Origin of the sequence: Shewanella sp. T24-MNA-CIBAN-0130 (assembly GCF_040310185.1) — a bacterium.
Classification (GTDB): domain Bacteria; phylum Pseudomonadota; class Gammaproteobacteria; order Enterobacterales; family Shewanellaceae; genus Shewanella; species Shewanella psychromarinicola.
The window spans coordinates 1-55,403 of record NZ_JBEOPP010000029.1; the positions used below are offsets into that span (position 1 = coordinate 1).

64 protein-coding genes, 1 tRNA gene and 1 pseudogene are annotated in these 55,403 nt (G+C 42.9%); 19 read left to right on the plus strand and 47 right to left on the minus strand.

All coding sequences use genetic code 11. The annotated features are described in order from the left end of the window. Nucleotides 1-612 precede the first annotated feature (612 nt). Nucleotides 613-1,413, plus strand: a complete 801-nt coding sequence (locus tag AAEZ02_RS12595; RefSeq protein ID WP_124012382.1) for a 3-hydroxybutyrate dehydrogenase — start codon at nucleotides 613-615, stop codon at nucleotides 1,411-1,413. Between the two features lie 150 nt (nucleotides 1,414-1,563). On the opposite strand, the gene AAEZ02_RS12600 is transcribed toward AAEZ02_RS12595, so the two are convergent. Together AAEZ02_RS12600 and AAEZ02_RS12605 are read right to left on the minus strand one after the other, a co-directional pair. Continuing rightward, complete coding sequence (locus AAEZ02_RS12600; protein ID WP_124012383.1) at nucleotides 1,564-2,508, minus strand: alpha/beta hydrolase; 945 nt, start codon at nucleotides 2,506-2,508, stop codon at nucleotides 1,564-1,566. After that, nucleotides 2,496-3,680, minus strand: coding sequence for an MFS transporter (locus AAEZ02_RS12605; RefSeq protein ID WP_124012384.1), 1,185 nt, complete (start codon nucleotides 3,678-3,680; stop codon nucleotides 2,496-2,498). The genes AAEZ02_RS12600 and AAEZ02_RS12605 overlap by 13 nt, the downstream gene beginning before the upstream one ends. 168 nt (nucleotides 3,681-3,848) lie before the next feature. On the opposite strand from AAEZ02_RS12605, the gene AAEZ02_RS12610 reads away from it, so the two are divergent. Further along, a complete protein-coding gene (locus AAEZ02_RS12610) occupies nucleotides 3,849-7,355 on the plus strand; it encodes a hybrid sensor histidine kinase/response regulator (RefSeq protein WP_351079006.1) in 3,507 nt (1,168 codons plus the stop codon). A gap of 103 nt (nucleotides 7,356-7,458) precedes the next feature. Here the strand turns inward: AAEZ02_RS12610 and AAEZ02_RS12615 are convergent, their stop codons facing one another. The 11 genes from AAEZ02_RS12615 to AAEZ02_RS12665 form a co-directional block, all read right to left on the minus strand. Beyond that, the gene (locus AAEZ02_RS12615) at nucleotides 7,459-8,130 is read right to left on the minus strand and encodes a response regulator transcription factor (protein WP_101034322.1); all 672 of its coding nucleotides are present in this window, start codon (nucleotides 8,128-8,130) and stop codon (nucleotides 7,459-7,461) included. A 169-nt stretch (nucleotides 8,131-8,299) separates the two neighbouring features. Then, entirely contained in the window at nucleotides 8,300-10,579 is a 2,280-nt protein-coding gene (locus AAEZ02_RS12620) for a TonB-dependent receptor (RefSeq protein WP_124693469.1), read from the minus strand. A 200-nt stretch (nucleotides 10,580-10,779) separates the two neighbouring features. After that, the gene (locus AAEZ02_RS12625) at nucleotides 10,780-11,766 is read right to left on the minus strand and encodes an extracellular catalytic domain type 1 short-chain-length polyhydroxyalkanoate depolymerase (RefSeq protein WP_351079010.1); all 987 of its coding nucleotides are present in this window, start codon (nucleotides 11,764-11,766) and stop codon (nucleotides 10,780-10,782) included. A gap of 484 nt (nucleotides 11,767-12,250) precedes the next feature. Then, nucleotides 12,251-12,463: a hypothetical protein gene (locus AAEZ02_RS12630; protein WP_351123315.1), complete on the minus strand. Its 213-nt coding sequence runs from the start codon at nucleotides 12,461-12,463 to the stop codon at nucleotides 12,251-12,253. Between the two features lie 26 nt (nucleotides 12,464-12,489). Further along, nucleotides 12,490-14,391, minus strand: a complete 1,902-nt coding sequence (locus tag AAEZ02_RS12635; RefSeq protein ID WP_351123318.1) for a hypothetical protein — start codon at nucleotides 14,389-14,391, stop codon at nucleotides 12,490-12,492. A gap of 1 nt (nucleotide 14,392) precedes the next feature. Next, nucleotides 14,393-14,695, minus strand: a complete 303-nt coding sequence (locus AAEZ02_RS12640) for a hypothetical protein (protein WP_351123321.1) — start codon at nucleotides 14,693-14,695, stop codon at nucleotides 14,393-14,395. Then, complete coding sequence (locus tag AAEZ02_RS12645) at nucleotides 14,695-15,642, minus strand: hypothetical protein (RefSeq protein ID WP_351123324.1); 948 nt, start codon at nucleotides 15,640-15,642, stop codon at nucleotides 14,695-14,697. The genes AAEZ02_RS12640 and AAEZ02_RS12645 overlap by 1 nt, the downstream gene beginning before the upstream one ends. 25 nt (nucleotides 15,643-15,667) lie before the next feature. Next, nucleotides 15,668-18,106: a hypothetical protein gene (locus tag AAEZ02_RS12650; RefSeq protein ID WP_351123327.1), complete on the minus strand. Its 2,439-nt coding sequence runs from the start codon at nucleotides 18,104-18,106 to the stop codon at nucleotides 15,668-15,670. 21 nt (nucleotides 18,107-18,127) lie between these two features. Next, nucleotides 18,128-18,505 carry a hypothetical protein gene (locus AAEZ02_RS12655; RefSeq protein WP_351123330.1) on the minus strand — a complete coding sequence of 126 codons (378 nt, stop codon included), beginning with the start codon at nucleotides 18,503-18,505 and terminating at the stop codon, nucleotides 18,128-18,130. 29 nt (nucleotides 18,506-18,534) lie between these two features. Beyond that, on the minus strand, nucleotides 18,535-22,401 hold the full coding sequence (locus AAEZ02_RS12660; RefSeq protein ID WP_351123333.1) for a tape measure protein: 3,867 nt from the start codon (nucleotides 22,399-22,401) through the stop codon (nucleotides 18,535-18,537). A gap of 79 nt (nucleotides 22,402-22,480) precedes the next feature. Next, nucleotides 22,481-23,260 carry a phage antirepressor KilAC domain-containing protein gene (locus AAEZ02_RS12665; RefSeq protein ID WP_351123336.1) on the minus strand — a complete coding sequence of 260 codons (780 nt, stop codon included), beginning with the start codon at nucleotides 23,258-23,260 and terminating at the stop codon, nucleotides 22,481-22,483. A 554-nt stretch (nucleotides 23,261-23,814) separates the two neighbouring features. On the opposite strand from AAEZ02_RS12665, the gene AAEZ02_RS12670 reads away from it, so the two are divergent. Further along, nucleotides 23,815-24,399 carry a Rha family transcriptional regulator gene (locus tag AAEZ02_RS12670; protein WP_351123339.1) on the plus strand — a complete coding sequence of 195 codons (585 nt, stop codon included), beginning with the start codon at nucleotides 23,815-23,817 and terminating at the stop codon, nucleotides 24,397-24,399. A 57-nt stretch (nucleotides 24,400-24,456) separates the two neighbouring features. Here the strand turns inward: AAEZ02_RS12670 and AAEZ02_RS12675 are convergent, their stop codons facing one another. The 16 genes from AAEZ02_RS12675 to AAEZ02_RS12750 all read right to left on the minus strand — a co-directional run bounded on the left by AAEZ02_RS12675 (nucleotide 24,457) and on the right by AAEZ02_RS12750 (nucleotide 35,758). After that, on the minus strand, nucleotides 24,457-25,176 hold the full coding sequence (locus tag AAEZ02_RS12675; RefSeq protein ID WP_351123342.1) for a phage tail tube protein: 720 nt from the start codon (nucleotides 25,174-25,176) through the stop codon (nucleotides 24,457-24,459). After that, the gene (locus AAEZ02_RS12680; RefSeq protein WP_351123345.1) at nucleotides 25,173-25,598 is read right to left on the minus strand and encodes a hypothetical protein; all 426 of its coding nucleotides are present in this window, start codon (nucleotides 25,596-25,598) and stop codon (nucleotides 25,173-25,175) included. Before AAEZ02_RS12680 ends, AAEZ02_RS12675 begins: the two co-directional genes overlap by 4 nt. A gap of 24 nt (nucleotides 25,599-25,622) precedes the next feature. Beyond that, the gene (locus AAEZ02_RS12685; protein ID WP_351123348.1) at nucleotides 25,623-26,174 is read right to left on the minus strand and encodes a hypothetical protein; all 552 of its coding nucleotides are present in this window, start codon (nucleotides 26,172-26,174) and stop codon (nucleotides 25,623-25,625) included. A gap of 8 nt (nucleotides 26,175-26,182) precedes the next feature. Then, complete coding sequence (locus AAEZ02_RS12690; RefSeq protein ID WP_351123351.1) at nucleotides 26,183-26,488, minus strand: hypothetical protein; 306 nt, start codon at nucleotides 26,486-26,488, stop codon at nucleotides 26,183-26,185. Further along, a complete protein-coding gene (locus AAEZ02_RS12695; protein WP_351123354.1) occupies nucleotides 26,481-26,801 on the minus strand; it encodes a DUF2190 family protein in 321 nt (106 codons plus the stop codon). The genes AAEZ02_RS12690 and AAEZ02_RS12695 overlap by 8 nt, the downstream gene beginning before the upstream one ends. Before the next feature lie 97 nt (nucleotides 26,802-26,898). Next, on the minus strand, nucleotides 26,899-28,974 hold the full coding sequence (locus AAEZ02_RS12700) for a ClpP-like prohead protease/major capsid protein fusion protein (protein WP_351123357.1): 2,076 nt from the start codon (nucleotides 28,972-28,974) through the stop codon (nucleotides 26,899-26,901). Continuing rightward, on the minus strand, nucleotides 28,886-30,460 hold the full coding sequence (locus AAEZ02_RS12705) for a phage portal protein (protein WP_351123360.1): 1,575 nt from the start codon (nucleotides 30,458-30,460) through the stop codon (nucleotides 28,886-28,888). The genes AAEZ02_RS12700 and AAEZ02_RS12705 overlap by 89 nt, the downstream gene beginning before the upstream one ends. 8 nt (nucleotides 30,461-30,468) lie before the next feature. After that, on the minus strand, nucleotides 30,469-30,672 hold the full coding sequence (locus AAEZ02_RS12710) for a DUF6148 family protein (RefSeq protein ID WP_351123363.1): 204 nt from the start codon (nucleotides 30,670-30,672) through the stop codon (nucleotides 30,469-30,471). Beyond that, a complete protein-coding gene (locus AAEZ02_RS12715) occupies nucleotides 30,672-32,654 on the minus strand; it encodes a phage terminase large subunit family protein (RefSeq protein WP_351123366.1) in 1,983 nt (660 codons plus the stop codon). Before AAEZ02_RS12715 ends, AAEZ02_RS12710 begins: the two co-directional genes overlap by 1 nt. After that, the gene (locus AAEZ02_RS12720; protein WP_351123369.1) at nucleotides 32,629-33,174 is read right to left on the minus strand and encodes a terminase small subunit; all 546 of its coding nucleotides are present in this window, start codon (nucleotides 33,172-33,174) and stop codon (nucleotides 32,629-32,631) included. Before AAEZ02_RS12720 ends, AAEZ02_RS12715 begins: the two co-directional genes overlap by 26 nt. A gap of 3 nt (nucleotides 33,175-33,177) precedes the next feature. Next, nucleotides 33,178-33,462: a phage holin family protein gene (locus AAEZ02_RS12725; protein ID WP_351123372.1), complete on the minus strand. Its 285-nt coding sequence runs from the start codon at nucleotides 33,460-33,462 to the stop codon at nucleotides 33,178-33,180. Continuing rightward, nucleotides 33,446-33,682 (minus strand): Rz1-like lysis system protein LysC, encoded by a 237-nt coding sequence (lysC, locus tag AAEZ02_RS12730; RefSeq protein WP_351123375.1) that lies wholly within the window; start codon nucleotides 33,680-33,682, stop codon nucleotides 33,446-33,448. Before lysC ends, AAEZ02_RS12725 begins: the two co-directional genes overlap by 17 nt. Continuing rightward, nucleotides 33,600-34,037 carry a hypothetical protein gene (locus tag AAEZ02_RS12735; protein ID WP_351123377.1) on the minus strand — a complete coding sequence of 146 codons (438 nt, stop codon included), beginning with the start codon at nucleotides 34,035-34,037 and terminating at the stop codon, nucleotides 33,600-33,602. The genes lysC and AAEZ02_RS12735 overlap by 83 nt, the downstream gene beginning before the upstream one ends. After that, complete coding sequence (locus AAEZ02_RS12740; protein ID WP_351123379.1) at nucleotides 34,037-34,504, minus strand: lysozyme; 468 nt, start codon at nucleotides 34,502-34,504, stop codon at nucleotides 34,037-34,039. Before AAEZ02_RS12740 ends, AAEZ02_RS12735 begins: the two co-directional genes overlap by 1 nt. Beyond that, nucleotides 34,501-34,836: a DUF4406 domain-containing protein gene (locus AAEZ02_RS12745; RefSeq protein ID WP_351123381.1), complete on the minus strand. Its 336-nt coding sequence runs from the start codon at nucleotides 34,834-34,836 to the stop codon at nucleotides 34,501-34,503. The genes AAEZ02_RS12740 and AAEZ02_RS12745 overlap by 4 nt, the downstream gene beginning before the upstream one ends. 463 nt (nucleotides 34,837-35,299) lie before the next feature. Next, complete coding sequence (locus AAEZ02_RS12750) at nucleotides 35,300-35,758, minus strand: hypothetical protein (RefSeq protein ID WP_351123384.1); 459 nt, start codon at nucleotides 35,756-35,758, stop codon at nucleotides 35,300-35,302. Nucleotides 35,759-36,433: 675 nt separating this feature from the next. On the opposite strand from AAEZ02_RS12750, the gene AAEZ02_RS12755 reads away from it, so the two are divergent. Further along, nucleotides 36,434-37,018: a Rha family transcriptional regulator gene (locus tag AAEZ02_RS12755; RefSeq protein WP_351123387.1), complete on the plus strand. Its 585-nt coding sequence runs from the start codon at nucleotides 36,434-36,436 to the stop codon at nucleotides 37,016-37,018. Nucleotides 37,019-37,185: 167 nt separating this feature from the next. Here AAEZ02_RS12755 and AAEZ02_RS12760 read toward each other — a convergent pair whose 3' ends face one another. From AAEZ02_RS12760 to AAEZ02_RS12800, 9 genes are all read right to left on the minus strand, one after another. After that, nucleotides 37,186-37,581: a hypothetical protein gene (locus tag AAEZ02_RS12760; protein ID WP_351123390.1), complete on the minus strand. Its 396-nt coding sequence runs from the start codon at nucleotides 37,579-37,581 to the stop codon at nucleotides 37,186-37,188. A 301-nt stretch (nucleotides 37,582-37,882) separates the two neighbouring features. Next, nucleotides 37,883-38,503, minus strand: a complete 621-nt coding sequence (locus AAEZ02_RS12765) for a hypothetical protein (RefSeq protein WP_351123393.1) — start codon at nucleotides 38,501-38,503, stop codon at nucleotides 37,883-37,885. A 123-nt stretch (nucleotides 38,504-38,626) separates the two neighbouring features. Next, on the minus strand, nucleotides 38,627-39,244 hold the full coding sequence (locus AAEZ02_RS12770) for a DUF5677 domain-containing protein (RefSeq protein ID WP_351123396.1): 618 nt from the start codon (nucleotides 39,242-39,244) through the stop codon (nucleotides 38,627-38,629). A 690-nt stretch (nucleotides 39,245-39,934) separates the two neighbouring features. Continuing rightward, on the minus strand, nucleotides 39,935-40,303 hold the full coding sequence (locus AAEZ02_RS12775; RefSeq protein WP_351123399.1) for a hypothetical protein: 369 nt from the start codon (nucleotides 40,301-40,303) through the stop codon (nucleotides 39,935-39,937). Further along, a complete protein-coding gene (locus AAEZ02_RS12780) occupies nucleotides 40,303-40,548 on the minus strand; it encodes a helix-turn-helix transcriptional regulator (protein ID WP_502959591.1) in 246 nt (81 codons plus the stop codon). The genes AAEZ02_RS12775 and AAEZ02_RS12780 overlap by 1 nt, the downstream gene beginning before the upstream one ends. Before the next feature lie 27 nt (nucleotides 40,549-40,575). Continuing rightward, nucleotides 40,576-41,850, minus strand: a complete 1,275-nt coding sequence (locus tag AAEZ02_RS12785; protein WP_351123482.1) for a site-specific integrase — start codon at nucleotides 41,848-41,850, stop codon at nucleotides 40,576-40,578. 2 nt (nucleotides 41,851-41,852) lie between these two features. Continuing rightward, a complete protein-coding gene (locus tag AAEZ02_RS12790) occupies nucleotides 41,853-42,086 on the minus strand; it encodes a hypothetical protein (protein ID WP_351123402.1) in 234 nt (77 codons plus the stop codon). Continuing rightward, a complete protein-coding gene (locus AAEZ02_RS12795) occupies nucleotides 42,079-42,741 on the minus strand; it encodes a replication protein P (RefSeq protein WP_351123405.1) in 663 nt (220 codons plus the stop codon). Before AAEZ02_RS12795 ends, AAEZ02_RS12790 begins: the two co-directional genes overlap by 8 nt. Beyond that, nucleotides 42,738-43,496: a helix-turn-helix domain-containing protein gene (locus AAEZ02_RS12800; RefSeq protein WP_351123408.1), complete on the minus strand. Its 759-nt coding sequence runs from the start codon at nucleotides 43,494-43,496 to the stop codon at nucleotides 42,738-42,740. Before AAEZ02_RS12800 ends, AAEZ02_RS12795 begins: the two co-directional genes overlap by 4 nt. A gap of 161 nt (nucleotides 43,497-43,657) precedes the next feature. Here AAEZ02_RS12800 and AAEZ02_RS12805 point away from each other — a divergent pair, with 161 nt between their 5' ends. Next, nucleotides 43,658-43,921 (plus strand): hypothetical protein, encoded by a 264-nt coding sequence (locus AAEZ02_RS12805; RefSeq protein WP_351123411.1) that lies wholly within the window; start codon nucleotides 43,658-43,660, stop codon nucleotides 43,919-43,921. On the opposite strand, the gene AAEZ02_RS12810 is transcribed toward AAEZ02_RS12805, so the two are convergent. The 5 genes from AAEZ02_RS12810 to AAEZ02_RS12830 all read right to left on the minus strand — a co-directional run bounded on the left by AAEZ02_RS12810 (nucleotide 43,897) and on the right by AAEZ02_RS12830 (nucleotide 46,200). Beyond that, nucleotides 43,897-44,505 (minus strand): hypothetical protein, encoded by a 609-nt coding sequence (locus AAEZ02_RS12810; protein WP_351123414.1) that lies wholly within the window; start codon nucleotides 44,503-44,505, stop codon nucleotides 43,897-43,899. The two genes, AAEZ02_RS12805 and AAEZ02_RS12810, sit on opposite strands and share 25 nt — an antisense overlap. A gap of 316 nt (nucleotides 44,506-44,821) precedes the next feature. Then, nucleotides 44,822-45,040: a hypothetical protein gene (locus AAEZ02_RS12815; RefSeq protein WP_351123417.1), complete on the minus strand. Its 219-nt coding sequence runs from the start codon at nucleotides 45,038-45,040 to the stop codon at nucleotides 44,822-44,824. Between the two features lie 83 nt (nucleotides 45,041-45,123). Further along, a complete protein-coding gene (locus AAEZ02_RS12820; RefSeq protein WP_351123420.1) occupies nucleotides 45,124-45,327 on the minus strand; it encodes a hypothetical protein in 204 nt (67 codons plus the stop codon). 2 nt (nucleotides 45,328-45,329) lie between these two features. Further along, the gene (locus AAEZ02_RS12825) at nucleotides 45,330-45,923 is read right to left on the minus strand and encodes a toxin YdaT family protein (protein WP_351123423.1); all 594 of its coding nucleotides are present in this window, start codon (nucleotides 45,921-45,923) and stop codon (nucleotides 45,330-45,332) included. A 37-nt stretch (nucleotides 45,924-45,960) separates the two neighbouring features. Further along, nucleotides 45,961-46,200 (minus strand): helix-turn-helix transcriptional regulator, encoded by a 240-nt coding sequence (locus AAEZ02_RS12830; protein ID WP_351123426.1) that lies wholly within the window; start codon nucleotides 46,198-46,200, stop codon nucleotides 45,961-45,963. Between the two features lie 106 nt (nucleotides 46,201-46,306). Here AAEZ02_RS12830 and AAEZ02_RS12835 point away from each other — a divergent pair, with 106 nt between their 5' ends. Then, nucleotides 46,307-47,035, plus strand: coding sequence for an XRE family transcriptional regulator (locus AAEZ02_RS12835; protein ID WP_351123429.1), 729 nt, complete (start codon nucleotides 46,307-46,309; stop codon nucleotides 47,033-47,035). A gap of 32 nt (nucleotides 47,036-47,067) precedes the next feature. Here the strand turns inward: AAEZ02_RS12835 and AAEZ02_RS12840 are convergent, their stop codons facing one another. After that, the gene (locus AAEZ02_RS12840; protein ID WP_351123432.1) at nucleotides 47,068-47,487 is read right to left on the minus strand and encodes a hypothetical protein; all 420 of its coding nucleotides are present in this window, start codon (nucleotides 47,485-47,487) and stop codon (nucleotides 47,068-47,070) included. Between the two features lie 163 nt (nucleotides 47,488-47,650). On the opposite strand from AAEZ02_RS12840, the gene AAEZ02_RS12845 reads away from it, so the two are divergent. The 13 genes from AAEZ02_RS12845 (at nucleotide 47,651) to AAEZ02_RS12905 (ending at nucleotide 52,566) form a co-directional block, all read left to right on the plus strand. After that, nucleotides 47,651-47,974, plus strand: coding sequence for a hypothetical protein (locus AAEZ02_RS12845; protein ID WP_351123435.1), 324 nt, complete (start codon nucleotides 47,651-47,653; stop codon nucleotides 47,972-47,974). A gap of 135 nt (nucleotides 47,975-48,109) precedes the next feature. Beyond that, on the plus strand, nucleotides 48,110-48,370 hold the full coding sequence (locus AAEZ02_RS12850; RefSeq protein WP_351123439.1) for a hypothetical protein: 261 nt from the start codon (nucleotides 48,110-48,112) through the stop codon (nucleotides 48,368-48,370). 327 nt (nucleotides 48,371-48,697) lie between these two features. Further along, nucleotides 48,698-48,859: a hypothetical protein gene (locus AAEZ02_RS12855; protein WP_351123442.1), complete on the plus strand. Its 162-nt coding sequence runs from the start codon at nucleotides 48,698-48,700 to the stop codon at nucleotides 48,857-48,859. A gap of 8 nt (nucleotides 48,860-48,867) precedes the next feature. Further along, the gene (locus AAEZ02_RS12860; RefSeq protein ID WP_351123445.1) at nucleotides 48,868-49,203 is read left to right on the plus strand and encodes a hypothetical protein; all 336 of its coding nucleotides are present in this window, start codon (nucleotides 48,868-48,870) and stop codon (nucleotides 49,201-49,203) included. Nucleotides 49,204-49,341: 138 nt separating this feature from the next. Next, a complete protein-coding gene (locus tag AAEZ02_RS12865; RefSeq protein WP_351123448.1) occupies nucleotides 49,342-49,851 on the plus strand; it encodes an ead/Ea22-like family protein in 510 nt (169 codons plus the stop codon). Next, nucleotides 49,848-50,114: a hypothetical protein gene (locus tag AAEZ02_RS12870; RefSeq protein ID WP_351123451.1), complete on the plus strand. Its 267-nt coding sequence runs from the start codon at nucleotides 49,848-49,850 to the stop codon at nucleotides 50,112-50,114. Before AAEZ02_RS12865 ends, AAEZ02_RS12870 begins: the two co-directional genes overlap by 4 nt. Next, nucleotides 50,111-50,386, plus strand: coding sequence for a PapB/FocB family fimbrial expression transcriptional regulator (locus tag AAEZ02_RS12875; RefSeq protein WP_351123454.1), 276 nt, complete (start codon nucleotides 50,111-50,113; stop codon nucleotides 50,384-50,386). Before AAEZ02_RS12870 ends, AAEZ02_RS12875 begins: the two co-directional genes overlap by 4 nt. Further along, on the plus strand, nucleotides 50,387-50,698 hold the full coding sequence (locus AAEZ02_RS12880) for a hypothetical protein (protein ID WP_351123457.1): 312 nt from the start codon (nucleotides 50,387-50,389) through the stop codon (nucleotides 50,696-50,698). It begins immediately after the preceding gene. Then, nucleotides 50,686-50,928 carry a hypothetical protein gene (locus tag AAEZ02_RS12885; RefSeq protein ID WP_351123460.1) on the plus strand — a complete coding sequence of 81 codons (243 nt, stop codon included), beginning with the start codon at nucleotides 50,686-50,688 and terminating at the stop codon, nucleotides 50,926-50,928. The genes AAEZ02_RS12880 and AAEZ02_RS12885 overlap by 13 nt, the downstream gene beginning before the upstream one ends. After that, nucleotides 50,925-51,050: a hypothetical protein gene (locus AAEZ02_RS12890; RefSeq protein WP_351123463.1), complete on the plus strand. Its 126-nt coding sequence runs from the start codon at nucleotides 50,925-50,927 to the stop codon at nucleotides 51,048-51,050. The genes AAEZ02_RS12885 and AAEZ02_RS12890 overlap by 4 nt, the downstream gene beginning before the upstream one ends. After that, nucleotides 51,050-51,358 carry a hypothetical protein gene (locus AAEZ02_RS12895; RefSeq protein WP_351123466.1) on the plus strand — a complete coding sequence of 103 codons (309 nt, stop codon included), beginning with the start codon at nucleotides 51,050-51,052 and terminating at the stop codon, nucleotides 51,356-51,358. The genes AAEZ02_RS12890 and AAEZ02_RS12895 overlap by 1 nt, the downstream gene beginning before the upstream one ends. Further along, nucleotides 51,342-51,563 (plus strand): DUF4224 domain-containing protein, encoded by a 222-nt coding sequence (locus AAEZ02_RS12900; protein WP_351123469.1) that lies wholly within the window; start codon nucleotides 51,342-51,344, stop codon nucleotides 51,561-51,563. Before AAEZ02_RS12895 ends, AAEZ02_RS12900 begins: the two co-directional genes overlap by 17 nt. Continuing rightward, a complete protein-coding gene (locus AAEZ02_RS12905; protein ID WP_351123472.1) occupies nucleotides 51,550-52,566 on the plus strand; it encodes a tyrosine-type recombinase/integrase in 1,017 nt (338 codons plus the stop codon). Before AAEZ02_RS12900 ends, AAEZ02_RS12905 begins: the two co-directional genes overlap by 14 nt. Before the next feature lie 93 nt (nucleotides 52,567-52,659). Here AAEZ02_RS12905 and AAEZ02_RS12910 read toward each other — a convergent pair. The 3 genes and pseudogenes from AAEZ02_RS12910 to AAEZ02_RS23735 form a co-directional block, all read right to left on the minus strand. Further along, nucleotides 52,660-52,736: transfer RNA gene (locus AAEZ02_RS12910), tRNA-Trp, on the minus strand. 104 nt (nucleotides 52,737-52,840) lie between these two features. Beyond that, nucleotides 52,841-53,881 (minus strand): CDF family Co(II)/Ni(II) efflux transporter DmeF, encoded by a 1,041-nt coding sequence (gene dmeF / locus AAEZ02_RS12915; protein ID WP_351123475.1) that lies wholly within the window; start codon nucleotides 53,879-53,881, stop codon nucleotides 52,841-52,843. Nucleotides 53,882-54,196: 315 nt separating this feature from the next. Next, nucleotides 54,197-55,320: pseudogene (locus AAEZ02_RS23735) on the minus strand (IS3 family transposase). Between the last annotated feature and the right edge of the window lie 83 nt (nucleotides 55,321-55,403).

Here is a 55,403-nt window from a genome sequence, read left to right on the forward strand (position 1 = left end):
TAAGTGATTTATTACCTTGGCATGCCGATCTAAAAGCTTGATGATATCGGGCTCCACCGCTTAATTGACCGCTTACGGTTATACCAACTTAACGTACTGCTAATGCTGCGGCGTAGCTGTCAACGACCTTATTAAATCCACACATAAAGCGCTCTATTTTGAAGATTAACCAGCAAATCGTACTAATTAACCACAAGGTTGGTTAAGCGGTCTGATAAGTAAGCCAAAATCAAAATAGTTGACCTATTCCATATCAAACTTGTTATTTGTTTTACTAGCAAGGCGCATTGGCGTGTCAATAACAAGCCTATTGCAAGTTAATGCAACACAGTTAGCGGGATAAAAGACTGTTTGATGACCCTTTTATTATCCCGATCTGAGATTAATAACAATTACCGAAAAATGTAACCGTTCCTATGGTACTAAGGTGCCAAATAAATAGTCCTGTAATTGCTTTACTCTGAGGTACTAAATCTGAAAGTACTAAACCTGAAAGTACTAAACCTGAGAGTACTAAACCGGATTGTAGTGAATACAATTTCGCTATGAAACATTAACTGTGGGTGATCACATATGCTGTCATTGCCGCTATAGAATTGAGGAACGGATACTATGTCGACGTTACAAACAGGACTAAAAGGGAAAGTGGCGCTTATTACTGGCTCAACTAGCGGTATTGGTCTGGCGACTGCCCACGTGCTTGCAGAGCAGGGTTGTCATATCGTGTTACATGGGCTGATGGACCAAGATGATGGACTCTCTTTAGCCTCTGAATTTGCAGCTCAGTACCAAATAAACACTTTTTTTAGCAATGCGGACTTAAGAGATGCTAACTGCATACATGAGTTTATCAATAATGCGGTTAATGCCTTAGGGAGTATCGATATTTTGGTCAACAATGCTGGAATTCAACATACACAAGATGTCACTAATTTTCCGATAGAAAAATGGAATGACATCATCGCGATTAACTTATCCTCCGCTTTTCATACCATTCAAAAAGTCGTGCCTTTAATGGCTAAAAAAAAGTGGGGACGGATCATCAATATTGCCTCAGTCCATGGTTTAGTCGCCTCAGCGAATAAAGTGGCCTATTGCGCAGCAAAGCATGGGATTATTGGATTAACAAAAGTGGTCGCGATTGAATGTGCAGAGCAAGGTATTACCGTTAACGCAATTTGTCCTGGATGGGTTGATACGCCGCTTATCAGTAAGCAAATTGACACCATCGCAACGGATAAAAGCTTGAGTTATGAAGATGCAAAATACCAGCTGGTGACCTCCAAGCAGCCATTACCAGAAATGTTAATCCCCAGAGAAATAGGTGAGTTCGTGTTATTCCTTTGTGGCAATGCAGCAAGAGGCATTACAGGTTCAGCACTTCCGATGGACGGCGCTTGGACGGCACAATAAGCTTAGCTAACCTTATGTTTAAACGTTAGTATTTAGCAAAAAATTCAACCCGTATTCGCTGTGTGCGAATACGGGTTGTTTTATTTGCCGAGACACAGACCTTGCCAATCGATGTACTAGCCAAGATGATAGTGTTGCTTAAAATATGAGTTAGGCCTTGGCCATAAACTCAGCGATGCGCTGATAGGTTGTCATGCACTCTTGTTTAACCAAATCGTGCAGTAACATATAGGCATGGATCATGCCGTCAAACGAATAATGCTCAACATCCACACCTGCCGCGCTCAGAGCCTTCGCATAGGCTATGCCCTCATCTCTGAGCGGATCACAACCTGCAGTAAAAATGAGTGTCTTAGGTAAGTTAGCGTTAATGGTGCCAAGTAAAGGTGAAGCCTGTTTGATTTGATCAGAGCGTTGATCGGACTGCTTGAAATACTGCTCAAAATACCATTTGATGCGGCTAGTCTCGAGTAAAAATCCACAGCCATTACTATCAAGTGATGGGCTAGTTAATGTGTAATCGACACTGGGGTAAATCAGAATTTGTTGGTCTATATGAATCCGTTTATCGGTTAAGCTTTTCATGCTTAAACTGGTGCAAATAGCACCACCCGCACTGTCACCAATAATGGTGACTGAGTCTTGATGGTTAACATCATTGAGTAACTGCGCGTAATGTATTAATGCATATTCACAATCTTCAACCCCAGCAGGATAAGGATATTCAGGTGCAAGTCGATACTCGACAGATATCACCACGCACTGCGCAATACTGGCAAGGTGACGGCAAATAGGATCGTACAGCGCCACACTGCCACACATATGGCCACCACCATGAAAATGCACTAACACAGGCAAAGGCAGCTCTGGTGCAGGACTATAAACTCTAACCGGAATGGTACGATCGGTTAACGTAAGCGCTTCGTCGGCAATATAGCTCACCGATGGCGAGTCACTCATTAACGCGCCAAGTTTGTTTAAGTTTTCACGTAATATTGTCGGCGTAAATTGCACATTATTTTGCTTAGCCAAGGCGATATTACTGTTCGCTAAGGCTAGAAAATCAGTGAGTTTGGGGGATACTATTCCTCGCATAATATTAACTCCTTTGGTTTTCCGGTTTCTGGTAGAAAATAACTGCCTACAAACACAGTGCCACTGAGTAAGGTGATCATCACAAATGAGCTAAAATAGCTACCATCGCTTAAATCAACAAGCTTACCAAATACCCACAACACGATAGTAGAAACAAGATAACTGATTGACCAAAATAGGCTAAAAACCACAGTAATTTTTTGGCCTGTCATCTTAGGGAGCTCGTGAGGAATGGACACTAATGCAGTCACCGGGAAAAAGATAAAAAAGCCCAACACTATTGCACATAACGTTTGCAACCAAGACTCGGGACTAAAAGATAAACCGAAAACGGTGATAACAATAATCAACCCACTCCAGCGAAGAATAGGCAAGCGTAACGGGTTTTTGCGACTATAAAACATTCCTGCAATAGTGCCGACAATACCAAAACCAATCACCCATTTGCTTTGACTTATTCCCGCTTGAGGATAGAAAGTAAATAAACAAATGTAAAAAGAAAGCAGTCCTGAATAGGTAAAAGCATAAGCCCAATTAAATTTATCTTTTAACCCTTCTAGATAACCATATATTGCCGGCTCTGAACCAGATACATGGTTAGCGGGCGATGGCGTTTCAAACTTAACCAGTAGCCACAGCATTGCAAGTACCAAGCTAGCGGCAGAAAACAACACCAAGCTGTTTTGCCAACTGCCAGTGAGAGAGTTAATACTGGTCATTCCCCATAAAATAATTGCAGTACCTACGTTAAATGCCACCGCATTGAGACCATTAATAACCGGGCGATCTTCAGGCGAAAACCACAGCATCACTATTGGGTTGAAGTACACAATCATGAAGGCCCCACCTAAGCCCATTAGAAAACGGCTGGCCAGAAGTAATTCATAATTAGTCGCAAAAGGTGTCACTATTCCGATAACAATTAATAGCGCCGCGAGTAAAAATGCATACTTTATCCCGCACTTCACCGCCACATAAGCGGCGCCAAATGTGCCCACTATCTTAGCCAGAGTGACAGCACCACTGATAAAGCTTGCTGAAGCTAAGCTATCAATTTGCATCGATGCCATGATGCTGTTCATGCTGGCAGTGCCTCCTACCCATGCCATGGCAAAGAGAACATAACTCGTAAAAACCAGGCCTTCTACCAAATATCTATGGGTTATTTTCATAGGCGTAATGTGTACCTTAAATGACACTAATGTAGTTTAATCATGTTATCTGATGGGTATGGATAAATAAGTACTACCTTAGTGCACCGCGATATTAAAAATCTTTATCAAACAGGATGTCTAGTGTAGTTTCGCAAGGATATAAAATAAAAATCATTGGGGAATATCTTGCAGGCTTGGTTATCTATTGATACTTGGTTGATCAGTTCAATTTCGATTGCTTATCTTGCGATGCTATTTGTGGTCGCACAGTGGGGGCAAAGTCGCGCTATAAAAAAGTTAAGCCAAAAGCCATGGGTCTATAGCTTATCCTTAGGTGTATGCTGCACTTCGTGGGCATTTTATGGCACTGTCGGGCAAGCTGCCACAACAGGGGCATGGCTTGCTCCCATTTACATAGGTTCGATCATTTGTTTAGTACTTGCTTGGCCAATGCTAATGCGGACGTTACAAATAATCAAAAGCCAGAACCTCACCTCTATTGCCGACTTTATTGCCTGTCGCTTTGACCGCTCGCCTAAAATTGCCGCCAGCGTCGCCATTGTGTCACTGCTTGGGACCATTCCTTATATTGCATTGCAGTTAAGAGCTATCAGTACCAGTTTCGATCTACTTACTGGCACGTTTCAGTCTGGGATTAGCACGGCATTTGTGGTCACTATTGTATTAATTATCTTTAGTATCTTATTCGGCACACGCCAACTCTCCGCCAGTAAGCACAATCAAGGCTTAGTACTTGCCATCGCGTTTAGTTCTATCGTGAAATTATTTGCCCTTACCGCCGTGGGCATATTTGCCACGTTTTATGTTTTCGATGGTTTTGGCGACTTGCTAACTCAAAGTCAAAACATCAAAGAAACCACCCAATCAGACTCCACTTATCTTGTGGTATCACAGGTTATTTTGGGCGCGATTACTATCTATGCGTTGCCGCAAGAGTTTCACATGATGATGATTGAAAATAATCATGACAACGAACTTAAATCGGCTCGCTGGATGGTGCCGTTATATCTATTACTGATCAATATTTTTGTATTACCTATCGCATTAGCCGGACAACTTAGCTTCCCCGGTGGCAGCGTGGGTGCAGATACTTATGTACTGACGTTACCGCTATTTTATCAGCAAGCTTGGTTGGGAATATTGGTTTACATCGGTGGACTGGCTGCAGCCACTGCAATGGTTATTGTGGCAGCTATTGTGCTTAGCACCATGATTTCGACAGAAATTTTAACCCCATTACTGTTACGTCTACCAAAATTTAACTCTCAACAAACCCCGCAATTATCAGGAATCTTATTAAATTTACGCCGTATATCTATCGCCGTAATCTTACTATCGGCCTTTGCATTTGAACGTTTTATCAATCAGCAAAATCATTTAGCCAGTATTGGCTTACTATCATTTGTGCTGTTATCTCAATTTGCGCCAGCCGCTGTAGGCGCCTTATATTGGCGAAATGCAACAACCCAAGGGGCATTCATTGGTTTAATGATGGGAAGTATTGTCTGGCTTTATACCCTACTTTTGCCCGTTACATTTCCTGATGCACTATGGGTTAACTTTGGTTTATTTGATATAACTTGGTTAACGCCAACTGCATTGTTTGGATTAACCCATTTGGACAATATCAGCCACGGTGTATTTTACAGTTTAGCGGCTAACATCGGCTGCTTTGTGGTCATTTCACTGTTTAAAGAGCAAAGCGTTGGCGAGGTTTTACAAGCCGATTTATTTGTTAACAGAAAACAAGTTCAGTCAGAACGTCACTTATCTATAGATGATTTAGCCAGTTTATTAAATCGTTTTATTAATAAAGATGAAGCCGATACCCTGCTAGCAGAATCCAAAAAGCTCAGCGGTAAAGATCAGCAGCAACAACTTGTTGATTACACTCGCCTAAAACTATCAGGCGTACTCGGTTCTGCATCGACTAGAATGGTGATGAGCGCTGCTTCTCGCAGCCAATACGTGCCACTAGAAGATGTGGTTAGCATTGTCGATGAAGCGAGCCAAATCTTTGAATTTAACCGCGAACTGCTGCAATCGGGCGTTGAAAATATTGAGCAAGGCATTAGCGTTGTAGACGCCGATATGCGTTTAGTCGCTTGGAATCAGCGCTATATTGAACTGCTCGATTACCCAAAAGATTTTGTAAAAGCGGGACTACACATTGAGCAACTGATTAGATTTAACATCGACAGGGGGATCATTGTCGGCGACGCTGCCCACGAGCTAGTTGAAAAGCGCTTAGATCATATGCGCAGTGGCAGTCCACATCATTTTCAACGCATCATGCTTGACGGAAAAGTGCTAGAAATTCGCGGCCAAGCAATGCCCGGCGGTGGGTTTGTCAGTACGTTTTCTGATATTACTGCCCATATTGAAGCAGAAAAAGCCTTACAACTTGCTAATGATACACTCGAAAAACGGGTAGAAAGCCGCACCAAAGAACTTGAAAAAGCAAAAGCAGAAGCAGAAGCGGCCAATAGCAGTAAAACACGATTTTTGGCCGCTGCAAGTCATGATTTAATGCAACCCTTTAATGCGTTAACATTATTTACTGAGATGCTGAAGCAAAGAGTCAAATCAACCGAACTTCAGGATTTAGCCACTCATATCGAAGACTCATTAAACGTAGTAGAAAGTTTGCTATCAGACCTTGTTGAAATATCTCGCTTAGACAGTAACTCGTTAAAAACCGAAAAAAGTCAATTTGCAATTGATGATATACTCTCAACATTGGTCAATGAATTTAAGGCGTTATCGGTTCAACAAGGCATTGATTTTAATTACCAGGTCTCTTCCTGTTTCGTCCACAGCGATCAAAGGCTATTACGCCGAATTATTCAAAACTTTTTGTCTAATGCGTTTCATTATTCCCCTTCAGGTAACACCAAGCACCAACCAGCGCTTCAAGATACTAAGTCAGGCAATAAGGCAAAAGAGGCCATTGAGAACGCCGATTTTGTCCCTAAGGTTTTATTAGGTGTCAGGCGACTTGAGAACGCTTTGTTAATACAAGTTTGGGACAATGGACCTGGAATTCCTGTTGATAAACGACAGGCAATTTTTTGCGAGTTTGAACGCTTAGAACTCACACGTGAAATTCCAGGTTTAGGTCTGGGCTTGGCGATATGCGATCGTATAGCAAACTTATTGGATATTAAAATATCACTGCATTCTGAAGTCGGTAAAGGAACTTGCTTCAGTGTTGAAATACCCCGTGTCTCACAACAAAAAAAGTCTGTTAATTTACTAAACATCCCCGTCGAAGATGAGATCAATAGCGACAGCTTTAATATTATTGTGCTCGTTATCGACAATGATGATCTCATGCTAAAGGCAATCTCGTCATTATTGAGTGGTTGGGGATGTCATGTGATTACAGCCAAAGATCAATCTAGCGCAATACAGCAACTGGCGGATAATCCACAACCAAGATTAATCATTGCAGACTACCATTTAGAAGATGATAAAAATGGTGTCGATTTAGTACAATATTTATTGGCGAACCACAGTGAAATGACCAATAAGCAAACCACATGTGTTATTTGCTCCGCAGATCCCTCAGAAACGGTTCGACAACATACGAGCAGTGCTCAATTTAGTTTTGTACGTAAACCGCTCAAGGCAATTGCCTTGAAACGGATCATTAAACAACTGACACCATAATAACGAGTACATTTTTAGACGCTGCTTGTTGTAGACATCGCTTAGACAAAAAGGCCTCACGTTGCGGCATTTTATTTAACGGTTTTCAATCTAAATCAGAATATTAAGCATTTATCTGCCGATTTTCAGTTGAAGTGATCATTAATTGTTGAAACACCAGCCCTGCCTGAGTGCGATTGTACACTTCAAGCTTTAGCAAAATAGCTGAAACATGCTTTTTAACGGTGGTTTCTTTAATGTTTAAGTCGTAGGCAATTTGCTTATTTAAGCGGCCATTTGCAATATTGGCTAGCACTGTGTATTGCTGGGGGGTCAACTGAGCTAATTGTTTTGCCAGACGTTGATGCTCAGCGGCTGTATGTTGATCGGCGCTGATATTAGTGTGTTCGGGTAACCAAATCCCCCCTTCAAGCACGGTTTCAATGGCGGTCGATATTTGGGTTAAATTAGCAGATTTAGGAATAAATGCACTGGCGCCAAAATTGATCGCCTTGCGAATAATTTCGGGTTGATCGTCAGAAGACACCATAATAACGACAATATCTGGGAAGTGATTTTGTAATAAGGTTAATCCTGTAAAACCATCGTTTCCAGGCATATGCAAATCAATAAAGATAATCTCTATATCTGAATGTTGCTCCACGATGGAGATTAACTCTGGAAAATTTTCAGCCTCTAACACTTCAGCATCATTGAAATTTTTAAGTACAGCTTGGGTTAAAGCGGCACGAAATAGCGGGTGATCATCTGCAATTGCCACTTTTATCTGAGACATCGTCGGCTCCTAAAAAATTGCGCTGGTGTTGTTTATTATTTATTGATTATTGATTATTGATTATTATTTATTGATCGTCCAACACACGCAGACTTCATCATCTATAAAAAGAATAACCGGTTCTATAGTGAGCCGGCTATTCTTTAATAGGCAATTGACTCATTAACGCTTAGAACATATAGCCAACCGTTAACGAAATCGTCTCCGGATCGCCATAATAACCAATTAAGGTGTTATCGCCGCCAAGTCCTGGCGTAAAGTCTCCGTTGCCGGTTGGCGTGACAAAAGCGTAGTTACCAACCAAATACTCTTCATCAGTGACGTTTTTCCAATGCAGACCGGCATTCCAATGGCCGTCATTGCTATACCAATTCACCCCAAAATTCAGCAATCCGTATCCATCTTGGCTCAATAGGTTATCCACGACCGCTAAGTCATAGTCACTGCGGTAATAGTAATTACCATTAATGATAAAACTACCCACGCCGGCTTCAATACTATAACTAAAACCAAGGTTTGCTGTGGTATCTGGGGTGTTGGTAATAGTGTAAGTATCACTTATATCAATTTTAGTACCAAATTCATCATAAGAAATCACTTCATCAAACGTGGCGTCAATTAAGCCAAGATTTGCGAATAAATTAAGTGAATCTGTTGCAGCATATTCAACTTCAAGCTCTAGTCCACTGGCTGTAGACTTACCAATGTTGCCTAAACGCTGATTGAGGTCTGAAGCATCATCACCGGGTAATACAGTCACAAATTGTCTGTCTTTATGGTTGAGATAAAATACGGTTGCATTAACACGAAGATTATCATTCCACTCACTCTTGATACCAATTTCATAGGAATCGACCGTTTCAGGGTCTACAGCAGGTTCAGCTCCGGTTGCCCTAGGGTTGAAGGTGCCCGACTTGAATCCTTGTGAGTAACTGGTAAACAGCATCATGTCATCGTTAACTTGATATTCCAGACCCACACGTGGGTTGAATTTAGACCATGTTTCTTCGTCATCAAGCACTTTAGGTATTTGAGATTCAATTAACGCTTCATCGCGCACAAACCCTGGATACCAACCAGTTTGAGGATAAATGCTGTCGAATATCACCCCGTTATAAACCGTGGCTTCTTTAGTCTCACGGGTATAACGGCCACCTAATGTCATTGATAATTGTTCAGTGAAATCATATGAGCCTTGCACATAAGCGGCATAGCTTTCACTATTGTTACAACCACTCACTTCACGCGTTAACCCTCCAAACGCTTTAAAGGCTTCTTCTAAAATAGCATCGAAAACACCACAAGAATCACCGTCAAAATAGTAAATTCCTGAGACGACATTGAGATTGTCACCAACATAGTTTGCTTGGAACTCTTGGCTAAACTGCTCATCTTCATAAATGGCGGGGACGTCAAAAATACGTAGGCTGGTATTATCAAAATCGATGTTTGTTGGCGAATAACCTTCACGTTTGGCTGTGACTGACTTTACGCTCCAATTCTCATTGAGGTTATACTCAATGGTTGCTCCCCAGCCTTCTGTTTCCACCTTATTCCAGGTAGGTAAACTGGTATAAGAGTCATATTTACTGTCAGGCACTGGGGCATCGGTTAATAAACTAGGCAGCAGGCGATAACCACCTTTTGAATTTGATTCATCTTGGGTTTTATCATAGGTAAAGCGCATAAACAGGTCATCGGTAGGCGTATATTCAACGCTTAAGCGACCCGCTATGACGTCCTTGTTATAGTTTTCAGTATCTTGGCCCTCTAATGCTGAGGTTTTAAATTCACCAAAACCATCTCGATTTAAGCTGGCAAAGGCGAAACCAACATAGAGCTTGTCATCAACAATGGGGAATTGTCCTGCGACTTTAACATCCTTTTGACCAAAGCTACCTGCAGTACCTTTAAGGCTCAATTCTCCGTCACCGGTCATTTTCTTTGTGACGTATTTAATTGCACCACCGATAGTGTTTTTGCCGTATAACGTGCCTTGTGGCCCACGAAGCACCTCAATACGCTCCACATCAAGAATGTCTAGCACTGCACCTTGCGGACGAGCAATATAGATATCATCAATGTATATACCGACACCAGGCTCATAGCCCCAAAGTGGATCTTCTTGACCTACGCCACGAATAAAAGCGGTAAGCGTAGAATTAGTGCCTCGGCTAGATTGTAATGTGGTATTGGGAGAAAACTGCTGAATTTCAGTCATTACGCTGATGCCGTTTTCTGCCAGTTCTCTTTCACTGACAGAGGTCACTGCAACAGGAACATTTTGTAAACTTTCAACCGTTTTACGAGCAGTCACTTCAATGCGCTCTAAAACAGCTTGCTTGTCGCCGCTGTTATTTTCTTCATCAGCAGCAACGGCATACTGTGCAGTTAATACCGACGAAATGGCTAACGCAATACAACTCATTTTAATAGTATTCTGTTTCATACAGATCCCCGTGGTAATATTTATTATTAATGGTTTTGTTTACTACTCGTGTTGGTTTACTACTAACTGTTCACATATTGACTGTATAGCATTTTCAACAGCATTGAATCGGTACTATAGTAGTATGTGTTTTGGTCTATAAATTCTAAAAATATTAAGCTAATACATATTAAAAACATAAAGTTATCAAGATACCTTAATTAAACTCCCCAAAGCTTAATGATCTCAGTAACGCTACTTATTGGCGCTCTGAGTAGAAAGTCACTCTCTTCTCCACCATGTTTAATATCTGGATTGACAGCAATTCCGTGTCCGAAATCTTTGATGGTGATAAGTTCTATTAACGCCTTATTTTGAGCATTTTCCCACCGAGAAATACTGTAGCCAGATTCATTTGTGACAGTTGGGTTAGTGTCAGATTGAGTCAATATTTGCCACTGAAAAGCTAACATTTGCGCATTATTAGCGTTGACGACATTGTCCCTGTCTCCAGTCCAAATGCTTAATGAAGGCCAGCGAGTTTGCAGAGGATGTATTGTTTTAGCAAATTGAGCTAATTCCTCAACCGATTGTGACGGACCTTTTTTCATACAAGATATCGCTTTGATAAGATTATCGGCACAAGGATATGGCAACCCAGCAATAACAGCGCCGCCTTGAAATAAGTCTGGATAATTGACGAGTGCCGCACTAGCCATAGCGCCGCCAGCAGACAGTCCGATCACATATACGTGCTTTGTACCTAATTTCTCTTGAGTAGCCAGAATCATATTTTTTATTGACAGCATTTCGCCACTATCAAGCTGTGTATCTTGACTCGCAAACCAGTTAAAACAACGTTTCACATTATTTTGATAACTTTGTTGTGGAACTAAAACCGCAAAATTATTTTCCAATGCTAAAGAGGTCAATCCACTTTTATTAGCCAGTTCCACGCCATCTTGAATACAGCCATGAAGTAAGACAATCAAAGAAGCATTACCAGTACGCGGAACATTTAAGTTTTCACTAACCGGGAGATAAAAGCTTGTTAGGGCTCCTGGGTTATCTCCAAAACTTGTTAGCGGGACATAGGGCATCTCAGCGGCTTGAACAGGTAGCATCCAAAAGGTCCAACACAGGGCAAGAAGCTGCATAGTTAGACCATATTTTTTATTTCTCATTTCAGCAGTTTCCAAATTTGTCATAATCATAACTTGCTGAATTTTACTGCAAACTGCAATGGCACTTTAGATCCACATAGGAGAAAGATTATATTGGAATGACTCTAAACGGTGTGGTCGGGATAATACGAGTGGAATGGGAAAAGAGGTTTAGAAAACGGGTATATTAGAAACGACAAAGGCCTAGCATTTCTGCTAGGCCTTCTAAATTTGGCAGGGGTGGCAAGACTCGAACTCGCAACCATCGGTTTTGGAGTGATGTGTTAATAATAATAGAATCAATTACATTACTTAAAATTGTAGAAATAAACAGGCTCGCTTTGAGGTTGTAGGTTATTGATTTTAATAGATGGACTTTGATTTATTCTACGGCTTTATTCGTTGAATAATCAATTTGTTGAATAGCATCTAGCTATAAAATTTTGATGGCCGGTGGCAACGTATCGACTTTGAACCCTTAGGTGTTTATGAAAACACACCAAAGGCATATTCAATCAAATAGCTAACTCTAAACCTCTATCTCTACAAACGGCAAATCGGGTGCTGTCCCTAGCACCCTGCCGTCTTGTACGTAGATGTGATCGCCAATACTGCCAGAGCCTATGACTCGCTGAGTATGGTTGCTGGCGGTGCTAGCGGTGACAGTTCCGTCAGTGTTTACTGTATTAATGGTCATTATTAACCGTGGTTGGGCTAATGATTGTTGTAACTGCTTTAACATTGCCGGTCCTTAGATTATCAATTCACTTACGCTACGTGGCGGATCACGGTAATCGATTGGCTAATATCAATGTCGCCATTATCGCTGATAGATGCCGATATTGATGCCGAGTCACATATTCCTTTATACACTTCTGCTCCCTCACGAACGCCAATCAACATACCAGGTGTTACTGGCGGTAAGTCAGCCATAATCGGTAAGCTCATATTGATATTAAGCTTGTTGCCCGTGTCGGCCAGTGCATTGGTACCGGCTATTCTGGCGGCTTGATTATCAACAATTAGCTGAGCGCTGATGTCATCGGTGGCGATATTACCTGCAGTACCAGCGCGTTTTACTTTTGCGCTAATGCCCTGCTGCTCACCACGAAGCCAAACCACATTGCACTCGGTACCGATTTCTTTTGACTCGCTGTAACTGGTGATCACCGCATCGTGCACGGTTAAGTCTGGTGTTACACCATCCATTAACCACGGCACGGTTGGCCAACGTGGGACCACGGTTAATGCTTTGGTTTCATCATTCGATAGCAGCATGCAACCCAATTGGGCAACGGCTTCTTGCACTGCATCGATGGGTGATTTATTGCCAACGCTAAACGCGCCTGCAGGTACGTTAAAATCAACGATGCCATTAAGGGCAATTGTCCAACCAGTAAATTGCAGCATGTCAGTGAGTAAACCCGCAAAGCTGCGTGATGTTGCATTGGTATAACTTATCGGCAATACGTATGGCGTAGCTAGTTCGGCGCTGCGGCTGCGGCCCGTGCCACGGTATGTTTCATTGCCAAACACTTTACTGACACTTAACTGTTCAACCAAGCAATAAAACTCATAACCGTTAATGCCGATTTTGAGTAATTGGTTTTCAGCGCGGCTGGCATCGATGCGGCTTGAAAAATCAATACTCACTGAACTGGCCCATTGGCCACGGCTGCGGCTGATATTAATATTACTGATCACAATCGGTACGTCATCAGACACACGCACACACGTAATAGTTGGCTGCATTAAATAATACCTGCGCAGTTGTGGTTCAATGGGGGTTTCAAAGTCAAGGCTGGGTAGGCTTGGGTTGGCATCGATTAGCCCGCCGCCATCGTCAAAATAACAATACTCTGATGATGGCGTAAAACGGATCACTATTTGACTCTCTTTTTGAGTCAATGACTCATCAAAACGGATAGTGATTAATCCCGCCTGAGGTGGTCGATAATCGGTTGAACAAATCCAGCGCGGGGCATGTGGCCCCCACCCTGTTTGATACTGTGCATCACAGACGAGGCCGCTGTAACGAAATACATGCTCAATATTATGTTGGTTACCATCTTGCCATACAACACTCGAAAGCAGTTGTAACGCCGGCATATTCAACCAAGGGATAATGTTGTTTAACTGATGCTCGTTAGGTGCTTGCCATACGATCATAGTGTTCATTTGATGAATATAAGGCTGTGACCATTTTACCGTGATGTTGTTGCTAACTTTGGTTTTTAGCGCCCAAAATGGGCTGTAATTAATCTCTAATCCATTGAACGACATCCAATGCAATTGGCGGCTTTGTTCAATAACATCAGGTGTAGACCAAACAAAATCAACGGCAATAGCGATTTTTTCTGCATGTTCAGTTAATACCAGTTTGCGCTCGATATCTTTTACCTGACTCCAACGAATACCACACTCAATACCAATAGAGTTATCAATAGGTAATGGTGGTTCTACATCACCACCAAATCTAAGTCTTATTGGTGATGTACTGTTAATCCACGGCGCATCAAACCTTAAAACTAAACCAGTATCTATAAACTTGAGGTCAATAGGTGATGTTCTGTTAAGCCAAAGTTTATCAAACTTTAAAACTAAACCAGTATCTATAAACTTGAGATCAATAGGTGATGCTCTGTTAAGCCAAAGTTTATCAAATCGCATATTACTGACTCATATTTACAGTATTAGCATCAACTAACTCAGCCATTATACCGTCTTTAAATTTAGCATCATACACACCACCATCATCAAGTATACCAACTAAAAGTTTGTTTGATGTAGTGTATGACAGAGGTACTAGTGTTTTACTTATACCTGACGGGGGTCTAATGGTGTGAAGTAAACTCTGACCTGTACTACGATTAAGTATCATAATTCTTTCAGCGGCTATATCCATATCCACAGTAATCAACCCCATTGGTCTAGGTACAGTTGAGTCAACTTTAATCAGCAATAATTTGACCATCAGTACCACTCCGTAATATTAATCCAAGTGGAATTAAAATACCCGCGTAATAACATATAATCTTGACCATTCCAATTTTTGATAGTAGGCCATTGTTCATCACCGTAACCACAAAAACAGATATTGTATAATCCCGCTATAGTACCCCTAATGAAAGGATTTTTATTACTAAGACTACATTTTATACCGTCTATATCGGTGAGGGCTGGTGACGTAGTTCTCACGACTACGGGTATTAATACTGGTATTACACCTGTTAATTCGAGTGTGTCATTTGAATTTGTAAGACCTACCGATATTCCGTAATCTATTACGTGTGAGTTTTGTTTAGTATTACCATCAACGCCATACATAGAGGAACACGCATTGACTCCCTGATATGCCAAAGAGTGTGAATAGTTTGCAGCAGTTATGTCAGTGCGTGTATTATTAGCAAAAATGTTAAATCTAGTTATATCATTGATATAATTACTATCTAAATCGCCTATGATGTAGCTAACCTCATTATATGACGGTGATAGATAATTTAAATTATGACCGTCATATCGTGGTATAGCACAATATGAAATTGATGTACCCACAATCACCCACTCACTAGCTGAAGATAAGTTATAATGATTGAATAGGTTACTAGGGTGACTGAACACATCTAGTGCTGACATAGCTGAACCAGTTCTAAGATGGACTTGAGTATTTGGGTTGTTAGTTCCGTTTTCTGACCAATACTGAACAAACCCCCCACTACCCTCAGTGGTTGAGTTTCTAAAGGCTATTTTACTGGTCGCAACATCTTCAAAAGCAATCGACCAACCTAATGGTGCTTTTGTACCATATCCGTTAACCAAACATGCTTTTAGTACAGCTATAACCTCACTTGGCGTTGGACTAGCACTCATTTGTGGTGCGCCTACATCATCCCAACGATAAACTGTTACTGGTAATCCCATGATTTTTATTCCTTAAAGTTATTAATTATGATTCGTTACCACGGAACGCCAACACAGGGCGATCCTCATTAATTTCACTGTGACCGGCTTGCACTGAGCGCAGTAACATGACGGGTTTACTACTGGCATAAGTGGCAAAACGAATCGCCTCACCCGCTTGCCAGCCAGCACCAAATGCGCCTGTTCGAATAATAAAATACGGCGCGAGTGTTAGCGGATTGATTGGCCCAAAGTCGTTTAGCGTGTCACCTAATGCGATTTGACCAAGGCGTTTACCAACACATCTAAATGCAGTGGGGCTGGTGAATATCAATACCCATTCTTCATTGGTCGCGGTGTTATTCACCACTTCAATCGGAAAATCGACCACATTTAAATTGCCAGTTGCGCCATAGCCATCTTGATCCCAATTGTTTGACCATGCTGTCATGTCGCGAACCACGCCAACACGGGCTTGTAAATCACCAAGGTTTTGCACACTCGATACCGTTGAGCCAATGGGGTAAGTTTGGGTTAATGCTGATGCCAGCACTAACGCATTGGGTTTCACTTCGGTCACTAATACCGTTTCACCTATGCTGTCTGTCAGTAAAAATGGCGCAGTAAAGCCGCTAAAGTCACTGTTAATTGTCACCACACCCGTAGCTTTATCTACGCTGTAATACTGGTTGTCGAGTGACCATAGGCTTTTACTAGCCGCGTCGGTAATATCAACAAAACGGGCATTGACTCTGACGTTATAGGTTTGTGCCGCAGCAGGGTTGCTCACAATTTGGGTTTGGGTATGTTGCACTGAAATATTTTTCCACGGGGTAAAACAATTCACTACTCCATTATTTTTAATCCGCAGTGGATTTAAGCCATAAAGTTCAGGTGGTGGCGATAAGGTCACAGTTTCAGATATGTCATAGCGCAGCGTGGTTAAGTCAACGTTCTGCGTAAATGACAAACTGACATAACCATCGACAATCGTGCCGCTAATTCCGCTACCTGTAACGGTGCCGCTACCATCACTGCTGGCGCTGAGCAAGGTATTAGCTACCGTTGAAATGGTAAGGTAAAAAGTGTCTAAAATGGGTTCTGTCACACTGAGGGGAAATGATACCGTGTTATCACTAATGGCCTCGTCTTCAATAATGGCGTCATAACTGAGACTAAAATCACCACGGGCATCAATGTTTTTAGTAATAGCACCCGTGAGGTAATCAATGCTTGCTAATACATAGCCATTTGATTCACGCAGGTTACCGCCGGTTAATTCAATTAACTCGCTGATACCGTAATTAGCATCATTAAAGTTGGCAATAGCAAACACACTACCAACGACTAATTTTTTGGCACCTGGTAAAACATTAGCACTGTGGTAAACACTGTAACGTAATGATGAATACCAACTAATACCAAGGGTTTGCCCATCTCTAACATCGCGGCTATAAACAACACTTACCGTATTGCCAGTAATGCTGATATTTGCAGCCCACTCGTAAGCGCCAATCGCGGCAATATTTTGTAAACCATTGGCGGCAAAAAATGGATCATCGAGTAAATCATTGACTGTATATAAATAGGTGCTTTTGCCTGTTTCTGCAGGAACAGTAACCGACTTATAAATAAGGCCGCTGGCGACATCATTATCATCGCCAACGGTAATGCTATTGCCCGCACTGAGACTAATCGTTTTGACTTTAGGTAATAGCTCTGTTTGGGTTTCTGCAACCTCGATGACAGCGCTGCTAGACTCAGCCGTTAACTCACTAATACCATGATAAGTAATGCCATCATTTTCGCTGACATAGCGCAATTTAGTGCAACCCGTTTCACCGTTAATCACCACATCAAAATTGGGAGTATCAAACGGGATCGGCGGATTAAAGCTCACCACACCACCTTGACCACCATAAACGCTTTCTTGAATCTGGCAAAAGTGTTCAAAGCGTGGCCATCTAGCATCTTCATTGCCTTCATACTCTACTGAAATGACGATAACTTGGCCTTGGGCTAGACGTATCGTTTCGTAATAGTCTCGGCCATTGAACTGATAAATCGACTGCAGATAAGATCGCGGAAAGCTATCTTGTCCCGCTAATAAGCCAATTAAACGATTGCGGATTAACTGCCCTGCGACCACCGATGATTCAAGAATCTCAACCATATCCGTCATGCGATCAGCATCAGTTAATTTGTCTGTCTCAGCGAGTAATAAACTCACTAAATCATCCGTGGGTTTTTGACTGATAAACACATGGCCATCAAGTAAAACGGCGGTGTCAGCAGTGGCCAATGCGGGATAGCATTTAACAATATCTACCGCTGATTGCGAGTGGTCGATATCTGATATCGCTCGAAAGAGTTCATTGAGCTCACCCGATTGCACTTCAATTTTAGTGCGCTGACCGCCAGCATCGTCGCTAGTACCGAGCAGCTCGGGTTTAAATATTTTTAAATCATTGCGGGAAATGGTCATGGGCCACCTGTACTGAGTGAATTAAAGCGTAATAAATCGTAAAACCACATTCGTTAGTAGCGGGTATGCGCCTAGTTCGTCGTTAACATCATCGGCGGTGATCACGTTACTTTGGGTGTTATCCCACATCACATTAATGTCGGTGCCGTCGTGGTTAATCGTAAACTCGGTTAGGGTGGTAGCCGCATGGGCTTGCAGCTGCTCAAACTCACTGCGCTGCATCCAACCTGCTTTACTGCCAAGCTCCAACGTAATACCTGCAGGGATAACGGTTTGCTGAATATGCGGGGCACCGTTAAGTGCCCGCTTCATATTGGCCGCGACTCGCTGAGTATTATTGCGATTCAGCCACAGCAAGGGCTCGGTCAACACAATAGTGTCGATAGTGGTGTTAAACATAAAACCTCTGTTGTAGCTTTATTTAGTAGTTAACCGCCAACCGACTGCAAACGCTTAATTTCAGCAACTAATTCATTCACCAAACTGCGCTTTGCTTGAGTGTCAAACATGCGATTACCCACCTGCAGCTGCAATATCACAGTGTCGCCACTGCTCGGTGTCGTAGAGGTGTTAGTCGGTTGAGTTTGGGTAACGGTAGTTTGCACGGTATTTTTGGTAGCAGCTTGCTGCTTAACGTTGGCAGTGTCGGTAATGGCCCGCTGTTCGTCGGCCTGCTGCTGGGCTTTAATTTCGGCAGTACGATAGGCATAAACCTTGTTTAAGGTTTTTTCAGCTTCACGTAACTGGGTAATTAAGGCCTTGTCACCAGTGCTTTCCGCTTTGGCTAGCTGAGCTTTAATGTCGGCTAGTTCTTGCTGATAACGGCGCTTTTCAATTTCATCCTGGCGGCCAAGGTAGCCGTCTAGTTCATCTTGCAGTGTATCGAGTGTCGATTGGGCACTATCGCGCAACGAGTCCATGCTTGATTTAGCCGAATCAATAGCAGAACGCAGCACACCCAAGTCTTGATCATTCATCAAGTTCATTGAGTTAGCCGCACGTTCGGCGCTATTGACTAGGCCCGCATTGCCACTTTCAGCAGCATTAAGCGCATCAACCATTTTAAGCAGTTCAATACGCTGATTATAATATGCAGCTTGGGCCTGTTTGCCGGCTATTTCGGCCTTACGAGCAAAATTACTAATGCCAGTAAAATCGATAGACCTCGCTTGAACATCAAGCAAATCACCTATTTCACCGGTCAAGTTTTTATAAACCTGAATGGTTTTTTCTAACTCACTGCTTGAGTCAGTCACCAACCTTTGGCCATACAGTATCGATTTAAAGTAAGCGACGGCACCGGTACTGAGTTCAGCAACTTGGTCGGTTATTCCTCGCAAGTACGCAGTGAAAAACTCAGCCACACTCGACAGTGTTGAGCCCGCATCTTTGGCGCTTTTAACAATAATTCCAACGGTATTTTGAACGCTAACACCAATATTGACACTTGAGCTTTCAACTTCCTTTTCTGCTTGCTGACCACTTTCGCCAATAGTTGTTTGGGCTTGTTTCAGTTTTTGATATTGAGCAACTAACCCATCTATATTATCGCTTAATCCAAGGTTAGCGGCTTGCTGGCGAATACTAGCATCAACTTGTTTATCACCCGCAGCAGCAGCTTCAATCGCGGCCTCGGCATATTTTAAAAAGGCTTGCTCAGCCTCATGTGTTGAACCTGTGCCATTTTTAACAGCTTCCCTTACTTCTTCATAGGTTTTCTTGGCTTTGGAAGCTAAGTCTTGAAGCGACTTAAGAGTAGTAATGTTTGCTGAAGCCATAGCAGCTTCATAGCTATTAACTGCCTTGGTTTGATCATCTGTTGATTCCGCTAATTTATCTTGTGCTTTTGCTAAAGCTTCAGCCGTAGCTTTTGCCTTAATTTGTGCTTTTTCATAATCTTCTATTGATGCCTCTCCTGCAATAAAAGCATCACGAACCTTAGCTAATTCATCCTGCGCAAGTTTATTTTGTTCAACTCGCAAATCATTCGTCGATTGCGCCAAGGCCAGCTGCGCTTCAGAAAGGCTAAAGTGGGCTTTTTCACTTTCTCCTTGTGCTGAAGTCAAAACATTGATTGCATTCTCAAGCCCTAACTGTGCTTTTTCTAATTCTGCTGCTGAAGCTGTGCCAGATTTCTTAAGGGCAGTGTAGTATTCTTCCGCAGCCTTAACCCTTGCCCCCCAAGCAATGACAACCGCCTTAGCGGTATCAGTTTCCTTTTCAGCTTGCGCTATAATTTTTTGACGGGTATCAATTTCTTTTTCTATTGCTGTTTTAACTTTTTCAGCATTATCTACTTGGGTTTTAGTTGTATTGTCTGAATCATCCCTAATATCTAAACCCATCTGCTTAAGCGCAGCGGCAACATCTTTTGAGTCTTGCTCAACTTGCGCAACGTATCCCTTAGATATAGCCAACAATGCATCTGATGCAGCTTTAAATGCATCAGAGAAAGAGTTATCACCAAATACGCTTAGTAACTTGTACCAGCCAAAAGCTATACCAGATAGCACTCCTGATATAGTCGCGCCAAAAGTGGCAACAACCGACGTGAAGGTGTTAAAAACAATACGAACACTGCCAGCGACAATGTTTAACCCCGCGGTAAAGGCTGTAATGTTTTCCATGACATCTTTTAGACTTTGGCCGCCATCTTTGACCATTGAAGTGAAAAAATCACTAATGTCTTGAGCAGCTTGCTTGATTTTCCCGCTTTGGTTCAACTCATCAAACGTCGCGTTAATGTCTTTAAGTAAATCAATCGCTACCTGGTACGCACCAGAATCGGCAATAATTTGCTTAAACTCGGTCCACTTGTTTGAGATTAAATTAATCTGACCGCCCAACAGGTCTAAGCTTTTTGATGCTTGGCCGTTGGCTTGCTTGCCCATTTCGTCAAACAGTTGCTTCATGACGTCGCGACCCAACTCGCCTGCTGCGCTCATTTTTTGCAACTGCGTAACGTTTTTACCGGTGACTTTTTCAAGCAAGTCCCACACGGGTACACCGCGCTCAACCAGCTGTAATATTTCCTCACCTTGCAGTTTCTGCTTAGCCCATGCTTGACCAACCGCTAAAATAATACCTTCTAATTTTTCTTGGCTGCCACCTAAACGAGCATTGTAATCAACCATCGACTGCAATGATCCATTCATGGGATCAATGCCAAAGGTTTTTAAGGATGCAAAAGCTTGCTTAGCCGAATCTAAACGGGTGCCCGTGTTATTGGCAAAATCTTTAATCCATGCGGTGGCTTGTTCACCACTGGCAATGCTGCCCATCATGGCGCTCATTTGCACACCAAAGGCTTTGGCTTCATCCCCTGCAGTCAATATCGACTTTAGGCTTTCCCAAAGTTTATCAACACCAATATAGGCACCCGCCATAGCCACCAATGACGCAGTCGCATTTTTAACGCTACCACCAAAATCACTGGCGTCTTTTTTAGACTCTACTAATAATTTATTATGACGTTCAAGCTTAGTATTCACACCACCTAATGACGCCTCGGCAGCGGCTTGTTGCTGTTTTAAATCCTTGGTTGCATCAGCTAGATTGTCCATGCTGATGCCAGCACTTTTTAAACTAGTGGTATTTTTATCTAACTCAACTTTGTTTTTATTTAAGCCTCTAGCCAACTGATTTAACTCAGTGCGGGCGGTTTTTACATTTAGGGTATATTCCGCTTTGGTACGGCTGGCCGTATCGGTGGCGGTGCTAGCTTCAAGTAATTCACGACGCTGCGCATCTAATGCTGTGGCTAATTCATTGGCACTGTTTTTAGCGCTAGTTTGCTCGTTACCTAATTGTTGTAAATCGGTAGTGGCTTTATTGAGGGCAGAGGCTTGTTCTTTGCTGGCGGTAGCGCCTTGCTGCTGCTCGGCACTAAGCTTTTCAACTTCAACCCGGGCTTGCTGTAATTCGGTTTCATATTTAACCAATGCCGCTTGGGCTTGGTTATATTCTTGTTCAAGCTGATTAGTTGCGGCCTCAGATTGTTTCTGCGCTGCTTCAAACTGTTTAAATTCTTTAGTCGCGGCCTTTTGCTCGCTGACTAACTTGTCCAGTGCAACCGAATTATCCTTATACGCCTTTTCACCTTTGCTAATTGATGCGGTTAAATCATCAATTGAGTTGGCGGCACCTTGTAAATCTTCCAGCTCTTTTAGGCGATCGGTTAATACTTCACTTTGTGCCGCTAACTCGGTGACTGCCTTTTCAGACTTCTTAGCTTCGCTGGAAAATAAATCTTTGCCTTGGATGATCAGGTTAATGACTTGGTCTTTAAAGCTCATGGGCTTTCCTTATAACAAATTGCAGACATAAAAAAAGCCTGAGCAATTCAGGCTTTTAATCAATAATGTGGCGGGAAAGTTAACCATTAAGCATACTCCCCGAAAGCTTGGCCAAGCCTTTCATTGTGATGCGTACTTGGGTAGACACTTTGCATAGGCCGCTGCTGTGTTCAACTTCGGTAACTTTATGCTCAACTAATGCTTGTTGTATTTTGTCTTGGTAACCTAGCCAGCTAGAGCCTTGGCGGCGGTAAATCCACTTTTTACATTGCAGCAATAAAAATAAATCTTTAGGCCGTACCTGTAATTGCTTAGCCGCATCGGTAATGCACAAACTACCATCGGCCTTGGCAAGGCGATCTAACGCATCCGCTTTGGGTTGCGATACTTTTAACTTATCTTCAAGCTCAATCATCTTTTCAGAATACCCTAACAACAAACCACGCATAACGGTGGGGTCGCGTAGGGCTTCCATTGGGTCAATATGTTGCTGGCGTTGATTAAGACGGTCTCTCATATCAAAAAACGCTTTCACTAAATTCTTTTTAAACTCTTTCACCACACCGATATTGCGCATAAAGCTAATTAACAATGTGGCTTGCTGCTCGTTGAGCATAGCAATTTCACGATTCTGACTCCCTCCAACCGTGTCAAAGGGTCGCATTTCAAATGCGAGTGACCCAAACTCCTGTAAATCATCAATATTTTTGCGAATTAGTTGAATCACGGTTTTATGGGTGTTACCCACACCCTCAGCAATGGCTAGCGATGTAGTAACAGGTACACCGCTTTGGCAGATTACAATGTTACCCGCTAATTCTGGTTGCATTGTTTTTGTACTATTTGCTATAATTTGCATTGTAAATCCTTTGATTGATGGTTTGCATTGTAATACCTTTCATTGTTTACGATTTGTGTTAATGCTTAAGCCTCGACTGTCTCCGCAGTTGGGGCTTTGTTTTATGTCCTTCCTTATTATTCCTTTTTTATACCCATCCTTAAGGCAGCAAAAAGCCGTGAGCGAGGTTTCTCGTTCACGCGGTAATGGGTAAGTAAAATGGGTTAAAGCGTTAGCTCACTTTTGAGCCAACGTGAAAAATCAATGAGTTAATCGTTTTCAACTCAGTTAAGTGATAACAAATTGACAAATGCGCCTAAGTGGGGCGATACTAATTGGGCATTGGCAAAATCCAATGCCGGGATTAGCCTCTCGCAATTCACAGGCGCAATTGTCGCCAGCCTTTATAGCTGGCTTTTTATTGCGTGATTCAGCGCACCACTACTATGGTGAGCTGGATGGGAGCACTTCGGTGCGCCGCTTCCTGTGAGCGGTAAGGCTAATCCTGTTCAGCTCATCACCCAAGTTTAGCCTTCTTGGTTGATGAGAACTCACGATCACAGGAGTGTCACCCAATGAACTTACAACAGTCTAAAAATTACCCTGCACAACTGGTTTTTATTAATGGCCAACAAACCATTACCAATTCACTTATCGTCGCTGATTATTTTGGCAAATTACATCACCATGTTTTACGCAAAATAGAGACTATTTTAAAAGATGCACCACACGATTTCACGTCCAACCATTTTTGGTGTAACGTGCAGAATCAAAAGGTTGGAGCTACAACACGCGATTTAAAGTGTTACCACATGACCAAAGACGGCTTTATGTTTTTAGTGATGGGCTTTACCGGTGCTAAAGCAGCACAATTAAAAATAAACTTTATTAATGCCTTTAACGAAGCCCAAGCCAAACTCAGCCGCACAACCCACCCTTTTGAGCGTCAGCGCATGATGTTTACATGGGAAGCGGGCAGAATTGTTAGCTCGCAACCAATACATGACGACCAGTTTGTGACTAGCCGCGATAAATTAGTGCAGTACATTCGCGAACCGCGCTTTTTAAGCTTGGCGCAGTTGCTAGAAATTAGTGAAGCTGCAAACCAGCAAATTGCTGCGGGTGTGCGATTTGTAGAAAAACAAGCTAGATTGCGTTAGTTAATTGGTAGATTAAAAGGCCCACTATTATTTAGTGGGCTTTTTGGTTTTTACAACTTACGCTGCGCTACGCACAAAGAACTTAGACTTACCCGCGGCGACAATGCTTGAATCAGCCAGTACGCCGCCTTCGATGTCGAACGAACCGAAGTCGTCGCCAATTAAGTCTAGGCCCGATGTTGGCGTAGGTTTCCACTTATAAAACTTAAGCATCCACGGCTTGCCGGTTGAATCGTTAATACCGTCAATAACCACGCCCACGGTTTTGCCAGACTCGGTTAATGCCTGCAAAGCGTTACCCGCTTGGCTGGTGTAACTTACCGTTAACTCCTGTGCATCGGCAATGATGCCAGCAGATAACGCGCGAATACCTGCGGCACTGACCACATAATCTTCATCCAAAGTATAGGTAACATCACCAAGCGTATTTTTAACCACGGGTGCAATGCTGGTATCAATCATTTGAACCGTTTGGGCTAGTCCGTCTAATACTGCGGTGATAGCTTCATCCGCTACTGGCGCAGCCGTTAACACATCAATTTTACCGCGCATGGCCAAGGCTAAGTTTTCGTTGTTAAAGTCATAAAACGTAGCACTTAAATTAACCGATTTAATTAAGGTCACTTCATCGGCATAGCCGCCACCGCCACGGTAATTGGGTAGCGATTTTGTTTCTTGCTCAATAGCCAGCTTTACGCCGCTAACGTTGCCACAGTCGCGACCGTCAATATAGACAATTGCTGAACCGATGTAGCTTTCGGTTACGGTTTCGCTCATAGTTTTTCTCCAAAGGGTACGGTATGAACTAGGGTTAAAGTAATGACCGCAAGCGCATGTTTTTCATGGCTTTCGGGCATGATGTATTTACAGGCTTCGGCTTCTTTAAACGTAATAGCTTTGGGTAGCCATGACGGTTTTTCGGTATTACGTTCGTCTTTAAAGAAGGCGCTGCGTATGTCGCGCACTAAATTGATCAAGTCTGCAGTTGGGTTGGTTGATTTAGTCACATTAATACCGGCAACAACCTGTAAAGTTAGGTCGTCGCGGTATTGGTTAATGCCATTTTTGGCGCCGAACAAATCCAAGTAGGGCTGCAAGAAAATAAAGCTAGATTCTCTTGCTGCGCTTTGGGCATAAAAGCCTTCGCGCACTGTTGCACCGTCAACCTGTTTAAGTCGGTCTAGAATGATGTTAATCATGGGGTTCTCGATAAGATGAAAGGACTACTTAGCGTATTGGCCGTATTTTTTACGCAGATGGGCGATAATGGGTGGCTCTAAATCGTCACGCATATAGCCAAAGCTGCCTGCCACTGAAGGGCCGTATAACGCTTTTTGTGCTTTTAAGTCTCGCCAAGAGTTATCACCCTTTTTGCGACTAAACATAAGTTGATTGCCGTTGCGGCCAATGACGGTAAACGCACCACTAAACCACACCGGCTTATTGCGAATAACATTTATGCTAAAACCTGCAGCTACCCTAGCCGAACGCTTACCCACTTTGTAACGCGGGCTAGCAAAGCGGGTTAACGAAGAGGCGCGCATTCTTGCGCTAACAGATGCCGTTAGGGTTTTAGGGTTAATGCTGACACTAAAATGCTGATCAACGTATGATTTAGACTGAAAACCATACTTGTTAAAAATGGCATCAATAGCCTGTTTTTTACCAAACTTGGCAGCATCTTCAATCGCGCTAGCAATAGCAGGAGCTTGAGCAGCACGCATGCGTTTAAGCTCGCGATCAACGGCGTCAAAACCTGTGATTGTTAATGCCACAAATCCCCCTACAATTCCAAGTAAACAAAACTCACTGTTATCTCGTCGCGTTCGTTCAATTGAGTGATGCGGTATTGTTTACCGTTTAACTCAAACACATCATCAACATTTACCGCACCGTCTTGGCGCAAAAACTCTGCTAGCAAAATGGGGGCTTGAAGGTATTCATTACTGCGATCTATGTCGGTTGGCGGCAGGTGAACACTTCGGCTGTAAGCTGGGTTGCCATTAACAGGTATAAACTGGCAAGGCACTGCCAGCTTATTAAAGGCTCGCGCCAGCTTGCTGGCAAAGCGCGATTCAACGCTAGGCATTAATCTTTACCCAAACCGAATCGCTTGGGTTAACGGCAGCCGCCCATGCTTTACCCGCTAAGGTATTACCTGATGCAACACTAGTGATCATGCCGTCGGCTTTAAGATAAACCTGCGTACCCTGGCCAATATCATCGGCGGGCACTTTAGGCAGTTCATAAACGCCCGATGTTGCACCCACGCCCACTTCGTCAATTGCGAGAGCACCTAACGATACAGCAACCACTTTTCCTAATAACACTGGATCACCACTGGCTACAGCAGCCGTGGCGGTAAAGTCGATGGTATTACCATCTGCAATACAATTTTTCATTTGAATTTTTCCTAATGATTTAACACATAGACATTAAAAAGGCCGCTAACAGTAACGTTAAGCGGCCTTTCTAATTGAGTTGATAAAACTGTGCTGACTAAACACCCGTTGATTTAACCAATCCACGGTGATCAAGTGGAGCCACACCCGCATCAATACGCACTTTGGTTGCAACACCATCAATGGTGAAACCTTGTTGCTGCTCAATGTATGGCGTGTCGATACCGTCAAGATAAGCCACTTCAATCGTGTCGTTACCTTGGCCTGCGGCTAAGTAGTAAGCCTTGGCGCTATCTAATTTAAGACGAGACTCTGAAATCACTTCCGCAAAATCTTGCATTGGATTAGCAATACCTGCGTTGATATCAGCACCTTTTACTGAGCTTGATTTAATGATCTGAGTCAGCGTACGTTTAAGGTTAGGTGGACATAACACAAACTCAGGCATGATGTTTAATGCCCTTGGCGTTTTACCACCTGTGGTTTGGCTTTCCATCAGCTCAGCCAATACAGCTAAACTTTCAGCACTGGGTGCACCTGAACCTAAGTTTTTATGGCCAGAATGGAACAAGTTTTTCCCGTCTGCCATAAGCGGGTTGCCAGTTAAGATAGCAAACACTAAATCGCCAATGGTTGCTTTCGCTGCAGCACCCATTTTTTCAGGGATTGAAGTCAACACACTCATATCATCATTAATGATACATTGGCGGGTGATGCTGAATAGCTCACCATAGGTAGCCAGCGCAATGTCTGCACCATTGTCACCTAATGTAATGTACTTATATTCAGCACCTTCACGTACTTTTCGTAAGCTGCCAAACTCTTCCAAGCCCACACGTTTAGAGACTTTAAAGTCACTAAGCTGTCCTTTGCGGGTAAAGAGCTCAAAACTTTCTTGCGCGGCAGTCCAACCTTTTAATACCGATTTATTAGCCACATCTAACAAGATATTGCCAAAGTCACTTGAGCTATGAGTAAACGCTAATGCAACCATTTGCATTTGATTAAGCCCAGCCATGCCGATACCGCGATCACCCAAGGATGCTCGGGCTAACTCTTTCAAGTTATAACTGGTATAGCCGTTTGACGCTTCGGCTTTCTCATAACCAGCGCGCGCCATTAGGTGAGCGCGGATCGAGTCACCGACGATATTACCGTTACCAGAGTGGATAATTGTTCGATTGGGGATAGTCGCCGAAGGCGTGGTGTTTTCACCTAACTTAGCCAAAATCATGTCTTTGGCTTTATCGGCGTTAATACCAGCATCAGCAATACAGCTGTTTTTAATATCAGCAAACTGTGGAAACGCAGTAAACGCGGCATTAATGCCGTCGATACGTTCTTTATTCATTGCCGTGGCTGCGGCTTGAATATCAGCTTGCGACGCTGCAACAGGTACCGATGCAACTGGCGCTGGAATAATAGTGGCTGCTGGCGCAGGCGTATTAGTTGCACCAGGTACATTACCCTGCGGTGCAAACAGGTTTTTTAGAGCTTCAGGCATATTAGTAAAGTCCTTGAGTCTTTTTGAGTTAAGCGAAGCCGCCATTTGCAGCGGTTCAGTGAGGGTGTTGGCGAAACCTTTTTCAACCGCTTCGCGGCCAGTTAGCCATGTTTCATCAGCAAGCAGCGCATGAAGCACTTCATCTGACAAACCTGTTTTTTGTTGATAAGCCCCAACAAGGTTGCTTTCAACTTTGTCGAGTAGCTCGGCATATTTGCGCATGGCATCTGCGTCACCTAAGGTGCCGCCCCATGGTTTATGCACCATCATCATGGCGTTTTCGGGCATAATCACTTCATCAAAGGCCATGGCAATCACGCTGGCCATTGATGCGGCAAGGCCGTCAATATGGCAAACCTTGTGCGCGGGATGGCCTTTGATCATGTTGTAAATCGCCATCCCATCAAACACATCACCACCCGGTGAATGAATGCGAGCGGTTAAGGTGCCGATTTTGCCTAGCCCTTGTAAGTCGCGCGCAAACTGTTGAGCACTGATGCCCCAACCGCCAATTTCGTCATAAATCATCAACTCGGCATTGCCGTTTTGTGCTTTAAGCGAATACCAGCTTTTGTCTGGTTTATTGGTCGGTGTCATGGTCAAGCTCGCTGATGCGCTTGGCATTAGCATCATGGCGGCCACTGCTAGACTTAGTTTTGTCTTTTTCACTTGGGTTATCTCCGTTTTGTGGCTCTGGGTCGTTACCCGTAACCATGTCGTTTTCGCGGTTAAACTTCACCTCACGCTGACGTTGGCGTTTAACTTCGCTTGGGTTACGGCCACGGGCTCGCGCCCAGTCAGCCTCGGTGGCGGCATTACCGGCTATCATCATTTCCCAACCTTGGGATTCTTTACGCGGGTCAATCCACGGCATAGTAGGACCGTAATAAACCGCATCATATAAAGTGCGCATGTCTAAATCGGGCGGAAGTGTGAGCGGGTCTTGCTTATTCATTAGCTCCATTTGCAACCAGTTACGAAACACAGGGCGTGACCAACCAGCACAAAACCATTGCTGCATAATACGGTTTGACTCGTCTTGCTCTACTAGCTCTTGGCGTTGGCTTGAGTAATTACCACTATAATCACGGGCAATACTGGAATAACTGCCACGGGTACCCGCAGCGCAGGCTTTTAACTGGCCGTTCCGAAAATCAACCAAATGCACATTGGGCCGATTGGATTCAATCATGCCCACATCTTCACCCGGTGCGAGGTCGTCGAACGTCATGCCTGGTGCAATGTTAATTTCGCGGCTTTGGCTGTCGCTTTCGCCTTGGTCTGGGGTAAACATGCTGGCATCACCACGTTTAATGTAAAACGCTAACGCGGCAGCAATACGGGCGGCAACACGTTCCGATTCTTCATAGTCTTTAATGTCGCCAAGGCGGGTTAAAATGCCATGAAAAATACTGATCCCACGCAGCTGGTGCAAACGCTTAAACATGCCAAGGTGCAGCATGTTACTGGCGGGTACGGACTTAGTTTTAAAGCGAAAGCCGATTTGGTCAGCGGGGTGATCAAGCAGCACATGGTAATTAACCACCTGCCCCCAACCATTAACCTCAAACCCTTGGCTAACCCTTAACGACACATCGTTAAGTTCAAACGGAATATAATCAGGCTCTAACGCTTCAATGCTATATTGGGTGCCTTGCGGATTTGGGTGACCAAACTTGGCCAACTTGCCGCGCACTTGCTGGCCAAATACTTCACCGTCACGCAATGCGGTACGTAACACCAAACGCTCAAGCTCTGGCCGTGTGTAGCGCCCTGTTACATCAGGCTTGAGTGACCATGCAGCAAAACGGCGTTGAATATCATTGGCTAAATCATCCAGTATTTCACCGCTTATACTGCGGGGCTGTGGCTCAACCACAATGCCTTGCGCACCAATTACCCGTTCTTCCATGCGGTCTAAAATACCAATACTCAGGTCGTGGTTTTCATCTAACCATCGCGCTTGTTCGCGCAAGCTTTTACCTGCAGCAAATACCGCTTGGTTTGCCCCGCGCCCCTCTTTATTGGCTTTGTGGGTTCGGCTTGGGCTGGCGGCTTCATAACCTTTTAGGTTGCGATAACTCATTGCCGCAGCCTGTCGTTTTAGCGCCCAGCCAGGGGATAAATACGACAGTGCATCGTTAATAATGCTCATAGTGTTCCCTAGTTAAATCGGGCGAGAGTGGTGCCCCGTGGGCGGGTGTACATGCTTAAGGTACGCTGCCATTCAATGCGGCCTTTGCGAATAGCGTCTAAATCTTCACTGGTCATCATCTTGCCGTTAACGGTGACAGACTTACCCGCCAACACCTCTTTTTCGGCCTCGATATACAGCGCGACCATGTCTGTCGCAGTTTGCTTTGACATTACAGCCAGCCTCCTGATTTTGCCGAACCACCATTTAGCCAGTTATTGGCTTGGCTCTTTTTCGGTTTTTTAGGTTTGGGGGAATCATCGGTTGATGATGGGTTTTCGTCTTTATTTGTTATCACTTTACTGAGCGATTCGAGATTAATGCCAAAGCGATCAATCGCGATATACAGCGCAGCCATGGCATACACAAAACAGTCGAGTGCTTCGTTACGTCTGCCGCCGGCTTCCCAGCGATAAACAACCCGACCGTCGCGCCGTGTGGGTAATTTTCGTTCAGACGTTAACTGTTGCAGTTCGGCGTCATCACAAATGTTGTCGTTAAGTGGCAAATGAATGGCACCAGGTGTACGCGTATCAACACTGGGTTGAGTGCGCATCATCGCCATAATCAACTCTTTGGCGTTGTCGGTACCCACCTCGGTTAAATACACGCCTTTGTTACTTCGCTTACGGGGGAAATTGGCGATCGGCTTGCCGTACACATTGGCGCCTTTAATGGGCACTACGCGAAACAAGCCCAGCTTTTTACTCATTGAGTAAACGGTATCGGCGTAATGGCCGCCCGAATCCCAACACGTGTTGCCAATGTTGAGCACTATGCCGTCATTACGGGTATAAGATTGGTTTAAGCGCAGCGCCACTTTATCAAGCAGCACTTGGCTTGCAGGGTCGCCATACAAAATAAATCGGTCAATTAAGGCGCTTTCTTTGCCTGCGCCCCAGCCCCAAACACGGCCTTCATAGCGGTCGTCTTGGGTATCAACACCCGCGGTAACATACACAACCCAATCGGGCATATTGCCGTTGGGGTACATTTCACGCCTGCGGCCTAAGTCTTCCCATTCAATGCGTTCGCCGTTGTCGTTGTCCCACGGCTGGCCCAATTTGGTATTAACAAAGGTTTGTAGCTTTTCTTTGTCGCCTTTAGCTTTATAAAACTCGGTAACTAACTTGGCCCAACTGTTAAGGGTGTTATAGGCCGACCAGATATAAATCGAGATATTTTCGGGCGTTAAAAAGTCGTCGCCGTCTTTATCAAAAAACGAAATAAAGTCTGTGGTGTAAACGCCCGTTTTGTCGCATATCCATAACGCATTTGGGTGTTCTTCCATCTCGTGCAGTTGATTGTTTTCAATGCAGCAACCGCAGTGTTCACAAACGTAATAGGCTGTTTTGGGGTCGCTACCTTGCCACTTAATACCAAAGGGTTCAGTTTTACCGCCCCACTTTAAATGCTGTAATTCATCACAATGTGGGCACGGTAAGTTAAATCTAAATTGGTAGCCACTTTCACTACAGGCCTTTTCAATTTGGCAGGTACCCAATACTTTAGGCGTTGAGCCCCGTATCGATTTAGGAAACATCGACAACTCAACACGGGTATCACCTAACGATGTGGCGTTACCCTCATGTTCGATTGACTCATCAAAACCGGCTAACTCATCGTAAATAACATCATCGGTGGATATTTCACGGTAGTTTGCCGCAGCGGTACCACCACGCACCATTAAGGTTTTACCGTTGGTAAAAATTTTATCTTCTAACGTACTGTCTTTATGCTTGCGACCAATCCAAGGCGCTAGGGCTTTCCAAATCGGCATGTCACGTATGGCGGTTTCAACGTGCTTTTTCATAAACGTTTTGGCGGCACCGTCGCGCGGCTGGTATATCAACACGTTACGTTTTTTGTGTTCGATTTTATAACCCGCATTGGCCATCAGCATTTTGGTGTAACCCACACGCGCAGACTTCATAATGTTCAGCGTGGTAATTTGGTCGTTACCCATGGCGTTCAATATGCCGATTTGAAACGGTAAGCTTTCCCATTTACCTTCGGTGTATGACGATTCAGACGACATATAAAAATGCGTGTCGGCGTATTCACTACAGGTCAACATTGGTGGACGATAAAACGATTTAAGGCCAGCAGCGACAGCAGCTTTCAAATTGTTAATCTGTGCTTCTGATATATTCATCTAATAAATCCTCAATGCCGTTGGCCAGTTCAGCGGCGGTGTTTTGGCTTTTAATCACTTCAGCGCGAATAGCGTCTATGGTGCGTTCTGGCATGTCGGGGAATTTACGTTTTACCCGAATGTGAATTTGGTCCAGCACTGGCGATATTTGCGCGGCAATGCGACTCAGCACATATGAGCAAAACGTTACCTCAACCACTTCTTTGCCGTCTTTTTCGTTTTTAAGCTCTTGGCCGTAGGCTTGCGCTTTGATTAAGCGCCAACGTTCAAACTCAATATTGGGCTTGTCGTCATCTTCGCCGTCGGGCTTGGCTGATTTTCCGAGCAGATGCTTTTTGCGCTCATTAGCCACCCTGTTACCCACCACGTCGCTCATGGTGTACAAACACTCACGGCCTTTTTTACTGGTAATTGGCACATCCCATTTATCGAATGCCTGAGTACTAATACCCAAACTTTTGCACAGGTCGGTTTTATTCAGTAGCACTGGCTCGGCGTCGGGTGTTTGAATACGTGCCATTAGCTAGTCCTTGTGAATATCGTCTAACACATGGCTACATCGTTCTTGTTCAATATGCTGCAATTGTTTGGCGAGTAATTGTGCTTGCAACCTTTGTATGTGGCTTTCACCCTGTCTCTTACGGGCCTGATAAAACCAGTTAATAAACGCGGTAAACACAGCACACAACACGCCGACTAACACGCCAATATCCATATCGTTCACATAACTGCCTGCCGCGGTAAAAAACGAGGCGATGTAAGACAATAACGAGGTGAGTTTTGCGCTTAGGTCAGTCGTTATGCTCATATTGCTGCCGCCATTGTTGTAGGCGCAGCATGTTTGCATTACACATTGCTAGCGCGTTGGTTTGAGTAAGGGAATAATTCAGTAAATCCAGATTTGAGAACCCGCTAAAACGTGGGCTACCACAAAGCTCAAGCCAATCAGCGGGCGGTAACACATAAACCGTGTTGGTGTGTGTCACCACTTTCACAATCGGTTTGCTTGAGCAGCTGCACAGCATCATCAGGCAAATCAGTATTAGCCCATGTTTTAGTTGGCTCATGGTGTGATGTCCTTAGCTGATCAGCTCGTGCTAGTTTGTGGTTTAATGCCGATTCAAGCTCGGCCAGTTGCTTGCGGTGCGAGGTGTTTAGCTGGGTAATAATGCGGTGTTCACGTTCAAGTAATTTAATCCGTTCATCTTTGTTGTCGTTGCTGCTCAGTAACGCATCCACGTTAACTTGCGATTGCAGTAAGTCATTAGTTAACGATGCGTTCTTGGCTTTAAGTGAGTTTATTCCCAATGCGCCAAAGCCAATTAACGTGGCCAGAATAATGAAAATGCATAACAGCACTGTGGTTTTAAAATCGTTGAACATTACAAGTCCCTCAAACAATAACGCCGCTCATTTGAGCGGCGTACAATTAAACCAGGTAACTTTTTCTTTTTGGCGTAAACCCACCTTGGCAACTCATTACATGCGCCAACTCGGTCACCTGCCCACAACTTTTTGTGCAGCGTAGAAGCCCCAAAAGCCTCGGCCCCAACGTTGTAAATAAAACTTAAGTAAGCAATATGCTCACCCTCGCTTAGTGGCGGGGTGAGTTTAACCAATTCACGGTCAAAGGATTTAAGGCTAGTAGCCAGCATGTCTAGGCACTGTTCGTTAGTGAACACCATGCCCTGTTGAATGTTATGGCCGGTTTGGCCAAAGCAGGCCGTTTCAATACCTGCAGGGTCAACATAGGTGCGTAATACTTCACCTTCACCCGTGGCAACTAAAACACCGCCAGTAAGTAAGGCACCGGTTAAACCCAGCGCCAAGAGCCTTGTTTTAATATTCATGCAGCACCTTCTAAACCGATTAATGCAATGTCATGATCAATGCCCTCCTGGTAAACAATGTGTAATCCAAGCTTCTGCGCTAAAGCATGTTCAGCCCGTGCACCGTGAGACTGTTCCCAACCATCGAGCATGTAAATCATATCGGCACATATCAACATGGTTAAACCAATCTGCATGTATTCGGGTTCAGACAAACCCACCGGCAACACTGCGGGGTTAAGCACAATATGCGTTAACGACTTTTGCACTTGAGCAGCCAAGTTAAACGCATGGCGATTGCAATCAGGCAGACCAGACATAGGCCCAGCGATATACACCTTTTTACGGATCATGTGATCACCCAATAGCGTGCAAAAAAAATGGGCTCCAATACAGGAGCCCAACGGCGAGGATGTAACGAGAGAGGAAGCAAAGCAAGTTACGCAGCAATGTCTAGCTTACATAAATATACCCCTTTTAAAGGGGCGAAAACACGCCATATATGGCGTGTTTTACGCCACATATGGCGTGGTGCTTTTTATCTTTTTGTGATATGTGAAACCGACAATCTCAAGAATTACGATAAAAGTTATCAGTTAAGTGAGTTGCCATATATAAAAGTATATACAACAAACTATCTATCAACTTGTTCATGGACAAAAAGGTTAGTTCCTAAGCTTAAACGCTCTGAAATCACCTTATGCTAACTATAGTCAATTGAGATTAACGCCCGCATAAACGGACAAAAATTGTTGGTTATAATGTGAAGCGTAGCGGAACTTAACCAACTGTTTTTGTTCCGATTTAATGCACTTGTTATAACCACCGTTCATTTACAGCTAAATCTTTTTTTGAAAGAGCGACTATTTTTTCTAAGCACTGACGAGAGCTTTGACTAAAAGGGCCATAGATATCTCCTGGGTCAGTTATATTTTCATAATTAATGTTAAATTCAATAAAAGCTGTTAATGCTAACTCAGCATCATTTGAAAAAAGAAATGCGCCCATATCTCTATGCTTTCGTACTTCTCCCCGAGCAACTTTTAGTTCTTGACCAATACTTGCTGGCTCACGAGGAGATTGCTCCCAATTATTATTTCTTGTTTCATAAATAGCAGTCAAATCAGACAAGCTTTCTATTACCGTTTTATAAGCATTTACGCGCATTTCCCACCATTTTTCATGTTTATAACGACGCAACGCCATAAAAGCTCCAAACACACCAGAAATAACACCAACACTTCCAAGTTTGATTAACTCTGTTGCTAAATCCATATAGATGACCTTAGGGGGTTATAACAGCTTATTGAACGGCTCGACCAATAAAGTCGTCCGCTTAAGCTATTGATTAAATTCATGATACATTTCCTATATCTTTGAAGTAAAGCTATTTAATGACTCTTACACTCAAATAAAAAACATAAATTGCACGTTAAAAGTGCCAACATCAAACACAAGAAATAAAAATAATAATATCAACACATTAGAGCAAGACATTACAACGACTAAACGATTGGCTTAGCCATTATTTTTGCTAAGTCTTTAAAACGCATACGCTGTGCTTTAGGCAGTAAATAGCCGTGTGATCATAGGTTCTCGATGACATCATGTTAGCTTTATAAAATGGTTGAAGGGTTATCGTTAACTCACTTAACTGATAACTCATAAGTAAAATTGACAAATGCGCCTAAGTGGGGCGATACTAATTGGGCGTTGGCAAAATCCAATGCCGGGATTCGAACCCCGCTATTTATCTAGGCGCAATAGTCTCCAGCCTTTAGAGCTGGTTTTTTATTGCGTGACTCGGCGCACCACTACTATGGTGAGCTGGGTGAGGCAGCCATTTGGCTGGCCGCTCCTAGATGCGGTAGTTCGAACCTTGCTCAGCTCATCACCCAACGATTCGAACCGTTTGGTGATGAAAACTCACGATATCTAGGAGTGTCACCCATGAACTTACAACAGTCTAAAAATTACCCTGCACAACTCGTTTTTATTAACGGCCAACAAACCATTACCAATTCGCTTATCATTGCCGACTATTTTAGTAAACGTCATAGCCATGTTTTAGATAAAATCGAAGCGATAAAACGCGATGCACCAGAAGAATTTACGTCAACCAACTTTTCGGCTAACGTGCAAAATCAACAGGTTGGCACCAGTCAACGCGATTTAAAGTGTTACCACCTAACCAAAGACGGTTTTATGTTTTTAGTGATGGGGTTTACCGGTGCCAGAGCTGCCGAACTCAAGATAAATTTCATTAATGCCTTTAACGAAGCCCAAAAGCGACTTAGCCGCACTACACATCCGTTTGAGCGTCAGCGCATGTTATTTACATGGGAAGGCGGCAAAATAGTGAGTTCTCAACCGATAGATGATGACCAGTTTGTCACCAGCCGCGATAAATTAGTGCAGTACATGCGCGAACCCCGCTTTTTATCTCTCGAGCAATTGCTAGAAATCAGTGAAGCCGCAAACCAACAAATCGCGACATTAGCAAGACTGGCAGAGAAACAAGCCCGTTTACGATAAAAACCACCGTTAAACGCCCACAAAAATGGCTACATCAAGTAGCCATTTTTTGTTTGGTGCCAACTTTGCTTACGCCTTACTAAGCGGCGCGAAATAGTTGGCTAAAATGTACGAGGAACGAGTGCTAGCCAACTGTTTAGCGTCCGTTTGAGTAACATGTTAGCGAGTTACTCCACCTTTATAATTTCTACACTACCAACTTTTTTACCCTCGGCACTACCACCATGATGGTGATAAGTTCTCCGAAAGAAGAATTCAACTTCAGTATTTTTTGAAATGAGCACAAAGTCTATTTTTGCACGCTTCAAAGTAGTGATTGCTGTTTTAATTGCTTTATAAGGACAATCAAAAATTTGATCATCTTTTTGAAGGTTGCCACTTTGCCTTAAAATCCTTAGTAGGTATTTTCCATTTTCTTGTAAGGTTGATACTTCTTCAAGTTTATCTAAGTAAACCACATTATCGTCATTTGGATCATCAAGTTGTTTTTCTCGACTCGATGAAACAGCAAATGTAATCAATATCATGATTACACCAGCAATAATTGTGAATACTACTTCCACTTGATGTACTCCATGCTGAATTAACTCGCTAACGAGCCTGTAGAATTTCTATTTTAGAAAAAACAGCCTCAGAATTTATTAAAAATTAAGCCTCAAATTGCGTGGCTACGTGAAATATGAGGGAATATTCCACTATAAAGTGAGTTTTACGGGCTGTATGAACACAAAAATCACCCACGATTTTCTACTTTAGAGTAATTCTACAACCTCAACGCCTTACTAAGCGGATAAAAATGGTTGGCTATAATCGCGAAGCGATGGCCAACTGTTTTTATTCCGTTTAAGCAACTAGTTAAATGGCTTAGTTACCAGCTTCAGTTGTCTTTGTTGCTTCTGGTTTCTTAGTTGTTGGTGCAGGTGCTTTTGCCATTTTTGGCACTGAAGCTCCGTCAGTAGCGTAAACTTTTGTCATTTGTGGAATTGATTGGCCATTCGTAGCTAAACTTTTTTTATTGTCAGACATTTCATATACCTCTGAGGTTGTGTTTTTGTTATTAAAATTGGCAATAGAAAATATAATTACAGAAGAAAATGCAAATATAAAAACTACACCAGAAAGTAAATTGCTAATATCCGTGGCTTTCGAAAACCAATGCGGCTTATTGAAAACATCTTCTTGGTCTTCCAAGTAATACTGCTGGGCTAACTCTAGCTGTTTTTTTAATCCTTGGTTGCTAAACATAAACGATAATAATGTTGATATTATTGCTACACCAAAGAAAACCCAAGATAAATAAAGCCAACCGACATATATCGCTTCATTAATTGGAACTATTGTCTTTATAAAAGTTAAAGATATAGCAAGCCCCGCACTTGATAAAGATAATATAGCTTTATCAAACCCTTCGGAATTAGATAGCTCTCTTTTATAAAGCTCATCTTTAAATTCATCGTACATTTTTTGTCGCTCACGAGTCGACATTTGCACCTCTCTTGCCATTTAACGCCTTGCTAAGCGGCAATAAAATAGTTGGCTAAAATTAGCGAGGAACGAGCAAAAGCCAACTGTTTTTTGTCCGTTTGAGCAACTTGTTAGCAAGCTTTATCACTGAAACACTTTAATAAGTGTTATCTCTAATTCAGTTAGAGCCTGCGGTAATGTACTAATACATAAATGAATTTTGGGGTCATCGTCATCTAAATTCAGGCGACTGAACACTGACCGTAGGTTGGAGTGAGAGTCACTACATAGTTCATTGTAAACTGTATCGTAAAAGTCTTTTAAGCCTGCTAAATCAAACTTATTACCAATTTTAATTGGTTTAAATTGATCGCTAAGATCAGCCTTTTCTTTGGCAAGCTGAGCCTTGAACTCTATTAAATCATCAAGTTCAGCAGACTCTTTTAACCACTCTAAATGTTTGGGGTCTAGATTATCTAAGACCTTTATCCATTCTTTCAACCGATTTGATTGTAACCTGTAGCCGTAAGCACGATCCGAGGACAAATTGTGGAAATCAACAAAGGTTTCAGAAAATGTTCGATAGAGAATAGGAATGCCTGATAACTTTCCAGACTCACTAAGAGTAACTATTGCATCAGCTAGATCTAGCAAGCTGGAAGAATATGCCAGCAAAGTATGCTTGTACAAATTTTGTTTATGCAACGGGATCAACCTGTCCACGTCACCTCTAAGATTGATAATTCGTTCCGCCAGACTCACATTACCCCCTTGCTTGCTAACAGCTTATTGAACGGCTCGACCGATAAAGCCGACCGTTTAAGTTATTGATTAATATCATCCTACGTTTTCTATGTCTTTGAAGCAAAGCAATTTAATGACTCTTAGACTCAAATAAAAAACGTAAATCGCACGTTAAAAGTGTCAACATCAAATGTAAAAAAATAAACCAAACAATATCAATACATTAGTGCAACTCTATTTTTATCAACATAGTCCTTTAGACTACTTTTTGTTCACATATTCTTATTATGCCGTCAAAACTCATTATAACTGTATATAAAAACAGTATAGGTCGCGTAAAGGGGGAGGTGATGGCTGACACAAAATATTTAGCAGCAAACTAAAGCTATAGACACAAATATTTAGGCGATCAAAAGTTGCGGTTTAAGATGCTCAAAAGGTGAGTGGAATTGTGCATCATTAAATGTAGGGTAAAACACCATTAATTCATTCACTTAATAGGTTTATTTTTTGGGTGTAATTGATTGGCAGAGATCAAAGCGATAAAACAACAACGTAACCCCCTAAAATCCTCATATGTAGTGAAGCACTGCGCTTTCCCACCCCCGCAGTGCACCGAGCCGGAAGGACCCATTTATTTTTAACCCCAAATGATAATCGCTCTCACTTGAATTGAATCAGCCCAACACTTTGAATTATAGACATAAATCACTCAACTATTTCTATCTCTGCCCTTCTTAACCAATACAAATACGACTTCTTGCTATCGAATCCCATCAAGGCCCACTGCCCTTTGCAGATGTAGTGCACTCTAATGGCCCGTATACATAGCGGCGTTAACCGCTCAATCATCACATCAAACTGCCTTACCTCACGCGGTGGTGTTATCTCGACCACTGCCGAACTACCGTAAACAATCACCTCACCTAACTTGTCGCACTGGCTTCGGTTAGCAAAGCCTTTGCCTCGTTCTTGATATGCCCAATAGTTACCCCAGCGCGTTAACCCATGACGCAACGCTTTCATGTTCAGCGTCACTTGTTGATGCTGCAGCTGCTGCACATTAATCTTCACCATTATTCTTCACCACTAATCACCGCCTTTATTTCTTCAATCCCTACCCGAAATACCTGGTCACATATTGCCGAAACATCATCAAATGGCACTCTCACATAACCCCGTTCCCAACGCTGATAAGTCCGTTCGCTTACCCCATAAATCTCGGCCACTTCGGTCTGGGTTAACCCGCGAATCGTTCGGCCAACTCTCAAAATATTAAACCCGCGTAATGCCATTTCGCCCCCAAAAAACTCTAATTGCATATTCTACTAATAATGATGCAGTGATCATCACAGCCACCCACTCGCAGTCAGGGTTTGACCGTTCTCACTTTCCACAGACGATCTAGGCAATATCTCGGGCGCAACAGAAGAAAACCCACGATAAATTAAATACTGGTGATATTGGTCTAACGCTTGGCTCATGCCCTTATCTAGGGTCGATTTAACGTACTTACGCAGCAAAACAGGCAATGAATGATTAAGCAGACGTTCACCAATCATGGTATCGACACCTAGGTCAGCAACAATGGTCCTGAACAATCGACGCAAATCATGACTCGTAAAATGCTTAAACCTAATCAGGGTATGCCACTCATGAGCGCTGCGGATTGAAATAGCGCCAACATTGCCAGGGAACAAATAAGCACGTTTACCCACATGCTTAAGCTGCCACTTGCGATAATGCTGAATTAACGCCTTAGCCGAATCAGTCATAGGCACCCGATGCTCTTGCTTGTTCTTGGCGTTACTGGCCGGAATAACCCAATAATCCCCTGCAAAATGCTCCCACCGAGCCAAACGAGTTTCGTTAATGCGAGTACCAAACATCATCATCAACACAAATAACATCTGCACCGGCATGACCACTGCACCTAAACGAGTAAACAACTCGGCCAAATCTGACTCAAACAAGCGAGTATCAACCACATCAGCCACCTTAATTGAATACGTCACCCGATAACCGGCAAGCGGATTAGTGTCAATCAAACGAAGCTTTGAAGCCGCAGCAAACACCGATTTAAGCTTATTAACGGCTTCACGAATGTACTTAGGTGAAAACCCGTCAACCAACATCGGCTTAACTAAACTCACGTCAACAGTAATAAAACTCACATTAACCAAACGAACATCAGCCAAACGAGGCAACAAATGACACTTGATCATCGACTTAATATTGCTGCGCCAACTCTTGCTGTAAGTGGTGTTATTGGCAATATGTTCCTGGTACCACTCAAGTAAACTGCCAACCGAATCAAACTGGCCCGTCACCATGCCACCCACATTGCGTTTAGCCAACATCACCGGCAAATCAGCACATAAAGTCTTAATACACATGCTTGGCCAAGTGCCCACCTTTTGCCAAACGGTCTTACCGTTTTCATTCAACACCAAATGAACACTCGCCCGCGTTCGGCCAGCTGCTGCACGTAAACGAATTTCAGGAAACTGCGGATCACGATAATCACGAATAACACCACCGCTTAACCAACGCCTTAACGCCGCATCGTTTAACTTGCCAACCTCAACACCAGATGCCGCCTTTGCCCTCGCCGCTTTAACCATAGTTACGCTACCAACCTGTATTCCCAAGCGGTACACTTTTCTCGACGGCGTTTTTGCTTAACCGACACAGGCAACTCACGCCAGCGGGCACTTAATGCGGTTTCGCTATCGTGAACACCAAACTGGTCAAAACACTGTTGCTGAATCTTATACAGTGTTAAAAACCGATTACTACTCAACACACGACACAAACGCTCTTTTTGAGTTAACGGTTTTTTCTGAATTAAATTACTCATCAGCAGGACTCCTTAAACCAAGATCACGTCTAAATTTTGCTAATGAAGCCCTGCCCTCATTAGGCTCAATGCGGCGGTTAGCGCGAGTCGGTAACGCCTTAGGCAACTCAACATCAATCAACTCACCTTTGCCGTACTTGCGGCATAGAATTTGGTACTGACGAGTAAACATCGTTAGCACGTCTTTTTCTAAGCCCGTCGCAAACAACCAAGATCCGCATTCACGTACCGCCAAGCCAACCACATCGTGGCTCCACTTATGGCCTGCTAAATTATGATAATGACGCTTTGCTTCACGATAAGCCGAATCTAAATCAGGCAAACCATAATCACCCGCAGTTGGTTGGCACCAAGTGGCAAACTGGCGCGGCGATGGCCAAAACTGGCGGTCACCTTGCTCACGACGGGCTCTATTCAAACCCATTTGCACTTGCTCAGTGCTTCTCACTCCTTGCAAAGCCAAGGTCTTTAACCACTCGCCCTTATGAAGCTTTTCGTCAACATCTTTTGGGGCGCCCACCGGAAACAGCACCCGCAACTTAATAAAAACACTATCAACAATCGCCATATCCATAGCCGACGGTTGCTTATTGGTCCGTTCGTTAGCCAGTGCGCCAACTTGGGTCGAATTAATCACTGTTTGAATAGACTTCATATCAACGGGTCCTCTGGGTCAAAAACTGAATCACTCCAATCGGCCTTAACCACTTGCTTAGCAACCAGACCCGCGTTAACCAGCCAATCAAATTCAAAACCAATCCAACAACGGGCAACACACAATCCAAAAACATCATCAACCGAACAACCTGCCTCAACGGCCCTCACCAAATGCGGAGTCAGGCGATTAATCGCAGTTTGGGTTAACTTGGCTTTTTTCTGCTTACGAACGGCCAACCAGTCTTTAAAAGTTTGCTCAGTTGGCAAAGCAGGCCACTTTGAAAAATCAAACGGTGATTTTGAAGATTTGGTGACTACATCTTTTAAAGGTTCATTGACTGGTTCAAAAGAGTGACTGATTCTGGGTGCAGGAGATTCACTAGGGGGTAGTGCAGCAGATTCACTATCTAGTGTAGGAGATTCACTAGGGGGTAGTGCGACAAATTCACTACCTAGTGCAGCAGATGCACCACCTAAACCACTCTGTTGGTCAAAATTTAAATGAAAAACATTAGACGAATTACCTTTAACCCCCTTACGATATTCACGGCGTAATAACCCAGCAGCTTCAAGTTTTTTAACATGGTCCATCACGCTACGGCGGCTAATTTCGCACTGTTCAGCAATGTATTGATAACTTGGCCAACACTCGCCCTGGTCGTTCGCGTTATCCGCCAATTTCAATAACACCAATTTACGCAGTGGATTACCCACTTTCGTTTTCATGGCCTTAACCATCAATTCCATACTCATGCGGGGCACTCCCACGTACTCAATCTAGCAACAGCTAAATTGACGAAACACAAATACTTGATTAACATAATATTGCCTCTCTTTAGGTATTAACCCCGTTCGGTCGCCAAACTTAAGCGGGGTTTCTTATTTCACAGCCAAATTTTAAACAGGATGTTTGAATGAACTTAAATACATACGGAACCATAATTGGCATAAACAAAGAATTTAGCCGCATAGCTGTCAAACTGCATGATGGTGATATAAGCGTCATGGGTGTTGATGAACTATCTGACTTCGCCATTAACCACGTTCTTTATGGACGGCTTAACCAAGAAACAAAGCAGCTCATCTTCAACAAAACAGCGAAAACAGACCATTACATCAACATTGAAGCCACTGGATGTAACTTTGAAACTGCTCATTCGTTTCTGTTTTCAATATAAATACTGAGTGCCAAGTTAGTCCGTAACTGGTAATAAATATCGCGCCGCTTGATGTGTTTGTCTTGATTAACTGGGTCTATTCTTGTTATCTCAATCGAACGCTCGGCACGCTTTTCTTGCATCAGCAAATAACCCAAAAACCAATCCACGCTCACTTGTGGTAACAACAACGTATTTGAATCACCTAACAGCACTTTACTCACAATCTTGACCGCAATAGCCTCTAAGCGGTCTACGTTAACCTCAAGCAATTCGGGTTCACGCTTTAACACATCAATCATTCGGCCAACCTGTGAACGGCTAAAATTATCTAAGGTACTAAACCCATACAAAGTCGATCTATTACGTCTAAAATCGATTTCACACATAGGTGAAGCATCTTTAGCCAAGGCAGCAGCCTTCATCATCAATACGCCAGCCTGAGCAACCAACAATGCAACCTGTGGATCGGCGGCTTCCTCCTGCGTCCTCAAAAAATCCGCAAACTCTGGTGAAATAAGCTCATCACTACTGCCGACTTGACCATGCACCGAACAAGCTTTACCGCCCTCTAAACAACAAATTAAACATTCAGAATCAAACATGGAATTTCCCCTTACATGCTCTAAAGCAACGACGTAAAGGTCGATATTTGACCAAAACCAAATGCTTGAGTAACATGCTATTGCCTCTCTTTAGGTATTAACCCCGTTCGGTCGCCAAACTGAAGCGGGGTTTCTTATTTTTAAAATTCATAACATCACCATCAAGGATGAATCATGGAAAAATACAAACCATCAATAACCGTCGGCGAGTTCAAAAAATGGCTTAGCGACTACCCAGATAACATGCTGCTAGACTTCTCAATGCTTGATTTCAAAAGACTAAAACAGCGCTCACCAACGCTAGTTCAAGTTGAATTTAACCAACAAGTTTATCGAGATAGTACAAACAATGTGGTGGTTGAAAACCTTGCACAATAGCCGCCGCATAGATACCCGCAACTTCTTGTGAGACTGGTGCATAACTTTCGTGAACCTGTTCTCCCAACCATCGGGTGAAAAAGAACTTTTCACCCGTTTTCTCAATAACCCACTTCTCTTTCTTTTCAATCGATTTGTTATCACTTAACTGAGTCATCACTTGCCCCTTTAAACATAAAACAAAACCCAATAGTTAATATCACTGCCAACACAAGCCAAACTAAAATAAATGACCACATATCAACCTCGTTTACGCATCTGTACACTGCGCTGTAAGCGTTCATAATCATCACGACAATCTGCATCACAAAAGCGTTCTACCGTCGGTGACTCGCAATAAAAACAACGTCCCGTTAATGGCGGTAAAATCGGTTTCGGCTTGGTTAATTCACTGGCTAAATGCAGTTCAGCTAATTGATTAGCTTCATCAACGTTATCAGCCATAACTAACCTACCGACGTTAATTTTGATTCAGTCAAATACGGATAATGCTTCTCAAGAATATCCAAAGACATTGATGTCACAGCGCGCGACTCACGCAGTTCGCGGTGAGCGGTTTCAATCTGATGACGACTTGGGTTAATGCCTAAATGAATAACGGCTACTTGCGCATCACAATTCTCTTTGGTTAGCGTTGCTGCCATTTCATACGCACTTAACGACATACCATCGCCAACATAATCAACCACAACCGTCACCCCAACCATGCCGTAAACATCGTTTAAATACCCAATGCGCAACTCGACAGGCATGGCGGCTAATAGTGCTTGCTCTACATGAAATAACCGCTCTGGCACAGCATGTTGTCCTTCATACTGACCAAGCCAACGAAAAATCTTTTGCGCATTCACTCTAGCGTCGTTAAAAATGTCGTCCGAATAGGTAAACGTAATACCTTCCTTAGCCAACACAGTGGCAAGCTTTAAGTCATCAACCGCCTGCACTACCGCAGTAGCCATTGCAGAACGGCTCACCTTGGGCAATTCAAGCCACGCATTAATGGCTTTCATCAATAAATCTAAGCGTGATTTCTGTTTCATGTGTTTATTCCTCTATTTTTATATTCTTATTAAAACGCTATTTAGGGTCCGGAAAAACATCACAGAACTTACATTTAACATTGTGTAAATTTAATGCGTTAATAATTTTCCAACCCGTATTCAAATCAACACTACGTTGACCTAACTCATAATTACCAATAGCGCCTTGCGAAACCCCTATACATTTGCCAAGCGCTTTTTGAGTCAAGTTCGCCGTTTTTCTGTATCGTGCAATGTGGTTCATGAAATCCCTCAAGGAAAAATACAACAGCCCCATTAAACACAAGATGTGTTTAAAAGTAAACACAAATTGAAAAATAAATAATCACAGTTTGTGGTAAAATTAACTCAGCACGTTTCGACTTAAACGAATAGGTAAAATCATGAGTCTTAACCATCGCGTTGGGCAGCACATAAAGCATTTGCGGATAAAATCAGGTATTAAAAGCCAAGCCAAACTGGCTGAGCTTTGTGGCTGGAAATCTCAATCAAGAGTAGGTAATTACGAAGCGGGAAGTCGTACGGTTAGTCCTGCAGACGCAGAAGTATTGGCTAAAGTCCTAGAAGTGGACCCTGCGGAGATTATTTTTGGGATACCAAATGGTAAAAGCCCAACCCTTAAATATCAAGATGAAGCGGCTTTCAGTATTTCAGGTTTTGAGTTCTGGGATAGTGGCACCCCACTCAATGATGATGAAGTAGAGATACCGTTTTATATGGAAGTAGAATTAGCCGCAGGACACGGCATGGCAGAGGCACAACATTACTTGGGCCCCAAATTACGTTTTGCTAAATCAACATTACGCAAATCAAACGTAGATCCAACCAATGCTGCCTGCGTTCGCGTCAGTGGTAACAGCATGGAACCAGTATTACCTAACGGTTCAACAGTGGGCGTAGATACATCACAAACTAACGTGACCGACGGCAAAATGTACGCCATCAACCACGATGGAATGCTACGCATCAAAACACTTTATAAGTTACCTGGTGGCGGCTTGCGGCTTCGCAGCTTCAATCTAGACGAATGGCCAGACGAACGCTACGAAGCTGACGACCTAAAACAAATAACCGTGATTGGTAAAGTGTTTTGGTATTCGGTATTACTGTAAACACCAAGGTTATTACTTATTCATAACCTCGACTAATCTTGCCAATTTACAACAATTCCATCTTGGATATATGCATAACGCTTATAAATACCATTGTTAAAAACCCATTGCTCAGCACCATAGGCTGAGCGATTTATTTTCTGCACTCTTCCCCAGCTAAACTCAAGCGCCTTTACCCTCATGCCAACCTCAACTTTATGATGTTTAATAAGCAGGTTCTCGGCATCACTAAATTCAGCAGGATCATAAGCCACAGCCTCATAAGGTTTGTATTTTTTTGAATTGTCATTCTGAATGACTACGTCAACTGTACTTTGACTAGCCCCTGCATCACACGGCATATCTTGGTAAACCTGCTTACCCTCATTCTCACATTTAAATATTTCTGCGTTAACCGGCAGTGATGTAAGCAACAGCGTAAATGACAAACTCACAATATATTTATCAAACATAACCCCCCCCTAGTCCAGTTCTTATTTATACCAGTATCAATCATTTGGATCATCTAAAACAAAAAACCACAAAATCAAACACAAAATATAAACACGATTTGTGTTGACACAATAAACACAATTTGTGATTATTAGGTCGTACCCAATACCCGAGGACGGCAAAATGATACTGACTAACACACCAAAAACAGACAAAGAACGCGCTGAGCACTTCCACCTGGTCAGCATTCGTTTTGCCTGCTTACTCACCACCAAACAAGACCCAATGGAATGCCCACGAGTACAACAGCGCATCGCAAAGCTTGAGCGTCAACTAATGACATGCAACCCAAGCCAGCTATTTACCAAGCAGTTTGAAAACCGAGCAGGTGAAATCGGCAGCGAACTGGCTATGCGTTACAACTACAACACAGGCCGCATCGCCTTATGGCGCAACACACCATTACATCAAAGCGGCACGTTGTTTCAGCTAAGGGCAAGTGTATGAGCGCTGCCACCGAATACTGCGACAGTGAAATAGCCCCCAACAGAAAGCTAATCCCAAGCGCTGACATTCTGAACCATAAACGACTGACGGCCCTTGCGAACCTTACTCACAATGGGCACTACCGAGGACAGGGAAATGACCCGCGAAACCGAAAATGCACCATCACTGTGGCTTATGGGTTGGGGTTTGTTCGTTATCCAACTCGTGCAGTGGATTGCCGAGGGGATTGCCGCCCAGTTTAGCAATTTGCCTGTTGTATTCGGCCTGTTGCCTTCTGAGCTGATTTTTTTGATAGCGATAGTCCTTCAAGTTGCTTACACGTTCTTTGTAATTACGTTTATCGCGATACAGATTCACAAAGGAAACAAACAAGAACAACAGATTAACGGCAATTAATAGTTTGAATATATAGGGGCTAACGGGTTTATCCAGATACTTAATGATCATCATAAATAACCCCAAAAGCGGTACCGAGGTGATTAGCGTAAACGGATAGCGCCTTTTGATATGACGAAGTAGGCCTCTGATTTTGCGAAGCATATTAAAAACTCGATTGGCTGTGTAGGAACACCAATCGTAGCACGAAGCCCAACGTGATTAAAAAACGGGCACTAATTTAATTAGCACTACCAAGCCCACTACCGAGGACAGGGAAATGATACTAGCGAAAGTTCACACCCCACTACACCAAACAGACAAAGTGTTCCAACTGAGGGCGAATGTATGAGTGCTGCAAACGAATACTGCGATCGTGAAATAGCCAAGTGCAAAGACATGATCCGCACCTGGCCCCATGAAGCACCATGCCTTAAGCGCTTAATAAAAGGCTGGAAACGCACTAAGCAGCAGTTGCAACGCAGCTCAACGTTCAAAAAGGATTTGTAGGGGGTTCTATGTTTTTTGTATTCGGAGTGAGTGAAACATTAGTGAAAAAGGCAGCAGATAAAAAATGCAGTCGATTCACTGGGACTTATCCAAACAGACGAGAGCTGACTATTGATGAATATCAACAAAAGCTAGCTAAAACCCGTGATGAACTGTTTGCCAAAATGAAAGTACAAAAGCTAAGTCACAGCTTATCAACACCTAGTTTAGCCAAGCAATACGCAGAGCTAACCAAAGCACAAGAACAATGCCGTGATATTGAAATTAGATACAGAAAACCGACTGGAACCATTAATCCAAAAACAAAGAAAGACGTTTTGGAATGGGCCACTTACATAGGTTAACAATCGAAGAGAGCAGCGATTATGAAGAAAACAATACCCGCTTTTTTAATTGAAATGTCAAAGCAAATTAATGAGCAGAATAATAGAATGACAGCTCATCCTGTGTGGCAAGTTAGATGCAAAAGGTGGCGGATAACCATGAGTGGTTACTCTGATACTTTTGAATTTGTAGATACGGAGAACGAACATTGTATCGCGGCAACCAACAGAGAAGATGCTGAAATTAATCAGCAGATAATTGATTATCTTGATTGTGATCCTGATGACTTACCAGAAATTCTAGAGACATGGGTTGATGGTGAAATTGATGAAGATCTATCGGGTGAAGATAAGATTAATTACTTTCTTGAACATTTCGATCATGAATATAGTGAGCTAGAAGGCTTTGAACTATTTTGGGTTGAAGAATATGAAGATGTTGTTAAAGGTGCATTTTTAACTGAAGCGGATGCCAATTGGTTTATTCAACGCAAGCAGCATGATTACCCTAAGCTTTATACCTATGTCGAATCAATGTGCTACTGCCCTCAAATGATTGAACTAAGAAACTGGATAATGTCATTGACCAAAGAGTCCGAAAAAGCAAAGCAGTCTAACCATGACGCCATGATCAACAAACTAATTGAAAGTACTGGTGGTGAGATATGAAGCAATTAGATAAAGATCTTAACCCAGTAGAATCAAGCAATGTGTCTCAAGATACCGTAAGACTCATAGAGCAGCTTGAAGAATGGTTCCAAATGAGACGCGATGCGCTTGAGCAATACAAGGGTACTAAAAGCTTTGTTATTGGCGACCAAACTGTCACTGACGAAAGGTTTATTCAAGGTTTAAAAGTAGGTTTGCATGTTGCTTTAGAAACTTTTGGCAAAACACTACCTATCTCAGTTGCCGAGGATGATGAAGAATGAAATACCTAATTCAAGGCGGTGAGTCAGCTGAACGCATTGCATTACTGCTGCGATTCACCAAAATCAGTTCGCCACGAATCATAGCCGCGCTTAATGATCACTTTGTTACAGGCTACCAAGAAACTCGGGCAGCAATACGTAATGGCGTAAAAGAAAGCAACCTAACAAGGGCAATTAACACCTTAGAGGATACTGCACATAACGCAGAAATGCTCAAAGAGCTTGATTGGGTAAAGTTTGGTTATAAGTTTGAATCTAGTGAGGTGGCATAAATGAAATCTAAAGCAGCGTTTAACCATATCTTAGGCCACTATCGCGCCCAAAAATTGGGGTTGCCATTTAATATCCATAGCGGCGACCAAATCAAAGTGGCCATGATACTAGGTGCACTTGATTGTCTTTACTGGCAAGCATTGGGCAATGGCCTGACTAATCTCGCAAAAGGCATTGGCAGAACAATTATTCATTCTTATAAGTACCAAAAAATTAGACTACCTGGTCACCCTATCACGGGCTATCAAGTTAACGGTTACCCAAAGATAGACCTAAAAACGGCTCAAGGCGGTGCAGCATGGTCAAAATAACCAAAACATTCAGCACTAAACAAGGCGTGGTGACGCTATCAACGCCGTTCTTCACGCTAATGCATGACCAGCAACAAATTGAAGTGACTTATAAGCCAGACAATTACAACGGCTGGGGCATGTGCAAAACGTGCAACGCTATTGAAGTCACTGACTTCACTCAAGCAGATGCAGAGTTATTTGCCATCACCGCCGATTCAAAACTTCGTTTACAGGGGTATGCAGCATGAAACAGTCAGAAGCAATCAAACAAGCACTGCGCCAGTGGTACAGCCAGCCCCGTGATCAAGTATATTCATGCCAACAATTCATGAAAGCACTAGCTGAAAAATTAGCTAAGGAAGGCAAGTAATGAGTGCCGCCATTGATATAAATGCTGAACTAATAGAACACTATTATACCAACGAACACCTAAGCGGTGATCAAGTCGCGGCAAAACTGGGCCTTAGCCAATACTCGGTAAAAAAATACCTACGTGAAAACGGCAAGGCCAGAACCAGAAAAGAAGCGACATCAAAAGCCGCACACACATTAAGGCAAAAAGCGGCTAACAATGCGTTGAGCGCATACGACATGCAAGAGTTGCGAGAATGTCGCATATCTACCCTTGCTCTATCATTAATATGTAAAAGGAGATCTGGTGATGTCATTGTTGACTAAAGATGAACTTGAACAACTTAGTGGCCTAACCCAACCGGCTGCGCAAGTTAAATGGTTAAAAACACAAGGCATCAATCACTTCGTTAGAAATGACGGCAGGCCTTCTGTAACGTGGGAATTTGTAAATAACCCACATGGAAGCATGTTAACCAATATCAAACCCGCAAAACCAAATTTTGGAGTATTAACCAATGCGAACGCGTAAACCAGAAGATGCATGGATGCCGCCTTCTGTTTATCTTCATAAACGTGCCGGTGTGCCTGTTAGTTACATCATTAAACGTCGTAACTCAACTAAAGTTCTGTGTAAAATCACAGCAACTAAAGCTGACGTGTGGGAAGCCTTTGAGCGTGAAATTGCTGAAACAAGTTTGGAATATACGGTAAGTCGATTAGTGATCGACTACCTCGGAAGTCAAAACTTTATTGACCTGGCGCCACGAACGCAACGGGACCGAACCCGTGAGCTTGAGCTATTCAGCAAAGTATTTGGCGAAATGAAACCGGAACAAGTAGAACCGTTTCACGTTCGCCAATACATCGACTTACGCGGAAAAACCAGTAAGACACAAGCTAACCACGAATTAGCCGCTGCCAGCGTAATGTTTGCTTGGGGATATGAGCGCGGACTGTGCCACAACAATCCAGCTAAAGGGGTTAAAAAGTTTAAGCTTAAAGCCCGTGACCGCTATATCACCGACATTGAATACAATGCCCTATTGGCATGTGCAGAAACACGGCTAGGGATTGCCTGCGAGATAAGCTATCTATGTGCAGCAAGACAAGGTGATGTGGTCCAGCTTACTTGGGCGCAAATTACCGATGAGGGTATTTACATTCAGCAAGGTAAAACAGGAAAGAAACAAATTAAAGCATGGTCGCAAAGACTGCATGAAGTGATCAACCAAGCAAAAGCATTGCGCAAAGGCGTGGCAAGTATTTACGTGATCAATAAAAATAAAGGCGGGAAACTCTCACAAGAAGGGTTACGCAGCGCATGGAAACGAGCAATGTTAAAACTGGAACAAGAATACCCGCACGTTGAGCGCACGTTTACGTTCCATGACATTAAAGCTAAGGGGATATCAGATTACGAAGGGACAATGTCGGAAAAGCAGCAATACTCAGGGCATAAAACATTAGCGCAAGTAAACACTTATGACAGAAAAGTAAGCGTAGTGCCGACAATTGGCAGTAAAGCGAAGTGAATAAGAATGCAGATTTAAATATTTCTTTTTCTACGTTTTATTCTACAGAATTGAAAACGGCTCGCATATTTCTATGCAAGCCGTTGTTTTATTTGGCAGGGGTGGCAAGACTCGAACTCGCAACCATCGGTTTTGGAGACCGCTGTTCTACCAATTGGAACTACACCCCTGTTGACGAGGGCATTATGCTAAAACCCCCTCCAAAGGTAAAGTACTTTTTTAAATAAACCGTTCAATTGCAGTTTTTTCAGGCAAGTTAGCCATTCTAACTGGTTTATGAGTCGATGATGTTGTTACATGTTGGTTCTAGACATTGGTTAATTTCAACGGTGACATGGCTAAGCTGCGAAAACTTACGCTCAAGTTGTTGCTTTATTTGCACAGCGTTGATGTCATTGTGAACCAAAATCGAAACAATGGCAGCATAATGCTCAGCACTGACCTTCCAGATATGAAGGTCGGTAACAATAACACCATCATGTTCAAGAAATTGCTTAATTTGCGATTTCTGATGTAATGATATTGAACCATCAAGCAAGATTGGACTAGTTTGTTTCATTAATCCCCATGCCCAACGAGTAATAATCACCGCACCGACAATCCCCATTACAGGATCTAAGAAAGTGAGTCCCATATACTTACCAAAGACTAACGCCACTATAGCTAATACTGACGTTAAAGCATCTGCAAGAACATGGAAATATGCAGCTCTTAAATTATGGTCATGATGAGGTTTTGGCTGACTTTTATGTTCATGTTCATGTTCATGTTCATGTTCATGTTCATGTTCATGTTCATGTTCATGTTCATGTTCATGTTCATGTTCAGCGTGATGATGATCATGATCATGGGTATGATGATCTTTCAATAAAAATACACTGACAATATTGACTGTAAGACCAATAAAGGCAACAAAGATAGCTTGGTTAAAATAGATTTGTTCTGGATTAATTATTCTAACTAAAGACTCAATCAACATTATCAACGCAACCATACCTAAAGCAATTGCACTGGTAAAACCACCTAATACACTCACCTTCCCAGTACCAAAAGCAAATTTCGGATTATCAGCATTTTTACGGGAGTATCGATACGCGAATAAGGTGATCATGAACGCTGCGGCATGTGTTCCCATATGCCAACCATCGGCCAATAGTGCCATAGATCCATAAATTGAGCCGGCAATAATCTCGGCTAACATAGTAATGATCGTTAATATAAGAACATAAAGAGTATTTCGCTCACCATCATAGTTATTATGACTAAATTGATGATGATGTTGCCATTGCTTTATAGGATGAGATTGAGGAGTCATATCAGCATTTATGAAGGAGAAATTAAGACTCCATTATTTATGTATTTACTATTAATTATCAAGCCCAAACCATAGAAAGTGATACACCTGTAGCATAAATAACAATAGTAATCGTTATTGTTATTGATAATCCCCCTTTTACTAAAAAGATAAGCAATAAAATCGTTTTCATCTAGTATTTTGTACTTTAATAGGCGTAAGAAAGTGACCAAATGGCTCTGTCGAGGAACTGTCTCTAGCAGGAAGTAGTCAGGGTCATCTAAATCTGTACACAAACTAATGTGGTCAACTAAAACTGTACACAAACAGGCGTTTTTATGCTGCCATTTCGGTTGCTGTTGGAGCCATATAATTGTTATAACTATGACCTCGTTTTGTATCGTAGTGCTTCTGTATATCATTCAGCACATCATGCTTCGTTTCATCAAAACTATTGAAGCCATACTTAGCATCCATTCTATTTTAAAGCTTCTAAAAAACGTTCCCCCAGCAGTTTCCTCGTCGGCTCATACATCGAGTTATCTGATATTTCCACAGAAGGCTAGTGTAGTGACAACTCAGGTCAGAATGAAACACTAGGTTTCTAGGACGCCCACGGTTTTCAAATGCCATTCTTAATGCTGCACAAGTCAAATCGGTATTAGGACTGTCAGAGCACGCCCAACCCACTATCTTTCTCGCGTATAAATCCATTACCACCGCTAAATAGAGCCATTTCGTTCCAGACCAAACATAGGTCACATCACCACACCAAACCTGATTTATTGCTTCAACGTTAAACTGCCGCTTTAACAAATTAGGGGCTATTTTAGATTCATCATTTGCTATCTTGTAACGATGCTTTCTGGGTTGATTACTAATTAGCCCTGCATCTCTCATTAAACTCGCGGCCTTATAACGGCCAACATTTTCACCCAGTTGATTAAGCTGACCTGCTATCGTTCTTGCCCCTGCAGAGCCACGACTATCACGGTGGATTGCAATTGCTTGCTGGCGCAATTTTTCACGCTCAGGTTTCACTAACCCACGGTGTTTGAGATGGTAATGATAGCTGCTTCGCGGTATTTCAAATAAATGGCAAAGCTGTTTGACGATGTTCTGCTCTCTCGATAACGATTCAATTAACGCTATCGTTTGATGTTGTCTTGCATTAAGAGAGCGGTAGCCTTTTTTAGGATGTCTTTCTCCCATTCAATCTTCTTAATTTGCGCTTCAAGCTCTTGAATTCGTTTTTGCTCAGGAGTGATGGCATGAGATGATGGGGTAATACCTTCAAATTCTTGTCTAAGTTGAGTCACCCAACGTCTAATCGCTGTTGGACTTGCCCCTGTAGCCTTGGAAGCTTCACTCGTAGTGTAACCTTGTTTAATAACGAGGTTTGCAGCATCTATTTTAAATTCTGTTGAGTAATACCAATCCGCATTAGACTTTACCCATATTGGCCCAGTCTCGTGTGCACAAACTTTTTACCCTGTCCTTACACTGAATAAACGTATTCCAAGCGCGGCAACACTGTTCAACG

Coding starts and splice junctions, on each gene's coding strand:
- AAEZ02_RS12710 (WP_351123363.1), bottom strand. CDS start 30,672: ATGTCAAAGCAAACTGCGACAGACATGGTCGCGCTGTATATCGAGGCC.
- AAEZ02_RS12825 (WP_351123423.1), bottom strand. CDS start 45,923: ATGAAACAGAAATCACGCTTAGATTTATTGATGAAAGCCATTAATGCG.
- AAEZ02_RS12680 (WP_351123345.1), bottom strand. CDS start 25,598: ATGATTAACATCATTCTAGACCGACTTAAACAGGTTGACGGTGCAACA.
- AAEZ02_RS12715 (WP_351123366.1), bottom strand. CDS start 32,654: ATGAATATATCAGAAGCACAGATTAACAATTTGAAAGCTGCTGTCGCT.
- AAEZ02_RS12795 (WP_351123405.1), bottom strand. CDS start 42,741: ATGAAGTCTATTCAAACAGTGATTAATTCGACCCAAGTTGGCGCACTG.
- AAEZ02_RS12800 (WP_351123408.1), bottom strand. CDS start 43,496: ATGAGTATGGAATTGATGGTTAAGGCCATGAAAACGAAAGTGGGTAAT.
- AAEZ02_RS12665 (WP_351123336.1), bottom strand. CDS start 23,260: ATGCAAATTATAGCAAATAGTACAAAAACAATGCAACCAGAATTAGCG.
- AAEZ02_RS12660 (WP_351123333.1), bottom strand. CDS start 22,401: ATGAGCTTTAAAGACCAAGTCATTAACCTGATCATCCAAGGCAAAGAT.
- AAEZ02_RS12690 (WP_351123351.1), bottom strand. CDS start 26,488: ATGCCTAGCGTTGAATCGCGCTTTGCCAGCAAGCTGGCGCGAGCCTTT.
- AAEZ02_RS12705 (WP_351123360.1), bottom strand. CDS start 30,460: ATGAGCATTATTAACGATGCACTGTCGTATTTATCCCCTGGCTGGGCG.
- AAEZ02_RS12640 (WP_351123321.1), bottom strand. CDS start 14,695: ATGGTCAAATTATTGCTGATTAAAGTTGACTCAACTGTACCTAGACCA.
- AAEZ02_RS12745 (WP_351123381.1), bottom strand. CDS start 34,836: ATGATCCGTAAAAAGGTGTATATCGCTGGGCCTATGTCTGGTCTGCCT.
- AAEZ02_RS12885 (WP_351123460.1), top strand. CDS start 50,686: ATGGTCAAAATAACCAAAACATTCAGCACTAAACAAGGCGTGGTGACG.
- AAEZ02_RS12630 (WP_351123315.1), bottom strand. CDS start 12,463: ATGTTAAAGCAGTTACAACAATCATTAGCCCAACCACGGTTAATAATG.
- AAEZ02_RS12880 (WP_351123457.1), top strand. CDS start 50,387: ATGAAATCTAAAGCAGCGTTTAACCATATCTTAGGCCACTATCGCGCC.
- AAEZ02_RS12775 (WP_351123399.1), bottom strand. CDS start 40,303: ATGGTGAAGATTAATGTGCAGCAGCTGCAGCATCAACAAGTGACGCTG.
- AAEZ02_RS12905 (WP_351123472.1), top strand. CDS start 51,550: ATGCGAACGCGTAAACCAGAAGATGCATGGATGCCGCCTTCTGTTTAT.
- AAEZ02_RS12805 (WP_351123411.1), top strand. CDS start 43,658: ATGAACTTAAATACATACGGAACCATAATTGGCATAAACAAAGAATTT.
- AAEZ02_RS12620 (WP_124693469.1), bottom strand. CDS start 10,579: ATGAAACAGAATACTATTAAAATGAGTTGTATTGCGTTAGCCATTTCG.
- AAEZ02_RS12765 (WP_351123393.1), bottom strand. CDS start 38,503: ATGTCGACTCGTGAGCGACAAAAAATGTACGATGAATTTAAAGATGAG.
- AAEZ02_RS12655 (WP_351123330.1), bottom strand. CDS start 18,505: ATGTTTAACACCACTATCGACACTATTGTGTTGACCGAGCCCTTGCTG.
- AAEZ02_RS12755 (WP_351123387.1), top strand. CDS start 36,434: ATGAACTTACAACAGTCTAAAAATTACCCTGCACAACTCGTTTTTATT.
- AAEZ02_RS12780 (WP_502959591.1), bottom strand. CDS start 40,548: ATGCAATTAGAGTTTTTTGGGGGCGAAATGGCATTACGCGGGTTTAAT.
- AAEZ02_RS12875 (WP_351123454.1), top strand. CDS start 50,111: ATGAAATACCTAATTCAAGGCGGTGAGTCAGCTGAACGCATTGCATTA.
- AAEZ02_RS12605 (WP_124012384.1), bottom strand. CDS start 3,680: ATGAAAATAACCCATAGATATTTGGTAGAAGGCCTGGTTTTTACGAGT.
- AAEZ02_RS12835 (WP_351123429.1), top strand. CDS start 46,307: ATGAGTCTTAACCATCGCGTTGGGCAGCACATAAAGCATTTGCGGATA.
- AAEZ02_RS12820 (WP_351123420.1), bottom strand. CDS start 45,327: ATGGCTGATAACGTTGATGAAGCTAATCAATTAGCTGAACTGCATTTA.
- AAEZ02_RS12840 (WP_351123432.1), bottom strand. CDS start 47,487: ATGTTTGATAAATATATTGTGAGTTTGTCATTTACGCTGTTGCTTACA.
- AAEZ02_RS12860 (WP_351123445.1), top strand. CDS start 48,868: ATGTTTTTTGTATTCGGAGTGAGTGAAACATTAGTGAAAAAGGCAGCA.
- AAEZ02_RS12725 (WP_351123372.1), bottom strand. CDS start 33,462: ATGAGCATAACGACTGACCTAAGCGCAAAACTCACCTCGTTATTGTCT.
- AAEZ02_RS12810 (WP_351123414.1), bottom strand. CDS start 44,505: ATGTTTGATTCTGAATGTTTAATTTGTTGTTTAGAGGGCGGTAAAGCT.
- AAEZ02_RS12845 (WP_351123435.1), top strand. CDS start 47,651: ATGATACTGACTAACACACCAAAAACAGACAAAGAACGCGCTGAGCAC.
- AAEZ02_RS12750 (WP_351123384.1), bottom strand. CDS start 35,758: ATGGATTTAGCAACAGAGTTAATCAAACTTGGAAGTGTTGGTGTTATT.
- AAEZ02_RS12615 (WP_101034322.1), bottom strand. CDS start 8,130: ATGTCTCAGATAAAAGTGGCAATTGCAGATGATCACCCGCTATTTCGT.
- AAEZ02_RS12695 (WP_351123354.1), bottom strand. CDS start 26,801: ATGAAAAATTGTATTGCAGATGGTAATACCATCGACTTTACCGCCACG.
- AAEZ02_RS12635 (WP_351123318.1), bottom strand. CDS start 14,391: ATGCGATTTGATAAACTTTGGCTTAACAGAGCATCACCTATTGATCTC.
- AAEZ02_RS12815 (WP_351123417.1), bottom strand. CDS start 45,040: ATGACTCAGTTAAGTGATAACAAATCGATTGAAAAGAAAGAGAAGTGG.
- AAEZ02_RS12595 (WP_124012382.1), top strand. CDS start 613: ATGTCGACGTTACAAACAGGACTAAAAGGGAAAGTGGCGCTTATTACT.
- AAEZ02_RS12895 (WP_351123466.1), top strand. CDS start 51,050: ATGAGTGCCGCCATTGATATAAATGCTGAACTAATAGAACACTATTAT.
- AAEZ02_RS12785 (WP_351123482.1), bottom strand. CDS start 41,850: ATGGTTAAAGCGGCGAGGGCAAAGGCGGCATCTGGTGTTGAGGTTGGC.
- AAEZ02_RS12600 (WP_124012383.1), bottom strand. CDS start 2,508: ATGCGAGGAATAGTATCCCCCAAACTCACTGATTTTCTAGCCTTAGCG.
- AAEZ02_RS12890 (WP_351123463.1), top strand. CDS start 50,925: ATGAAACAGTCAGAAGCAATCAAACAAGCACTGCGCCAGTGGTACAGC.
- AAEZ02_RS12735 (WP_351123377.1), bottom strand. CDS start 34,037: ATGTTCAACGATTTTAAAACCACAGTGCTGTTATGCATTTTCATTATT.
- AAEZ02_RS12740 (WP_351123379.1), bottom strand. CDS start 34,504: ATGAATATTAAAACAAGGCTCTTGGCGCTGGGTTTAACCGGTGCCTTA.
- AAEZ02_RS12850 (WP_351123439.1), top strand. CDS start 48,110: ATGACCCGCGAAACCGAAAATGCACCATCACTGTGGCTTATGGGTTGG.
- AAEZ02_RS12870 (WP_351123451.1), top strand. CDS start 49,848: ATGAAGCAATTAGATAAAGATCTTAACCCAGTAGAATCAAGCAATGTG.
- AAEZ02_RS12790 (WP_351123402.1), bottom strand. CDS start 42,086: ATGAGTAATTTAATTCAGAAAAAACCGTTAACTCAAAAAGAGCGTTTG.
- AAEZ02_RS12855 (WP_351123442.1), top strand. CDS start 48,698: ATGAGTGCTGCAAACGAATACTGCGATCGTGAAATAGCCAAGTGCAAA.
- AAEZ02_RS12645 (WP_351123324.1), bottom strand. CDS start 15,642: ATGGGATTACCAGTAACAGTTTATCGTTGGGATGATGTAGGCGCACCA.
- AAEZ02_RS12670 (WP_351123339.1), top strand. CDS start 23,815: ATGAACTTACAACAGTCTAAAAATTACCCTGCACAACTGGTTTTTATT.
- AAEZ02_RS12650 (WP_351123327.1), bottom strand. CDS start 18,106: ATGACCATTTCCCGCAATGATTTAAAAATATTTAAACCCGAGCTGCTC.
- lysC (WP_351123375.1), bottom strand. CDS start 33,682: ATGATGCTGTGCAGCTGCTCAAGCAAACCGATTGTGAAAGTGGTGACA.
- AAEZ02_RS12900 (WP_351123469.1), top strand. CDS start 51,342: ATGTCATTGTTGACTAAAGATGAACTTGAACAACTTAGTGGCCTAACC.
- dmeF (WP_351123475.1), bottom strand. CDS start 53,881: ATGACTCCTCAATCTCATCCTATAAAGCAATGGCAACATCATCATCAA.
- AAEZ02_RS12830 (WP_351123426.1), bottom strand. CDS start 46,200: ATGGGGCTGTTGTATTTTTCCTTGAGGGATTTCATGAACCACATTGCA.
- AAEZ02_RS12865 (WP_351123448.1), top strand. CDS start 49,342: ATGAGTGGTTACTCTGATACTTTTGAATTTGTAGATACGGAGAACGAA.
- AAEZ02_RS12720 (WP_351123369.1), bottom strand. CDS start 33,174: ATGGCACGTATTCAAACACCCGACGCCGAGCCAGTGCTACTGAATAAA.
- AAEZ02_RS12675 (WP_351123342.1), bottom strand. CDS start 25,176: ATGAGCGAAACCGTAACCGAAAGCTACATCGGTTCAGCAATTGTCTAT.
- AAEZ02_RS12625 (WP_351079010.1), bottom strand. CDS start 11,766: ATGACAAATTTGGAAACTGCTGAAATGAGAAATAAAAAATATGGTCTA.